Source organism: Microbacterium paraoxydans (genome assembly GCF_900105335.1).
Classification (GTDB): domain Bacteria; phylum Actinomycetota; class Actinomycetes; order Actinomycetales; family Microbacteriaceae; genus Microbacterium; species Microbacterium paraoxydans.
This window is the reverse complement of sequence record NZ_LT629770.1, coordinates 1,835,287-1,889,199: the sequence shown is the minus strand read 5'-3', so window position 1 is coordinate 1,889,199 and position 53,913 is coordinate 1,835,287. Positions and strand designations below refer to the sequence as shown.

Genomic DNA, 53,913 nt, shown 5'->3' with positions numbered 1-53,913 from the left:
AGCGGACACCTCGAGGCCCTCGGCTCCGGCATCGGCCTGCACCGGCATTACCTCTCGCTCGGCGGCGATGCGGCGCTGCGCGATGCGCGCGGGGTCGCCGCCGCGGCCGGCACGGGGGACTCCCTCGCCGTGCGCGCCGTCCAGGATTCCGCCGCCGCCGTCGGCCGCGCCCTCGCGGGAGCCGCGACCCTCCTCGACCCGGAGCGGATCGTCGTCACCGGCGGCGTGCCGCGCATCGGCGAGCTGTGGTGGGACTCCCTGCGGGCGGCCTTCCACGCGGAGGCCATCGACGCCCTGCACGACACCCCCATCCTGCCGGGAACCCTCGGCGACGACGCGCCGCTGCGGGGAGCGGCGGCATCCGCCTGGAGGCGACCATGACACCGACCCCCATCCTCGAACGCCTGCGCAGCGGCCTGATCGTCTCCTGTCAGGCGTACCCCGGGGAGGCGATGCGCGACCCGCGCACCATGGCGCAGATTGCCGACGCCGCCCTCGTCGGCGGCGCCGCCGGGATCCGCGTGCAGGGGATCGACGACATCCGCGCGGTCGCCGAGCTTCCGGTGCCGATCATCGGGCTGTGGAAGGACGGCGATGCCGACGTCTTCATCACGCCGACACTGGAACATGCCGTGGCCGTCGCCGACGCGGGCGCCGACATCGTGGCGATCGACGGCACCCGACGCCCCCGGCCCGACGGCCGTACCCTCGCGGAGACCATCGTGGGGCTGCGCGCGCATTCCGACACGCTCATCATGGCCGACTGCGGTTCCCTCGACGACGCGATCGCCGCCGAAGCCGCGGGTGCCGACATCCTGGGCACGACCCTGTCCGGGTACACCGGGGAGCGTCCGAAGAGCGACGGCCCCGACCTCGAGCTCATCGGCCTCATCGCGGCACGCAGCACGCGCCCGATCGTCGCAGAGGGCCGCATCCACACCCCGGCGCACGCCGCCGCCGCGATCGCCGCGGGGGCCTACGCGGTCTGCGTCGGCACGGCCATAACCCATCCGGCCACCATCACGTCCTGGTTCGCGCGGAGTCTCGTCGAGGCCCGTCCGTGACCCCCGTGCTCCTCAGCGCCTATCCGCTGTCCCCCGCGCACGCCCGATGGGATCCGGCGCTGGAGGCCGCGCTGCTGCCGGAGCTCTGCGCGCTCCCCGGGGTGGCCGGCCTCGAGGTGCCGTGGATGGGGGCGGTGCATCCGCACGACCCGACCTGGTTCCTCGGCCACGTGCCGGGTGTGCCGCTCGCGGTCACCCCGGTGCCGTACGTGATGCGGCGGCTCGGCGAGGACCCGTCGTACGGACTCGCCTCGCCGCAGGAGGAGGGGAGGGCCGCGGCGGTGGCGGATCTGCGGCGCGTAGCGGACGACGTCGCGCTGCTCACCGCCGAGAGCGCCGCATCGGTCGCGGTGGTGATGCTGCACACCGCGCCCCGCGGGAGCGGAGACGGGGATGCGCTTGTCCGGTCGCTGGAGGAGGTCGCGGCGTGCGACTGGAGCGGAGCCCGGCTCGTCATCGAGCACTGCGACGCCGCCGTTCCCGGTCAGACGCCGGAGAAGGGGTTCCTCCCGCTCGCTGCCGAGATCGCGGCCATCCGGTCCGCCGGCGCCCCGGTCGGCCTCTGGCTCAACTGGGGGCGGTCGGCGATCGAGCTGCGGGACGCGGATGCGGTGACCGCGCAGATCGCCGATGCAGCGGCTTCGGGCCTGCTGACCGGGCTCGCGTTCTCCGGGGCCGCGCCGGTGGAGAGTCCGTACGGCCCCGCCTGGGTGGACGCGCACCTGCCCATCGCCGAGGCCCATCCCGCGTCCGCGTCGCTGCTCGGCGCGGCGCACGTCCGCGCGGGGCTCCGCGCCGCGGGCGCTGTGCCCTGGCTCGGCCTCAAGGTCGCGCGACGGCCGGAGGATTGCACGGTCGCGGAGATCGTCCGCACCGCGGAACGGAACCTCGCCGTCGTCCGGGATGCGGGCTGAGCGGAAACTCCCAGCCCGCTCCCAGCCCCGCGGGACCAAAAGCCGGGCCCCCGTGGTTCTCCTCTGTGACGCCGCAGCCAGCGGCGTCGGACAAGGAGCCACTCATGTCGAACGACTACGGCAGGACCCCCGAGGCCGTCAGCGGTCTCACGAACCTGCAGTACGAGGTCACGCAGCAGGACGCCACCGAGCCGCCCTTCCGCAACGCCTACTGGAACAATCACGACGACGGCATCTACGTCGACGTCGTCTCCGGGCAGCCGCTGTTCTCCTCCCGGGACAAGTACGACAGCGGCACCGGCTGGCCGAGCTTCACGCGTCCGATCGATGCCGACGCCGTGACAACGAAGACCGACCGCTCGCTGTGGATGACCCGCACCGAGGCGCGGTCGTCCGGCGCCGACAGCCACCTGGGGCACGTCTTCGACGACGGACCCCGCGCCGAGGGCGGCCTGCGCTACTGCATGAACTCGGCGGCCCTCCGCTTCATCCCGGCGGAGGATCTCGAGAAGGAGGGGTACGGTCGCTACAGCCCCCTCTTCACCACCCACACCTCTGAGGAGCAGTCATGACCGACACCGGAACCATCACCCGCACCCCCGGGACCGAGACGGCCGTCCTCGCGGGCGGCTGCTTCTGGGGCATGGAAGACCTCATCCGCCGCCAGCCCGGGGTGATCGACACCCGCGTGGGCTACACCGGCGGGGAGAACGACCACGCGACCTACCGCAACCACCCCGGTCACGCGGAGGCCGTGGAGATCGTATTCGACCCGAGCGCGACGACCTATCGCGACATCCTGGCGTTCTTCTTCCAGATCCACGACCCGTCGACCCTGAACCGCCAGGGCAACGACATCGGGTCGAGCTACCGGTCGGCGATCTTCCCGCTCACCCCCGAGCAGGAGCAGGTCGCCCGGGACACGATCGCCGACGTCGACGCCTCCGGTCTGTGGCCGGGGAAGGCCGTCACGACGATCGAGCCCGCCGGTCCGTTCTGGGAGGCCGAGCCCGAGCACCAGGATTACCTGATCAAGTACCCGAACGGCTACACGTGCCACTTCCCCCGCGCGGGTTGGGTCCTCCCGAAGCGCGAGGACGCCACCGCCTGATCCCCGAGACCCCGCTTTCGCGCCGAGACCCCCTCCTGCACACGCATGCAGGAGGGGGTCTCGGCGCGGAGACGGGGTCTCGGCGGGGTCAGGACTCGGCGAAGAAACCGAGCGCGGCCTCCTTGAAGTCGCGGGAGCCGGGGGCGTTGAAGTGGTGGCGGTTCGGGAGCTCGACGAAACGGGCATCGGGAGCCGCGGCGGCCAGTGCCCGGGAGCCCTCGATGATCGCGTCCTTCGATCCCGTCGCGAACAGCAGCGGCACGACCGGCGCGTCCGCGGGATCGGGATCGATCGTGCCGGAGCCCCGAAGTCCCTCCGCCAGGGCGATGAGCGCGCGCAGATCGTTCCCGGGCACCCGCTCGGTCAGCGCGATGTAGTTCTGCGTCGTGCGGTCCTCCACCGGGGTGCCGTCCGCGATGTACGCGCGCACCTGGTCGAGGTCGAGACGTGCGAGAGGGATGCCGTCGGGGACACCGCCCAGGACCGCCCGGCCGATCCGATGCGGGAGCTCGCGGGCCACCTCCCACCCCACGCGGGCGCCGAGCGAGTAGCCCAGGTAGAACGCGTCGTCGACGAGGTACGTGTCCATGACGGTCTCGACGTCGGTCACGAGGTTGCGGATGGCGTAGGCGTCGGGCTCGTGCGGCTTGTCGCTCTGCCCGTGGCCCCGCTGGTCGAGTGCGAGCACGCGGTACCCGGCCCTGGTCAGCTCGCGCACCCAGCCGGTGAGCACCCAGTTGTCGCGCGCGCCCGAGGCGAAGCCGTGCACGGTCACCACGACCGGGGCGTCGAGCTCGCCCCACGTGTAGGTCGCCAGTCGTGTGCCGTCCGCCGCGTAGACGTGCTGCGGGTCGGGCATCTCGGTGAGGTCGGAGAGGGGAACAGCCACCCCACCATCCTCCCCCCACTCCTCCCTTCCGGGGCGCCGAGACCCCGGTTACACGCCGAAACCCCCTCCCCGCGGTGTCGCGGAGAGGGGGTTTCGAGGAGAACCCGGGGTCTCGGGTCAGACGCGGTCGCGCAGCGCGGCGCCGAGCTCGGCGTCCACGTTCGTCCAGTACTGGAAGAAGCGCTCGCGGATGGCGTCGACGGTGATCGAACGGCCCTGACCGGTCAGGACCTCCAGGAAGCGGGCGCGCTGCGGGCCGTCGAAGACCTCGCGGTACAGCGTGCCGGCCTGACCGAAGTCGTCGTCCTCGGCGTGCAGCGTCGCGGCGGAGCGGGTGAGCTCGCCGTCCGCCGACCAGTTCACCTCGATGCCCTTCGCCGGGTCGGCCGCGGGGCCACCGGGGGTCCCGAAGGAGTTCGGCTGGTAGGTGCGGTGCGCGGCGTCGTTGTACTGGTACCGCATCGAGCCCTCGTGCTGGTAGTTGCGGGTCTCGGCGGCGTGCGGCTGGTTCACCGGCAGCTGGTTGTAGTTCGCGCCGATGCGGTGCCGCTGGGCGTCCGGGTAGGCGAACATCCGGCCCATGAGCATCTTGTCGGGGGAGATGCCGGTACCGGGCACCTGGTTCCCCGGCGCGAAGCCGGCCTGCTCGATCTGCGCGAAGAAGTTCTCCGGGTTGCGGTTGAGGGTCAGCGTGCCGACCTTGATGCGCGGGTAGTCCTTCTTCGAGATCGTCTTGGTGAGGTCGAAGGGGTTGAAGCGGTAGTCCTTGGCCTCGTCGTACGGCATGATCTGCACGTACAGGTCCCACTTCGGGAAGTCGCCCTCGGCGATCGACTGGAACAGGTCGCGACGGTAGTGGTCCGCGTCGGAACCGGCCAGCTGCTCGGCCTCCTCCGGGCTCATCGCCTCGACGCCCTGGTGGGAGATGAAGTGGTACTTCACCCAGAACACCTCGCCCTCGGCGTTGATCCACGAGTACGTGTGCGAGCCGTAGCCGTTCATGTGACGCCAGCTGCGGGGCAGGCCGCGCTCGCCCATGAGGTAGGTGACCTGGTGGGCGCTCTCGGGCGAGAGGGTCCAGAAGTCCCACTGCATGTCCGCGTCGCGCAGGCCGGAGTCGCCGAGGCGCTTCTGTGAGTGGATGAAGTCCGGGAACTTGATGGCGTCGCGGAGGAAGAACGTCGGGGTGTTGTTGCCGACGATGTCGAGGTTGCCCTCGGTCGTGTAGAAGCGCAGCGAGAACCCGCGCACGTCCCGCCAGGTGTCGGGCGAGCCCTGCTCACCGGCGACGGAGGAGAAGCGGAGGAGGGTCTCCGAGGTGGCGCCCGGCTGGAACACGGCCGCCCGGGTGTACTTCGAGACGTCCTCGGTGACGACGAACTCACCGAACGCGCCGCCGCCCTTGGCGTGCGGGTTGCGCTCCGGCACACGCTCGCGGTTGAAGGAGGCGAGCTTCTCGACCAGGTAGTGGTCGTGCAGCGCGGTGGGGCCGTCGGGGCCCACGGTCAGCGAGTGGGTGTCGCTCGCGATCGGCGCTCCGGCCTGCGTCGTCGTGGCCGGACGGCCCGCGTCGGTGGGGTTGGTCATGGTCTTCTCCTTCTCCGCGCGGACATGCCGAACGGACCCTCGGGGAGGGGATCGGTGGATGCGCCTACGCGGCGTTCTGGCAGCTGGGGCAGAGGCCCCAGAAGGTGACTTCAGCTGTCTGCACGGTGAAGCCCCCCGTCGAGGACGGGGTGAGACACGGCGCCTCGCCGACGACGCAGTCCACATCGCCGACCGCACCGCAGGAGGTGCAGACGACGTGGTGGTGGTTGTCGTCGATGCGCCGTTCGTACAGCGCCGCGGAGCCTGCCGGTTCGATCCGGCGGATGAGGCCCGCCGTCGTCAGGTCCGCGAGGATGTTGTGCACCGACTGGATCGACGTGGTCGGAAGCACGTCGGACACGGCGCGGTAGACCCGCTCCGCATCCGTGTGGGCCATGGAGCCGAGAGCCTCGAGAACGGCGACGCGGCCCGCAGTCGCACGCAGCCCGGCGTCGCGCAACGCCGAGTCGAGTTCCGTCTCCATGCCCTCGACTCTACACGTGTTTTGAGTGATTCAAAAGAGCATGCCGGGATGCCGGGCGCGTCGCCGTCAGACGAAGCGGACCGTCTGCTGCAGACGGGTGCGGATATCGAACAGCTCGTTGCCGCCGATGGCCCGCGCCCCGGGGACGCCCTGCCGCAGCACCATCGCCAGCGCGCTGCGCCGCACCACCACGACCGGGACGCCGCGGTTGCTGCCGAGCGGGGTGACCGCCTGGGCGAGGTCGTCGTCGGGGAGCACCACGATCGCGCCGCCGAACTTCACCTTCGCGGCCTTCGCCACCGCGCGCATCCGGGCGAGAGCCGCCGTGACCGGGGCCCGGGTGCCGAGGCTCGGGCCGGTGATCTCCCCGCGGCGGAACCCCACGACCCCGCCGAAGTCCTCGGACATGACGCCGTAGAGGCCGGAGGGACTGAGCACCACGTGGTCGAGCTTGTCCTCGGGGGTCTGTCCGGCGGCGACGTCGTGCCAGACCGTGAAGCCCATGCCGAGGTCGGAGACCGTGCGGGCCGTGGCCTCCTCCGCGAGCGCGTCGGCGAGCAGCCGGCGGAGCTCCCGCGGGGCGGCGCGGACGAGGGCCGGGGCGTACGGATCGGGGACCTCGACCCCGTGACCCGCCCACTCGCGGATCAGGGAGAGGTAGCGTTCGCGGCGCCAGCCGCCGGGGTGTCCGTAGGAGCGGGCGCGCGGCCGGGTGTCGGTGCGCACGGTCTGGGGGCGCCAGCCGCTCCATTCGCCGCCGTCGTCGGTCAGGCCCGCGCGGCGGTCGTACGCGGCGCGGTCCTCCGCGGTGCCGATGAGCTCCCACGCGCGCTGGACCTGAATGAACACGGCCGCGTCGCCGCCGGTGTCGGGGTGGGTCTGCCGCAGTCGCAGCCGGTACGCCCGCCGGAGCTCGGCGTCGTCGACGGCCGGATCCACGCCGAGGATCTCGTACGGCGAGGCCGAGAGCGGACTGTCGAACATCGCTCTCCTTCCGCGACCGCGGCGTCCAGGATATCCGTCGGACGGTGTGCGACCGCCGGGAGGTCTCAGTCCGCGACGTCGACGATCCGCTCGATCCCGGCGACCGGGGCCACGGCGCCCCCGGACGCGGCGGCGAGGTCGGCGGTCAGGCGCGGAAGCGCGGCGGCGGGCACCCACAGCTCCAGCTGTGCGGAGGCCCCGTAGGTCGGCGTGCCGAGCGTGGCCCCGTGGGAGGCCGCCCAGTCGCGGAGCAGGTTGTCGTAGCGGCCGGCCTCGGCGTGCGGGACCTCGACGGTCGCCTGGGTGAGCGCCGCGCGACGGACGAGGGCGGCGCGGTCGAGCGTCTCGGACACCGCGGTGGAGTAGGCGCGGATGAGGCCGCCCGCCCCGAGCTTCACCCCGCCGAAGTAGCGGGTCACCACCGCGACGACATCCGTGAGGTCGCGGCGCCGGAGGACCTCGAGCATCGGGACCCCGGCCGTTCCGGAGGGCTCGCCGTCGTCCGAGGAGCGCGCCTGATCCCCGTGCAGCCCGGTCACCATCGCGGTGCAGTTGTGGTTCGCGTCCCAGGCGCGCTTCCGGACCGTCGCGATGACGGCTTCGGCCTCGGCCACCGACGACACCGGTGCGACATGGGTGAGGAAGCGCGACTTCCGGATCACGAGCTCGTGGTCGACGGCCGCCGCGATCGTCGCCGGGAACGGGTGCGGTGTCGACATCGGCCCCACGATACCTCCGTTCGAATCGCCTGATTGGTTCCAAATCCGGGCCGGATGCCGCCAATCGGGCGATTCGAACCGGGTCGACCGAACGATGGAGGCGCACATCGGCCCGGCGGACGAGAATGTCAGCATGCCGACCGGAGACACCGCCGAGACCGACCACCCGGGAGGGCGGACGGGACGCACGCGCTCCTGGGGGCGCCTGGTCACGTCGCTCCGTATCGGCCAGGCCGTCATCACGGTCGTGCTCACCGTCGTCGGCGTCGTCCGCTCCCTCGCCGACGGGGTCCCGGTGCCGTGGCTGCTCGCGACCGCCCTCGCCTTCCTCGGCTGGTACGGCGGCGGACTCCTGCTCTCCTCCCGCACGGACGACCGGGCGCTCGCCGCCGGCTGGCTGCTGGGGCTCACGGCCATCTGGCTGGGGGCGGTGGCGCTGTCGCCGGAGTTCGTCTGGCTGGCGTTCTCGCTGTGGCTGCTCGCCGGCTTCCTGCTGCGACTGCGATGGGCTGTGCTGCTCAGCATCCTCATCCTCGCCGTCGTCATCGTCGCGCCGCTGCTGCACACCGGGACGACCACCTACGCGAACGTCATCGGGCCGCTGGTGGGCGGCATCTTCGCCCTCGGGATCTCCCGCGGCTACCTGGAGCTCGTCCGCGACGGGCGGGAGCGGCGGCGACTCATCGCGTCCCTCGTCGCGACGCAGCAGGAGATGGCGGCGCTCCAGGACGAGCTCGCACGGACCCAGCGGGAGTCCGGCGCCGCCGCCGAGCGCACGAGGGTGTCGCGCGACATCCACGACACGGTCGCCCAGAGTCTGTCGTCCATCGTCCTGCTGGCGCGGTCGGCCGCCGAGCACGAGGACGGCCGGGAGCGGGTGCTCGGGCAGATCGGGGCCCTCGCCGCGGAAGGGCTCGCCGACGCCCGACGCATCGTCGACGACCTCATGCCCGCCGAGCTGGACGGCTCCGCGCTGAGCGACGCCCTCGCCCGGATGCTCGAGCGCCTGACCGCCGAGACCGGGATCGCGGCCACCCTCCATGCCGACGAGGATCTGCCCGCACTCGGCCTCGACGCGGAGGTCGCCCTGCTGCGGACGGCGCAGTCCGCGCTCGCCAACGTGCGCAGCCATGCCGCCGCGACCCGGGTGGTGGTGACCCTCGCGGACGCCGGCGACGCCGTGCGGCTGGACGTGGTCGACGACGGTCGCGGGTTCGACCCGTCGCGGCTGGACTCGGCGGGGCCCGGCGGCGGCTACGGCCTGCGGGCGATGCGCGCCCGACTGCGCGAGCTCGGCGGCGGTCTCGACGTGGAGAGCGCCCCCGGCGACGGCACCGCGCTGTCCGCCCACCTGCCCCTGGGAGGCCGGTCGTGACCCCCGTGCGGATCCTGCTCGTCGACGACCACCCCATCGTGCGCGCGGGCGTGCGCTCGCTGTTCGACCGCCGCGACGACGCCGAGGTCGTGGGCGAGGCCGCGTCGGGGGAGGAGGCGGTCGTGCTCGCCCGGCACCTGCGTCCCGACGTCGTCCTCTGCGATCTGCGGCTGGGGGTGGGCATGGACGGTGTGCAGACGACGGCGGCGCTCCGGGCGCTCGACCCGGCGCCGGCGGTGCTCATCCTCACGACGTTCGACCGCGACGCCCAGATCCTCGGCGCGATCGAGGCCGGGGCGGCGGGGTATCTGCTCAAGGACATCGCCCCGGAGGACATCGTCCGGGCCGTGCGACAGGCCGCATCGGGCGGGCAGGCGCTGACGCCGGAGCTCACGGCGCGCGTCGGCCGCGCCCTCCGCGCCCCGCGGGTGCAGCTCACGGGCCGCGAGCTCGACGTGCTGCGGCTGCTCGACACCGGCGCCTCGAACCGGGAGATCGCGAAGGCGCTGTTCGTCACGGAGGCGACGGTGAAGACCCACCTCGTGCACGTCTTCGAGAAGCTCGGGGCCGACAGTCGCGCGAAGGCGGTCGCGATCGCCAGGGAGTCCGGACTGCTCTGACGCCCGCGGTCTCAACCGTTCGATGGATCCGCAGCGACGGCCCCACGGCGAGGCTGGAGGCAGACAGAAAGGACTCCCATGCGCAGGCTCTTCACCGCCGCGTTCGCCTCCATGCTGGTGGGCGTCGCCTCCGGACTCTTCTACCGCGAGTTCACCAAGATCAACGGCTTCCCCGAGGGGGCGCCGACGCAGCTCGGACTCGTGCACACGCATCTGCTCGTACTGGGCTTCGTCGTCTTCCTCGTGGTGATGCTCGTGGAGAAGGCGTTCGCGCTCTCCGAGAGCCGCCTGTTCGGCTGGTTCTTCTGGACCTACACCGCCGGGCTCGTGCTGACCTCGGCGATGCTCGTCTGGCACGGCTGCCTCACGGTGCTCGGCCAGGAGTCGACGAAGATGATCGCCGGCATCGCGGGCGTGGGGCACATGCTGCTCGCCGCCGGCATGGTGCTGCTGTTCCTCGCGCTCCGCCCCCGTGTGTTCGCCCCGAAGGTCGCGGCCCCCCAGCCCGCGACCCTCGAGTCGGTGGCCTGACGCCTCAGTCGGCCGGGATCGTGTCGTCGCGCAGGTAGGCGATGTGGGCGGCGTGGCGCTCCAGGTGGTGCGGCGACCTCCGCACGAACAGCCAGGCGACGACGAGGATCGCGAACCAGATCGGTGTCACGAGCAGGGCGATCAGGGTGTCCGGCTGGGTGGTCAGCGCCCAGAGGATGAACAGGAAGAACGCGAGCACCACGAACACCATGAACACGCCGCCCGGCATCTTGAACGCCGAGGTCGCCGCCTTCTCCGGACGACGGCGCCGGTACACGAGGTAGCTGCAGAGGAAGATCGTCCACACGAACATGAAGCACACGGCCGACACCGTGGTGACCATCTCGAACGCCGTGCCGATGTCCTTGCCCGCGTAGAGCAGCACGACGCCGGACAGCAGCAGGATGCAGGACAGGAACAGCGCGTTCTGCGGCACGCGGCGCTTCGAGAGCCGGCCGAAGAACCGGGGGGCGTCGCCGTCCTGTGCCAGCCCGAAGACCATGCGCGAGGTGGAGTAGATGCCGGAGTTCGCGCTGGACATCGCCGAGGTCAGCACCACGAGGTTGACGACGGTGGCGGCGATGCCGAGCCCGGCGAGGGCGAACATCGCGATGAAGGGGCTCTCGCCGGCGACGTACTCGGTCCACGGCGTGACGGACATGAGGATGATGAGCGCGCCCACGTAGAACAGGAGGACCCGGATCGGGATGGCGTTGATGGCCTTCGGGAGGTTGCGCTTCGGGTCCTTGGTCTCCGCGGCGGCCGTGCCGACGAGCTCGATGCCGACGAACGCGAATACCGCGATCTGGAAGCCGGCGACGAATCCGAGGAAGCCGTGCGGGAACATGCCGCCGTGCTCCCACAGGTTCGAGAAGCTCGCGGTGCCGGCGTCGTGGGAGAACCCGGTGAAGATCATCACCAGGCCGGTCACGATGAGGGCGACGATCGCGACGATCTTGATGAGCGCGAACCAGAACTCCATCTCGCCGAACGCCGCGACGGTGGGCAGGTTGAGCGCCAGGAGGATCACGACCACGAGGAGGCCGGGGATCCACAGCGGGATGCCGGGAATGAGCGCATCGGTGTACCCGGCGATCGCGATCACGTCGGCCACGCCCGTGACCACCCAGCAGAACCAGTACGTCCAGCCGGTGAAGAAGCCCGCCCACGGGCCGAGCAGGTCGCTCGCGAAGTCGCTGAACGACTTGTACTTGAGGTTCGACAGCAGCAGCTCGCCCATCGCCCGCATGACGAAGAACAGCATGAACCCGATGATCATGTAGACGAAGATCACGGAGGGGCCGGCGACCGAGATCGTCTTGCCGCTGCCCATGAACAGGCCCGTGCCGATCGCCCCGCCGATCGCGAGGAGCTGGATGTGCCGGTTGCTGAGCGCGCGCCGCAGGTGCTCCTCGCCTCCGGCTCCGGTCTGCCCCTGGCGGATGGCCCCCGTGTCTTGCTTCGTCACGCTCATCTCCTCCGGTCGTCCTCGACTGATGCAGAGTAACCACCGGGGCCCACTCGTCCGAAATCGACGCCCCGGCGGCGGCGATCCGGTCCGGGGTGTTCCGTTCGCCCGAAACGATTCGATAAACTGGGCGCACCCCCGATCCATCCCCTCTTTCCCTGCGAGCCCCTTCCTTCATGGCCACCACCCTCACCACGGGCCGTCCGTGGCGCGTCATCCTCGCCTTCTCGATCCCGCTCCTGCTCGGCAACGTCGTGCAGCAGCTCTACCAGTTCGCCGACGCGATCGTCGTCGGACGCCACCTCGGCGTCCAGTCCCTCGCCGCCGTCGGCGCGACGGGCAGCCTGCTCTTCCTGCTCCTCGGCTTCGCCTGGGGTCTGACGAGCGGCTTCGCCATCCCCATCGCCCAGGCCTTCGGTGCGCGCGACGACGCCGCCGTGCGCCGCTCGGTCGCCACGGGTGTGCTCCTCAGCGGCATCACGAGCGTGGTCCTCACGGTGGTCGCGCCGCTCATCGCCGGGCCGATCCTCGCGCTGCTGCAGACGCCGCCCGAGCTCATGGCCGAGGCGACGGTGTTCACGCAGATCAGCTTCCTCGGCGCGGGCGCGACGATGTTCTTCAACTACCTCTCCGCCATCATCCGCGCCATCGGCGACTCGAAGACCCCGCTGGTGTTCCTCACGGTCTCCTGCGCGCTCAACGTCGGCCTCGTGGTGCTCATGGTCGGTCCGCTGGAGTGGGGCGTCGCGGGTGCCGCGCTCGCCACCGTGGTCGCACAGGCCGTCTCGGTGATCCTCTGCCTGGAATTCGTGCGCCGGCGGCTGCCCATGCTGCACCTGCGTCGCTCGGACTGGCGCATCTCCCGGACCGACATCGCCGACCACCTGCGCCTCGGTCTCCCCATGGGCTTCCAGGCCTCGATCATCGCGATCGGGACCCTCACGGTGCAGGTCGCCCTCAACACTCTCGGCGCCGACGCGGTCGCGGCCTACACGACGGCGTCCCGCGTGGACAGCCTGGCGGTCGCCCTGCTCTCCTCGCTCGGGCTCGCCGTGTCGATGTACGCGGCGCAGAACCACGGTGGTCGTCGCCCCGACCGTATCCGGCGCGGTGTGGTCGAGGCCGCCTGGATGGCGGTCGCGGCGGCGATCGTCCTCGGCGGGCTGCTCATCGCGTTCGGCGCGCCGATGGTCCGGCTGTTCGTCGGGGACGGCTCGGACGATGTCGTCGACATGGCGCACCGCATGCTCATCATCAACGGCTGCGGCTACTGGGCGCTCGGCATGCTCTTCGTGCTCCGCGGCGCGCTGCAGGGACTCGGCCACACGCTGGTCCCGACGGTCACCGGCGTGATCGAGCTCGTGATGCGCGTCGTCGCCGCCGTCGTCCTCGGGGCGATGATCGGTTTCGACGGCGTGGCCCTCAGCAACCCGCTCGCCTGGGTGGGCGCGATCGTGCTCCTCGTGCCGGCCTACGTCAAGGCGCATCGCGCGCTGGCGACGCAGCCCGTGGCGCCGGCCGAGGCCACCGAGACCTCCGCGATCGCGATCGTCGGCCCCACCGACGGCTCGATGGTGGTGGACGCGGTCGTCACCCGCCCGGTCCGCGTCGTGCCGCCCCGCCGGCTGCGGTGGCCGGTCCGGCGCTGATCCGCGATATCCACCGGAAGGATGACCCGGATCGGACTTGAGACGGATGGCCTTCCGGAGAGACACTTCTAATGTCGAAGGTGCGGAGGGGTTCCGCCGGACGGGGGGTCGTCATGACGACATTGGGAGTGGCCAGAGACCTGGCCGCCATTCTGGTACCGATCGGATACGTGGGTGCGGCGCTCGCCGCGGTCTGCGCGATCGTGGCCGCGATCGCGATCATCCGCGGAGCCGGGGGGCTCGCGGGCGGCGCGGTCGGGCTGTGGATCGTGTGCGCGCTGATGAGCTTCACCGCGAGCTTCGCGAATCAGTGGCTTCCGCTGATCGCGGCGGGCGCGTCGCTCGTGGGCATGCTCGTGATCGGCGGGATCGTGCGTGCGATGCTCACGGCCGGCGGCTTCGAGTCGCGACGCCGGGCCGCACGCGTGAAGCCGGCGCCGGCGACCACGACGACGGCCACGCTCAAGACCGGCTCGACCGCGACGCCCACGGCGCCGGTCGCCGTCGTCTCCTAGCATTCAGCGGTAGTCGCGGTCGCGGTGCTGCCGCGCCTCGTCGCCCGCGGCCACGCGGGCGCTCTCGCGTGCCCGCAGCTCGACGCGGCGGATCTTCCCGGAGATGGTCTTCGGCAGCTCCGGCACGAACTCGATGATCCGCACCCACAGGTGCGAGGACAGCCGTTCGTGCGCGTAGCCGAACACGGCGCGCGCGGCGGCGGCCTCGTCCGCGCCCGCGTCCGGCGTCAGGCACACGTAGGCCTTCGGCACCGCGAGGCGCGTGGGGTCGGGGCTGGGGATGACGGCCGCTTCGACCACGAGGTCGTGCTCCAGCAGCACGGACTCGAGCTCGAACGGTGAGATCTTGTAGTCGGAGGCCTTGAACACGTCGTCGGAGCGTCCGATGTAGGTGAGGTAGCCGTCGGCGTCGCGCACGGCGATGTCCCCGGTGTGGTGGAAGCCCCCGGCCCGCGACTCCGCGGTCTTCTCCGGATCGTCGTAGTACCCCGCCATGAGGCCGAGCGGCGGCTGTGCGAGGTCGAGCGCGATCTCGCCCTCGTCCTCCACGACCTCGCCCGTCGACGGGTCGAGCAGCACGACCGGGTAGCCGGGCAGCGGACGGCCCATCGAGCCGACCTTGACGGTCTGCCCGGGGGAGTTGCCGATGCAGGCGGTCATCTCGGTCTGGCCGAAGCCGTCGCGGATCGTGCCGCCCCACGCCTCGCGCACCCGGTCGATGACCTCGGGGTTCAGCGGCTCGCCGGCGCCGACGAGCTCGCGCGGAGGGTGCGCGAGTCGGGAGAGGTCGGCCTGGAGGAGCATGCGCCAGACCGTGGGCGGGGCGCAGAACGTCGAGACGTGGTGGGTGTCCATGACCTCCATGAGCGTGTTCGCGTCGAAGCGGTCGTAGTTGTAGACGAACACCGTCGCCTCGGCCAGGAAGGGGGAGTAGAAGCTCGACCAGGCGTGCTTGGCCCACCCGGGGGAGGAGATGTTGAGGTGCACGTCGTCCGGGCGCACGCCGAGCCACCACATCGTGGAGAGGTGGCCGACCGGGTAGGAGACGTGGGTGTGCTGCACGAGCTTCGGGCGGTTCGTCGTGCCGGACGTGAAGTACAGCAGGGCCGTGTCGCCGGCGGGCGTCGGGCCGTCCGGGACGAACTCCTCCGTGGTCGCGGCCGCATCCGCGAACCGCTTCCAGTCGGCAGGCAGCGACGCGCCGACCCCGATGCGCAGGACGTCGGGGTCGATCCCCTCGAGGCGGTCGGCCAGGGCGCCGAGGGTGACGACGGCGCCGGCGCGGCCGTGCTCGATGCGGTACGCGAGGTCGGAGGCCGACAGCAGCGTCGAGGTCGGGATCGACACCGCGCCCAGCTTCGTGATCGCGAGCATCACCTCCCACAGCTCGATCGTGTTGTTGAGCATGACGATCACGTGGTCGCCGCGGTCGATGCCGAGGCTGCGCAACCAGGCGGCGACCTGGTCGGAGCGGGCGGAGAGCTCGCCGTACGTCCAGGACCGGAGGCTGAGGTCGGCCTCGACGATCTGCACGGCCGGACGGTCGGGGTTCTCTCCGGCGATGACGTCGAACCACTCGAGCGCGAAATTGAAGGCGGTCAGGTCGGGCCAGGCGAACTCGCGGCGTGCGGCGTCGTAGTCCGTGGCGTGCGTGAAGAGGAGGTCCCTCATCCCGCGGATCGCTTCGGTGGCGGGGGTGGCACGACGGCTCATGGTGCTCCTTTGCAACGGCGTCCCTCCATCCTGCCCCCTCGTTCAGCGGGGGAGGAAACCCGTGCCGTCGCGGAGCTCGAACACGAGCTGGGTCTCGGTGCCGCGGACGACGGGGTGGACGGTGATGTGCTCGAGCACGATGTCGCGGAGAGCGGTCGCGTCCTGCACGGCCACGTGCACGAGGAAGTCGTCGACGCCGGCGACGTGGAACACCTGAAGCACCCGGGGGATCGCGACGAGCGCGTCGAAGAGCGCCGTGACCTTGGGCCCGGTGTGATGCGCGAGGCGGACCTTGATGATCGCCTGCAGGGGGTAGCCGAGAGCGGAGCCGTCGAGGCGGACGCGCGTGTCGCGGATGACTCCGCGCTCGCGCAGGCCGCGGATCCGGTGGGCGCAGGTGGATTCCGCGAGTCCGAGGCGGTGGGCCAGAGCCTTGTTGGTGACGGCCGCATCGCGGCTCAGGGCGGCGAGCAGCTCCAGGTCGATCTCGTCGAGTTGCGCTTTCGCCAATGTGCCCTCCTCGGTGCGGCCGGATGTTGCACAGAATAGCGAGGATCCCGGATTCAGTGAGTTGTTCTGTCAAAGACCAGCGAGAACCCCGCGATTCGGCCAGCGTGGAGGGATGACCGCACCGCTGCATCCCGACACCGTGGCCGTCCACAGCGGCCGTGCCGACCTCGAGGCGCTCGGGGTCCACGCCCTGCCGATCGACCTCTCCACGACGAATCCGCTGCCCGACGTCGAGCGTGGCGGTGACTCCTACGAGGCGATGGCCACCGGGGGCCGCCCGCCGCAGGACGGCAGCATGGTCTACGCCCGCCTCTGGAATCCGACGGTCGCGCGCTTCGAGGATGCGCTCGCCGAGCTGGAGCACGCCGAGGCCGCCGTCGCCTTCGGCTCCGGGATGGCGGCCATGACCGCCGTGATCCTCGCGCACACGGGTGCCACGGGAGCGCGGCACGTCGTCGCGGTGCGTCCGCTCTACGGAGGGACCGACCACCTGCTCGGGTCCGGTCTGCTCGGCGTGGAGACGACGTACTGCCGTCCCGACGAGGTCTCCGCCGCCCTGCGCGCCGACACCGGACTCGTCGTCGTGGAGACGCCGGCGAACCCGACCCTCGAGGTCGCGGACATCGCCGAGGTCGTGCGGCAGGCGGGGAGCGTGCCGGTCGTGGTCGACAACACGTTCGCGACCCCCGTGCTGCAGAACCCGATCGACCACGGCGCGGCGATGTCGCTGCACAGCGCCACCAAATACCTCGGCGGCCACGGTGATGTCATCGCCGGCGTCGTCGCCTGTGACGAGACGACCGCGGAGGCGCTGCGTCGCGTGCGTGCGGTGACCGGGGGGCTCCTGCACCCGCTCGGCGCGTACCTGCTGCACCGCGGTCTCACGACCCTGCCGGTCCGCGTGCGGCACCAGCAGGAGAGTGCTCGTCGCATCGTGCAGTGGCTGGTCGATCGGCCCGAGGTCGCCGAGGTCTTCTATCCCGGGCTCGACGGGGATCCGCGCGGCATCCTGGAACGGCAGCTCCGCGGGCCGGGGGCGATGATCGCGTTGCGGCTGCGCGGCGGCTATGCAGCGGCGGCGGCGGTGGCCGGGGGGACCCGCCTCTTCACGCACGCCGTGTCGCTCGGGGGTGTGGACTCCCTCATCCAGCACCCCGCCGCGCTCACGCACCGCCCGGTCCCCGCGGAGGCGCGTCCCGCCGCCGACGTCCTGCGTCTGTCCATCGGCCTTGAGAACCTCGACGATCTCCTCGCCGACCTCGCGCACGCCTTCGCCGCTCTCGCCGACCCACCCCTTTCCGTGCCTCCCACCCCGGAAAGTGCGTCACATATGGGGGTGGCTCGTACATAAGGGGCTGGGTCGGCGATTGTGCGAGGACGACAAGAAACTGAGTCCCGGCAGAGGTGGGACTTGGTATCTGACGGCAAAACCGGGGGGTCGGGGAGAGGGCGGGCCTACAGTCGCGGGTGGCAACGACGCCACTGACCTCGGGAGTCCTCAATGACGAGTGAAAAGACCCACGCGCACGGCCTCGGCATGCGCATCGCCGTGATCGTCCTCAGCCTTCTGCTGGCGGCGATGGTGCTGCTGTTCTTCGCCACGATGAGCAAGGTGTCCGCGGGCGCCTCGGAACTCGCGGACGGCACGACCACCGCGCAGGGGGGATCCTCGGACCTCGCCGCAGGAGCAGCCGACCTCGCCGCGGGAGCCGACGAGCTGGCCGCGGGCACGCAGGATCTCGCGGCAGGCACCGCGACGGCGCAGCAGGGATCGGTGAAGCTCAGTGACGGCGCGACGACCGCCGCCGCAGGTGCCACGACGCTCGCCGAGGGCGCGGGTACCCTCGCCGCAGGAGCCGCCACCGCTCTCGACGGTGCGGGACGGGTGAGCGGCGGAGCGCAGACGGCGCTCGCCGGATCGCAGGAGCTCGCGTCGAAGATGGCGGCGGCGGACGCCGGAGCCCGGCAGCTCGTCGACGGCGTGACCACTCTCGCCGCCGGTGTCGACGGCGCGCACCGGTACGCGAACGGCGTGCTCGAGGGCGCGACGACCCTCAGCACCACCCTGCGCGCCGGAGTGAGTGCCGACGTGCAGAAACTCGCTCACCCGGACACGCAGACGCTGCTGACGGGCGTCGCCACGAGCGCTCCCGGCAACGCGCGGACTCTCGCCGCCGGTCTGCAGGGTCTCCTCGCTGCGAACCCCGCCGATGTGCAGCTCCAGCAGCTCGCGGCGCTCGCCGCCGGCGTCGAGAAGCAGGTCGGCGCGCTGGCCGCTCCCGCCGCGGCTGCTCCGGGCCTCGCACAGGGACTTATCGGCGCCGCCGACGGCTCCGCTCGTGTCACGGCCGGCGTCGGTGCGCTCATCAACGGCGACCCCTCGAAGGGGTGGCCGGGGACCGTGGTGCTGGTCTCCCCGAAGGGCGCTCCCGCCCTCGTGGCCGGAGCGCAGACGCTGCAGGACGGCACCTCCCGTCTCGCGGCAGGCGCGGCAGATCTCTCGTCCGGGCTGCAGACCCTCTCGACCGGAGCATCGTCGCTGTACACCGGAACCGCGGAGCTGAGCGCCGGCGCGGCGCGGCTCGACGAGGGCGCCGGGTCTCTGGCCACGGGCGTCAGCGCGCTGCAGTCGGGTGCCGGCGACCTCCGGTCCGGGATGACCGAACTCCGCACCGGCGCCGACGCAGTCGCCGAGGGCTCCGGCACCCTCGCGGCCGGAAGCGCGAAGCTCGACGCGGGCGCCGCGGACCTCGCGGCCGGCAACGGGCGCATCGCCGACGGCTCCGGCACGCTCGCGACGGCCACCGCGGGCGCCGCGCCTTCCCTGCTCCCGTGGATCCTCGGGATCGGTCTCGTCGGCCTGATCGCGATCGGCTTCTGGATCGGCCACCGCGTCACCCACCGGCGCGCGGTCCTCGCCCTCGCCTGACCGTCGACCCACCCCTTTCCGCGCGACCCACCCCCGTAAGTGACGCACTTTCGGGGGTGGGTCGACCTCAAGGGGGTGGGTCAGCGAATGAGCGTCAGCGCTTCGGGAGGGGGATCGTGCCGGTGGCGATACGCTCGGTGGGCATGCGGTCGCGATCGTAGGTGATCTCGTCGTAGCCGTGCGGGGTGGGCAGGCCGTCCTCGCCGATGCTGACGAACACGATCTCGTCGATGGTGAGGATGCGCTTGCGGGTGATCATGTTGCGCGCGACGGCCCGCATGGTGAGCGAGGTGGTGCCGAATCGGGTGGCCTGCAGCCCGATCTCGATGAGGTCGCCCTGCACCGCCGACGCCTCGAACGTGATGGCGGAGATGTGCCGGGTGACGACGCGGTAGTTGCCGAGCTGCACGATCGCGTAGATCGCGGCCTCCTCGTCGATCCACTTCAGCAGGCTTCCGCCGAACAGCGTGCCGTTCGCGTTGAGGTCTTCCGGGCGCACCCATTTGCGGGTGCGGAAGTTCAGGCCGTCCTCGGACTGCCATGCGGGTGCTTTCTGTTTCGCCATGCCCCGAGGCTAGGCGGGTCGTGCGTCGGCGGTGTTACGTCGCGTTTTCCGGCGGGTGCACACGCCGCCGCCCAGAGCGGATCTGCTCCGGGCGGATTCGGTTCCGCGGCCGCAGGAGGAGCCGGATGCTGGGGACATGAGCGAATACAAGCCCCTCCCGCAATTCGGCCCCGAGGCCCGGCGCGCCCTGTTCCACGAGCGGGTGCTCGTCCTCGACGGCGCCCTCGACGACGACAACGGCACCCTCCTGATGACGCAGATCCTCGGCCTCTCCGCCGAGGATCCGGCGGCCGACATCGCCCTCTGGATCCACTCGCCGGGCGGGTCCGTGCCATCGATGCTGGCGATCCGCGACCTCATGCACCTCATCCCGAACGACGTCTCCACCCTCGCCCTCGGCCTCGCCTGCAGCGCCGGGCAGTTCCTGCTCTCCGCGGGGACGAAGGGCAAGCGGCGCGCTCTCCCGCACGCGAGGATCCTCATGCACCAGGGCTCGGCGGGGATCGGCGGATCGGCGGTCGAGATCGAGGCGCAGGCCGACGACCTCCGGCACATGCGCGACACCGTCCTCGGCCTCATCGCCGACGACACCGGTCAGCCCCTCGCCCGGATCTTCGAGGACTCCCTCCACGACCGCTGGTACACCGCGGCCGAGGCGCAGGAGTACGGGTTCGTCGACGAGATCGTGCAGTCGACGGCGGAGATCATGCCGCGTCGTCGTGCGCGCGTGGGATTGGGGGCGGACGCATGAGCGGCTACACGATCCCGAACGTCATCGCCCAGCATCCGCGGGGCGAGAGGGTCATGGACGTGTACTCGCATCTGCTCGCCGAACGCGTCATCTACCTCGGCACCGGCATCGACGCGGGGGTGGCCAACGCCCTCATCGCGCAGCTCCTGCACCTCGACGCGGACAGCCCGGAGACCGGTGTGCAGTTCTACATCAACAGCGAGGGCGGCGACCCCGGTGCCGCGCTGGCGATCTACGACACCATGCAGCACATCCGTCCGCGGATCGCGACGACCTGCGTCGGGCAGGCCATCGGTCCGGCGGCCCTGCTCGTCGCGGCGGGAGCGCCGGGGGAGCGGGCGGCCCTCGCCCACGCGCGCATCGTGCTGCATCAGCCGGCCGGTCAGTCGCGCGGAGCCATCCCGGACCTCATCCTCGCGGCCGACGAGGTCGTGCGGGTGCGCGCGGACATGGAGACGATCCTGGGTCGGCACACCGGCCGCTCCCTCGCGGAGCTCCGCGCCGACACCGACCGGGACCGGGTCTTCACCGCCGCCGCCGCCCTCGACTACGGCCTCATCGACACCGTGCTCGGTCCCCGTGATCCGGAGGCACGATGAGGTGACGGGTGCACGACGGATTCCCGGGGTCCGTCGTGCACCCGGACTCCGGTCGTGCAGGTGGAACGGGTCAGGCGGCGAGGGCGAAGGCGCCGCGGGAGGCCGTCACCACCGCCGCAGCGGGCGCGGCCTGACGAAGCTCCTCGGCGACCGCGCTCGTGAGCTCCACGAGGGTGGCGTCCAGGGCCCCGGCGATCGCGGCGATCATCTCGCTGGACGGCTCTTTCCGACCGCGCTCGACCTCGGAGAGGTACTGGGGCGAGACCCCGGCCTTCTCCGCGGTCTCGCTGAGGGTCTCCCCGCGGTCATGGCGCCGCCGCCGGAGCTGATCCCCGAGCAGGTCGCGCCACAGCGGCTCGGGGCCGCTCGACGGCGGACGGACGGGATGCGGGGCGCGGGGGAACGGGACGATGTCGGCCATGCCTCACGATATGCCGCCGTCTGTGCGGCGATCGAGACGTTCTGCTCAGAGCAGAACGCAGCTCACAGCGCCGCCGTGACGCCGGGAAGCAGCGCGCCCAGGATGTCCTGCAGCCGCTGCCGATCCTCCGCGGACAGCGGGTCGAGGATGAGCTCGCGGATCTGGGCGACGTGGACGGGCGCGGCCGCCCGGAGCATCTCCCGGCCCGCCGGGGTCAGCGTCGCGGAGAGCGTGCGCTTGTCCGTGGAGCACGACGTCCGCTCCACCCACCCGCGCTCCTCCAGGGAGTCCAGGGCGTGGCTCAGCCGCGATCGGCTGAGTCCGGCGATGCGCGCGAGCTCGGTCATGGTGACGGCGTCCTCGCCCTGCCCGGCGAGGGTCACGAGGATCGCGTAGCGGGCGTGGTTCAGGCCCACCTCATCCTTCAGTGCCCGGTCGAGGACCTGGGGCAGCAGCTGGACGAACCGGATGATCGGCAGCCACGTCGCGAGCTCGTCGTCGTCGAGCCGCCGCGGGTGCCGCGTCTCGGTCATGTCGTGCTCCTCGGAGGTCACGCCGCGGTCAGGTCGATCGTGTGCGCCGTGTGGTCGCGCTTCGCCTGGAGGTAGCGCGAGTTCGCCTCCGACAGGTGCACTTCGGTGCGCACCCGTTCGGTGACATGGATTCCGAGCCTGTCGAGCTGCGCGGCCTTGTCGGGGTTGTTGCTGAGCAGGCGGATGCGGTCCACGCCCAGCGCTCGCAGCATCTGCGCCGCGACGGTGTAGTCCCGCTCGTCCTCGCCGCGGCCGAGGGCCACGTTCGCCTCGTAGGTGTCGAGACCGGCGTCCTGCAGGGCGTAGGCGTCGAGCTTGGCGTAGAGCCCGATGCCGCGGCCTTCCTGCCGCAAGTACAGGAGGAAGCCGCCCTCCGCGGCGATCCGCTCCACGGCCTCCCGCAGCTGCGGTCCGCAGTCGCAGCGCTCCGAGCCGAACACGTCTCCCGTGAGGCACTCGCTGTGCGGGCGGACGAGAGGGGCGTCCCCGCCTTCGGCGGAGCGGGCGAGAGCCGCCTGCCAGTCGCCGAGGCCGAGCAGCAGGTGCTCGCGTCCGTCCACGAGGCCGTCGAAGGTCACCACGTCGGCCGTCGTGGTGAAGCCGTCCGCGAAGCGCAGGGGTACCCGCACGCGGGTACGCTCCGCGGCGACCGTTGAAGTTTCAATCATGTGAGGGGAAACGCCGGGGACGCGTGGCTATTCCCGGGCCGCGAGGACCATGTCCGTCCGTGACGGCGACGGAAGCGCGGCGACGCGCACTCGGTAGCCTCGCACCATGAGCCACTTCGTCTCCGCGACCGAACTCCACGACCTCCTCGACGACGGCGCCCCGATCCGGGTCGTCGACGTGCGCTGGCGCCTCGATCGTCCCGAGGCGGGCCCGGGCGACTACCGCTCGGGTCACATCCCTGGCGCGGTGTTCGCGTCGTTGGATCAGGAGCTCTCCACGCCCGGAGCGCCCACCGAGGGTCGGCATCCGCTCCCGTCGACGGAGACCCTGCAGGCGGCGGCCCGGCGTTGGGGCGTGCGGCAGGGCGACACCGTCGTGGCCTACGACGACACCAAGGGACTTGCGGCGGCCCGGGCGTGGTGGCTACTGCGGCAGGCCGGGGTCGACGTCCGGGTGCTCGACGGCGGGCTGCGCGCCTGGACCGCGGCCGGATACGACCTGGCGACCGACGACGTCGTGCCGGAGACCGGCGACGTCGTCCTCGCGGATCCCGGCCAGGATGCCCTCTCGATCGACGAGGCGGCGGCGTTCCCGGAGACCGGGGTCCTGCTCGATGTGCGCGCCCCGGAGCGCTACCGCGGCGAGACCGAGCCGCTCGACCCGATCGCCGGACACATCCCCGGTGCCCGGAACCTCCCCACCACGCGGCACCTCGACGAGACCGGGCGCATCCGAGACCGTGACACGGTGCGGGCGACGCTCGCCGAGATCGGGATCACCGCGGAGACGCCGGTCGCGGCCTACTGCGGATCGGGCATCACGGCGGCGCACACGGCTCTGGTCCTGCAAGAGGTGGGCATCCCGGCGAAGGTCTTCCCCGGCTCCTGGAGCCAGTGGTCGAACACGCCGGGCCGGCCGGTCGCGACGGGCGATCAGCCGGGCTGATCACCCTCGCGAGGACCGTACCCCCAGCGCAGGCCGAGGGCGCCGGGACCGAACGCCCGGCGCACCTGATGCACCGACGTGCCGCGAGGCCGGGGGAGCGCGGTGACGACGGTGCCCCCGGCGGTCTCGACGAGTTCGTCGCACCAGTCGGGGACGGCATCGGGGTGGAAGCGCGTCCACACGAGCAGCTCCCGAGCCTGCCGGGAGAGGGCGTGCCCGGTCTCCCGATCCGAGGGGTGGCCGGGCTGGTACTGCACCGACCACTCGACCACCGCGGTGTCCGGGGCCGCGAGGGGCACGTCGAGCTCGATCAGCGCACCGTGCGCCTCGCCGTTCGGATGGGAGTAGCGGGCCGTGACCCGTCCGCCCGCCACGGCCGTCAGGAGCGGCGGAGGTCCGGGGACCCCGGGGGTGAGGTCGAGGACGGGGATGGCCGTGATGACCCCGGTGGTGGACTGCACGATGCTGCGGGTGAGGCACGAGGACACCTCGCCGTCGGCGTCCACGTCCGTGACCGAATGGACGGTGAGCTCCCGCGACGTGTCCGGATAGGTGGCGCCGAGGGCGGCGTAGACCTCACGGACCGCCCGCTCCATGTCGACCTGCTCCAGCGGGAACCCCTGCGGGCCCAGCGGCCCCGTGCGGTGCGGGCGCAGGAGCCGGCTCAACGCCCCGCTGTCGAGGCACAGCAGATCCTCGATGTCGGCGAGAGCGGCGAGCGACTGCGGTCCTTCCGGGCGGCGGGCCCCGGACCGCCAGTAGCTCAGCGTGGCCATGGAGACGCGGTTGCCCCGGTCGCGGAGCTGCCGCTGCAACCACGACAGCGTCACCGGTCTCGCGTTGATCGCATCTCGCAGTGCCGCGGCGAACGCGTCCGGCGTTGCCCCTCTTCTCTCGCCGTCCCCAAAACCCATCACAGCCCCCACCCGGTATGTGAAGAACACATCTCTAGAGTGAGCATACGACCGCACGCGCACACCTCAGGGGACCAGGTGAGCAAGTGGGTCACGGGGCTGCGATGTCGCGGGGAGGGTGCCCGACCCTGCGGCAGTGGCCCGACGCAGTGATGCCCCCCTTGCTGCGTATGTCGTGAAGCCCGGCAATCGATCTGGGGAGATCCGCCGGGCTTCACGAGCATCCCCGGGCGCTTCCGGCTCCTGGCCCCGCGTAGACTGGTGGGGAAACCCCGGAGGATCTGGCCGTCATGTCTGTCCCTGCTCGCGCGTTCACCATGCGCCACGTGCAATTGCTGCGTGCGCTGTTCGCCGCCGTCGCGGCCCTGATGATCACCTTCTCCTCGGATCACTCCGCGGCGGTCGGTCTCGCCGTCTTCAGCGGTTTCGCGCTGGTGACCGCCCTCGTGCACATCCTCGCGGCCTGGCTCGTCCTGCCGGCGGGGTCGCGCTGGTCGGCGATCCTCCTCGCGGTCGTGAGTGCGATCGCCGGCATGGCCGGCGGCGTGCCGGCCTGGCGCACGGACGACATGTTCTTCATCGTGCTCATCACCTGGGGCGTGCTCAGCGGCGGCCTCGAGCTGCTCGCCGGCATCCGCGCCCGCCGCGTCGGGGGAGCGCTCGCCACCGACGCGATCACGGTCGGCGCGCTGGGCGTGCTCCTCGCGGTCGTCCTGCTGCTGATCCCGTCGGGCTTCGTCCAGGAGTACACGATCGAGAAGGCGGGCACGTTCGAGCTGTCCGGCATCATCCTCGGCGTGGGGATGTTCGGCGGGTATGCGGCCATCGTCGCCGTCTTCCTCGGCATCGCCGGCCTCACCCCGAAGCGCGCGGACGCCGATGACGTCGCTGCCGCCCCCGAGAACGATGCGGCTCCTGTGGAGCACGGAGGAGAGCGATGAGCGACGACAAGCCCACCCGACGGGACATCCTGCGGCCCCTCCACCTGCTCGGCATCGCGCTCGGTTGCGGCGTGTTCGCCATGGTGGTCACCCTCGTCTCCACCGGCGCCTTCACCCTCCGCGTGAACACCGCCATCGCGAACGGCACCTACGAGGGCCTCACCCCCGTGGCGCTGAGCCTCGTCGTCGGCGGCGGCGCCTTCATCGCGACCCTTCTGATCCTCGCGATGCTCATGCTCGCGGTCGATCCCGCTGACGTCACGAAGACCGTCGACCGCCCCGTGCTGTACGACGCGGAAGACGAGGGCGCGAGCGACGGCACCACCGACGAGCCGGGACGCCCCGCCTCGTCGTGACGCGGAGATCGGGCGGAATATCGGTGAGGTCGTTCCGCTTGTCTCTGGAGTGACTGCCTCCGTCGACCGCGCCTCCATCGGACTCCGGTCGGAGCGGGGACCCATCCTCGGCGCGCTCATGCTCGCCACCGGCCTCATCGCGATCGATGCCACGATCCTGGCGACCGCGGTGCCGAGCATCGTGCGCGACCTCGGCAGCTACCAGCAGTTCCCGTGGCTGTTCTCCGTGTATCTGCTGGCGCAGGCCGTGAGCGTGCCGATCTACTCGCGGTTCGCCGACACCGTGGGCCGCAAGCCGATCATCCTGCTCGGCATCGCCCTCTTCCTGCTCGGATCCGTCCTCTGCGGCTTCGCCTGGAGCATGCCGGCGCTGATCGTGTTCCGCATCATCCAGGGCATCGGTGCCGGTGCCGTCGCGCCGATGTCGATGACCATCGTCGGTGACATCTACACGGTGGCCGAGCGCGCCAAGGTGCAGGGATACGTCGCCAGCGTCTGGGCCGTCTCCTCGGTGGTGGGCCCCGCACTCGGCGGCATCTTCGCCCAGCTCGACGCCTGGCGCTGGATCTTCTGGATCAACGTGCCCCTGTGCCTGATCGCCGGATGGATGTTGCTGCGCACGTACAGGGAGCAGAAGCAGACCCAGCGCCACAGCATCGACTACGGCGGAGCGGTGCTGCTCACCATCGGACTCACGGCGCTCATCCTCGGCATGCTGGAGGGTGGGAACGCCTGGGCATGGCTGTCCGTGCCGAGCGCCCTCTGTTTCGGGATCGGGGCGGTCGCGCTGGTCGCCTTCGGGTTCGTCGAGCGCCGGGTGGCGGAGCCGATCGTCGATCTGCGCCTCGTGACCCGTCGGCTCATCCTCACGACCACGTTGGTCTCGCTCGGCATCGGGGCCCTGATGCTCGGCGTGACGAGCTTCGCCCCGGCCTACCTCGAGGGATCCCTGGGGATCGCCCCGCTGCTGTCGGGTCTGGCGGTGGCCGCTCTGACACTCGGCTGGCCGCTCGCCGCCGCGAACGCCGGACGGCTGTACCTGCGCATCGGCTTCCGTCGTACCACTCTCATCGGCATGAGCATCACGACCGTTGCGGCCGTCGCGCTCGCCGCCGTCGCCTCCTGGCCGAACCCGTTCGTCGTCGCCGGCATCGCGTTCCTCCTCGGCTTCGGGCTCGGGTGGAGTGCGGCCCCGACCCTCATCGCCGCACAGGCCTCGGTCGGCTGGGGAGAGCGCGGAGCGGTGACCGGGATGAACGCGTTCGCGCGGTCAGCGGGAAGCGCCGTGGGTGTGGCGGTGTTCGGGGCGATCTCGAACGCGGTCATCGCGCAGGGTGCGGGACCCGACGACCCCGCGACGATCGTCCACGCGTCGGTGTGGGTTTTCGTCGCGGTCGCCGTGACCGCGGTTCTCACCCTCCTGGCGGCGTCGTTCATGCCGAAGGACAGGGTCGAGGAGCGCTCCGGGGAGTCGGGCTCCTAGCTCTCAGCGGGCGAGGCGCTCCGCGATGCCGGTGTAGGTCGCGGGGGTCAGCGCGAGGAGGCGCTGCTTGGCCGCGTCGCCGATCTCCAGGCCCTCCACGAACTCGGCGAGGTCGGCGGCACCGACGCGGTGACCGCGCGTGAGCTCCTTGAGCAGCGCATACGGGTCCTGGATGCTCGACCGGCCGGCGACGACCTCGGCGCGGATCACCGTCTGGATCGCCTCGGCCAGCACCTCCCAGTTCACATCGAGGTCGGCGAGCAGCACGTCCCGCGAGAGCGAGATCGCGTTCAGGCCGCGGCGCAGGTTGTCGAGAGCGAGCAGCGAGTGCCCGAACGCGACGCCGATGTTGCGCTGTGTGGTGGAGTCCGTGAGGTCGCGCTGCAGGCGGCTGGTGACGAGTGTCTGGCCGAGCGACGCCAGCAGGGCGCCCGAGATCTCGAGGTTGGCCTCGGCGTTCTCGAAGCGGATCGGGTTGATCTTGTGCGGCATCGTCGAGGAGCCGGTGGCCCCGGCGACCGGGATCTGCGCGAAGTAGCCGAGCGAGATGTAGGTCCAGATGTCGGTGGCCAGGTTGTGCAGGATGCCGCCGGCGTGACGCACGCGGTCGTAGAGCTCGACCTGCCAGTCGTGCGACTCGATCTGCGTCGTCAGCGGGTTGAACCCGAGACCCAGACCCTCGATGTACTCGCGGGCGATGGTCGGCCAGTCCGCATCGGGGTCGGCTGCGAGGTGGGCGGACCAGGTGCCGGTCGCCCCGGAGAACTTCGCGAGGTACTCGGAGCCGGCGATCTGGCTGCGCACGCGCTCCAGGCGCCAGGCGAAGACCGCGAGCTCCTTGCCCATGGTCGAGGGTGTCGCGGGCTGGCCGTGCGTGCGGGACAGCATGGCGGCGTCGGCGTGCTCGACCGCGAGTTCGCGCAGCTTCGCGATCACGGTGTCGAGGGCCGGGAGCCAGACCTCCTCGACCGCGCGCTTGACCGTGAGGGCGTAGGACGCGGAGTTGATGTCCTCGCTCGTGCAGGCGAAGTGCGTCAGCTCGGCGATGTGGTCGAGGCCGAGCGTCGAGAGCCGGTCGCGCACGAGGTACTCGATGGCCTTCACGTCGTGCTGCGTGACGGCCTCCTTCTCGGCGAGCCAGTCGATCTCGGCCTGCCCGAAGTCGCGGTACAGCGCGCGCAGGCGCTCCTTGTCGTCGTCCGACAGCGGAGTCGTCTCGAACAGCGAACGGTCGGTGAGGGCGATCAGCCACTCCACCTCCACCTCGACCCTGGCGCGGTTGAGTCCGGCCTCGGAGAGGAAGTCCGCGAGCCCGGTGACGGCGGCGCGGTAGCGGCCGTCGAGGGGGCTGAGGGGCTGGGGCGGGAGCGAAGGCTGGAAAGTCAGGGGAATCCTCCTGATCAGGCCCCGAAGGCTCGGGGCGTGCGGGGCAGGCGCAGGGCGGGTTCGAGCTGGCGGAACAAGCCGCGAGTCGCCGTCTCGATCATACCGAGCACCGAATCGAACATCTCCGGGCCCGCGTAGTACGGGTCGGGGACGTCATGCGTCGAGGCGTCGGGGTCGAAAGCGAGGAGGAGGGTCACCTTGCCGTCCTCATCCTCGTCCCCGGCCCATTCGCGGAGGATGCGCTCATGCGTGCGGTCCAGGGCCACGACGAGGTCGTTCTCAGCGAAGGAGGCGGCGGTGAACTGGCGGGCGCGGTGCAGCGAGCCGTCGTATCCGCGGCGGGCGAGGGCGTCGATGGTGCGGTGGTCGGCGCGCTCTCCGAGGTGCCAGTCCCCGGTGCCCGCGCTGCGCGAGACGATCTGGGCGCCGAGACCCTGCCGCTCCGCGAGGTCCCGGAACACGACCTCCGCCATGGGGGAGCGGCAGATGTTGCCGGTGCAGACGAAGATCACGCGGAAGGGATCTCGGGCTGTCACGGATCCATTCTGCCGGTCGATGCCGTTCCTGCACAGCGGGCATCGGATCGTGGTGCGGCTCGACCCTCCTGCACGGCCCTGGGGGAGAACCGGCTCTCCACTGGTCGCGGCCGTCCGAGGGGGCCCTGGCCGCAACGGACACGGCCTGGGCGGGAGGCTGGGTCCATGTCGTCCTTCGCCCTCACCGCCCTCTCTCCCGGTGTCGATCCTGCGCTGCGGGCTCGGGTGCTGTCCGAGTTGGACGCCGCCCTCGCGGGGCTCGACGATCTGGCTTCCACGCTGACGGCTCTGCGTGACGCGTGCGCCTGGGAGTCCGATGGCGTCGAGGCGCTGCGGTGGGCCCTCTGGCGGCTGTCGGACGACACGGCGACGGTGCGCCGGATGCTGCAGGCGTGCCGCGGGGAGGTCGCGGGTGCATGAGCGGGCTCAACATCGACCACGGCGGCGCGATCGCGGTGGACACGGCGCAGCTCCGCGAGCTCGCGGCGCGGGTGCGGGGTGTCGTGCCGGTGTGTGCGGAGGTGCAGGACGCGGTGGGGCGTGTCGAGGCGCTGCTCGGCTCCGCAGCATGGACAGCGCTGGCGTCGGCGGCGTGGTCCCTGCGGTCCGCAGTGACGGCGCTGGAGGCGCTCGCGGCGCGTGTCCAGGAGACGGCCGCCGATCTCGACCTCATGGCCGAGGTGTACGAGGTCGTCGAGCTGCGGGCGCAGGCGGAGGCGCTGGCGCGGACGGATACGGCTGCGGCTGCTGCGGTGGAGGGGCGCCTGCGGCTGCTCCTCGCCGCCGACGAGCGTCTGGCCGCGCTGGCCGACGCGCAGGAACGGACAGCGGACGACCGACGCTTCCGCGGCTTGGGCGATCAGTTCGACGCCGGAGGGCTGCTCCCGCCGATGTTCCTGGGCGGCGCCGTCGTCGGCGTGACGTCGGGGCTGGGGCGCGTGCGGCCCGGGATGGTGCTCGGTGCGACGGCGGATCCGGTGCGGGTATCGGTCACCTCGCGCTCCCGTCCGGCCGGGGCGCCGAGCGGGTTGGCGAGCGCCTTCCGCCGTATGCCGTCTGCCGGCGGCGCGCAGCTGGCGATCGAGAAGTACACGGTTCCGGGCGAATCTCCGCGCTACGTCGTCTACGTCTCGGGCAGCCGTTCGATGTCGCTGCGCGAGGGCGGGGGTCCCGAGGCCTGGGACATGAAGTCGAACATCGAGCTCTACACCGGGGGCCGGTCCGCGTCGTATCAGGCGACCCTCGACGCGCTGGTCGCGACGGGTGCGAGACCTGGGGATCGGGTGGACGTCGTCGCGCACTCGCAGGGCGGCATGATCGCAGCGCACCTGTCGATGGAGAGCGCGTTCACGGTGACGACCCAGATCACCGCCGGGAGCCCGGTCGAGCCGATGCTCCCCGCCGACCAGACGCTCGTGCAGCTCCGGCACACCGACGACGCGGTGTCCGCGCTCGCCGCAGGAGGGGCGAGGGAGGGCACGGGGTCCGCCGACAGCTTCACCGCCAGTCGGGTGGGAGATCCGGATGCCGGTCGCCAGGACCTCGCGCTCGAGACGCATTCGCTGGAGAACTACATCGAGACCGCGGCGATGGTGGACGCCTCCGCCGACCCGCGAGCGGTGGCTCTCGACGCCTACTGGGCCGACCTCGACCGCGCCGTCACGGTCGAACGCACCGAGTACCGCGCGGAGCGTGTGCTCCCCGATCCGTGAGCCGCACGCGCCGTCCGCAGGCGGGTCAGTCGCGGCGGGAGCGCTTGTTCTGCGGGCGCAGGATGAAGCCGAAGATGCCGTTGATGATCGAGATGATCAGGGCGGCGAGAACGCCCCACCAGAACGACTCGACCGTCAGACCCCACCCGAAGCTGCTGGTGATCCAGGCGGTCAGCCAGAGCAGGAAGCCGTTGATGAGGAAGCCGATGAGGCCGAACGTGAGGATGTACAGCGGGAAGGCGACGATCTTCACGACCGTGCCGATGATGGTGTTCACCAGCGCGAAGAGGGCTCCGACCGCGAGCAGCGTCAGGACGAGCTGGAGCGTCTCGCCCGGCGGGAAGGCGCGCACCGTGACCTGGAGCACGGGGATGAGCGTGACGACCCAGATGGCGAACGCGTTGACGACGACCCGGATGATGAAGCGCATGATGCGTTCAGTCTCCCACGAGGGGCCCGCGGTGTCAGCCGCGGTCGTCCACCGGACGGATGTGGGCGGCGAGAACCTGGGCGATCTCCCCGAGATCCATCCGGCTCTGCGCGACATCGATGACGAACTCGAAGGCTTCGTCGTTCGTGAAGGTGATGTCGTAGCCGTTCAGCCGGATGAAGATGAAGGTGAGATAGAGCGCTGTGCGCTTGTTCCCGTCGAACAGTGCGTGATTCTGGGCGACGGAGCTCATCAGGGCCGCCGCCTTCTCCGCGAACGTCGGATACGCATCGACGCCGAACATGCCGGCGGCGGGTCGCGCCAGAGCGGAGAAGAGCAGGCCCTCGTCGCGCACATGCAGGCCGAGCTTCGCGATCAGCGCGAGGGCCTGCTCGGGCTCGATGTACTCGGTGGCCATCGATCAGGCGTCTTCGAGGCGCGTGATGGCGTCGCCGTAGCGTTCGGTCACCTCGTCCGCGAGCGCCAGAACTCGATCGGTCTTGGACTCGCTGTCCGCGAACCGGGTGGCCGCCTCGATGATCACGGCGTGCTTGGAGACGTGCCGGGCTCGTGCGATGTCTTCGAGCCGTGCATCGAGTTCCTCAGGGAGTCGCACCGTCATAGCCATACCAGAATGGTATCACCGGGCCCTCGGCCTCGAAAGGGTGGCGGGCCGCACGTCCTAGACTCGACGCGTGACCGAGCCGACCCTGCCCCGCATCCGTCCCGCCATCGCCTCCCTCGCGCCGTACCGCCAGGGCAAGCAGGCCGGTCCCGAGGCCTTCAAGCTCTCCAGCAACGAGAATCCGTTCGACCCGCTGCCCTCGGTCCTCGACGCGCTGCAGCACACGACGCCGATGAACCGGTATCCCGATGCCACCGCCGGCCGCCTGCGTGCGCGGCTCGGGGCCCGCTACGGGGTCGAGCCCGAGCAGGTCCATGTCGCCTCCGGCAGTGTCGCGATCCTGCATCAGCTCGTCCTCGCCACTGCCTCGGTCGGCGACGAGGTCGTCTACGCCTGGCGGTCATTCGAGGCGTACCCGAGCCTGCCGCTGGTCGCGGGCGCGACCGGGGTGCAGGTGCCGCTGACGGCCGACTCCCGCCACGACCTCGACGCGATGGCCGACGCCGTGACCGACCGCACGCGCGCGATCATCGTCTGCACCCCGAACAACCCGACCGGACCCGTCGTCACCTCTGCCGAGTTCGCGGCGTTCGTGGACCGTGTGCCGTCCGACGTGCTCATCATCCTCGACGAGGCCTACGCCGAGTTCGTCATCGCCCCCGATGCCGTCGACGGCCTGGCCGAGCGCGTGTTCGAGACGCACCCGAACGTGGTCGTCCTCCGCACGTTCTCCAAGGCCTATGGTCTGGCGGGCCTCCGGGTCGGCTACGCGATCGGCCACGAGAAGGTGCTCGACGCGGCACGGACGACCGGCATCCCGCTGTCGGTCACGTCCGCGGCCGAGAACGCCGCCATCGCGAGCCTCGACGCCGAAGCCGAACTCCTGGAGCGCGTCGCCGTGATCGTCGAACGTCGCGCCCGTCTCGTCGAGGGGCTCCGAGCGCAGGGCTGGGAGGTGCCGGACGCCCAGGGCAACTTCGTCTGGCTGCCGACCGGCGCGCGCACCGACGAGGTCGCGGCGGCGTTCGTCGACGCCGACCTGATCGTGCGTCCGTTCTCCGGCGACGGCATCCGGATCTCCGTCGGCGAGGAGGCGGCCGTCGCCCGCGTGCTCGAGGTCGCGGCGACCCTCCGCTGAGCGCGGCACCGCCCTGCGAACCGCGGAATCTCGGGGTTCCGGGGAGATACGAGGGCGTCCTAGGTATGCGTGACCCGGCATGCCGACGCGGGTAGCGTGGGGACCGTGAGCACCTCTGAGACCCCCCTCGTGCGCGTTCTGGACGAGACCGGAAAGGTCGCCCCGACGCCCGCCGCGGAGCAGTACCTGCCGCTCATCGAGGCGATCCCCGACGCCGAGCTCGCGCAGTTCTACCGCGACATGGTGGGCATCCGCGCGATCGACACCCAGGCCACCAACCTGCAGCGCCAGGGCCAGCTCGCCTTGTGGCCGCCGAGCCGCGGACAGGAGGCGGCGCAGGTCGGCTCCGGTCGGGCCGCCCGCGCACAGGACACGATCTTCCCCTCGTACCGCGAGCACGCGGTCACCCGGATCCGCGGCGTGGACCCGGTGGACATCATCAAGCTCATGCGCGGCGTCTCCCACGGCGGCTGGGACCCGACCGACCCGAAGAACGGCAATACCCGGCTCTACACGCTCGTCCTCGGCTCGCAGGTGCTGCACGCCGCCGGCTATGCGATGGGCCTCACGTTCGACGGGCGCACCGGCACCGGCGACCCTGAGCGCGACGAGGCGGTCGTCGTCTACTACGGCGACGGCGCCTCCAGCCAGGGCGACGTGCACGAGGCCATGGTGTTCGCGGCCAGCTACCAGGCCCCGACGCTGTTCTTCCTGCAGAACAACCACTGGGCGATCTCGGTCCCCGTCACCACGCAGTCGCGCGTGCCGCTCGTGCAGCGCAGCGCCGGGTACGGCATCCCGAGCGTCCGCGTGGACGGCAACGACGTGCTCGCCAGCTACGCGGTGTCCCGGGTGGCCCTCGACGAGGCGCGCGCCGGCGGCGGACCCCGCGCCATCGAGGCCGTGACCTACCGGCTCGGTGCGCACACGACCAGCGACGATCCCACGAAGTACCGCGGCGACGACGAGGAGCTCGCGTGGGCCGGGCGGGACCCGATCGTCCGGATGCGCGCGTTCCTGGAGAACCGCGGCGCCGAGGAGAGCTTCTTCACCGAGGTCGACGCCGAGGCCGCCGATGCCGCGGAAGACCTCCGCGCCCGCACCGTGCAGCTCGGCCCGCCCCGCGCCGACCTCATGTTCGACCACGTGTACAGCGAGCCGCATCCGCTGATCGAGGAGCAGAAAGCCTGGCGCGCCCGCTACGAGGCGTCGTTCGAAGGAGAAGGCCAGTGACCCGGGAGACCATGCCGCTGGGCAAGGCGCTGAACGCCGGTATGCGCAAGGCGATGGAGGACGACCCGAAGGTCATCCTCATGGGCGAGGACATCGGCAAGCTCGGCGGCGTGTTCCGCATCACCGAGCACCTGCAGCGCGACTTCGGGGAGCAGCGCGTGCTGGACACCCCGCTCGCGGAGTCGGCCCTGGTCGGCACCGCGATCGGCCTCGCGATAGCCGGATTCCGTCCCGTCGTCGAGATCCAGTTCGACGGCTTCGTCTTCCCCGCGTTCGACCAGATCACCACCCAGCTCGCCAAGCTCACCAACCGGCACGAGGGGTCGCTGCGGCTGCCCGTCGTGATCCGCATTCCGTACGGCGGGCACATCGGGGCGGTCGAGCACCACCAGGAGAGCCCGGAGGCCTACTTCACGCACACCCCCGGTCTGCGCGTGGTGTCGCCGTCCACCGCGAACGACGCCTACTGGATGATCCAGGAGGCCATCGCCTCGGACGACCCGGTGATCTTCCTGGAGCCGAAGAGCCGGTACTGGCCGAAGGGCGAGGTCGAGCTCGACGCCTCCGCCGTCCCGCTGCACTCCTCGCGGGTGGTGCGGACCGGAACCGACGTCACGCTCGTCGGACACGGCGCCATGGTGACGACGCTGCTCCAGGCCGCCGCGCTCGCCGAGGCCGAGGGCACGAGCTGCGAGGTCGTTGACGTGCGCTCGCTGTCGCCGGTGGACTACGAGCCGATCCTCGGGTCGGTGCGCAAGACCGGACGCATGGTCTACGCGCAGGAGGCTCCGGGATTCACGAGCCTCGGCAGCGAGATCGCCGCGACCGTCATGGAGCGCGCGTTCTACGCCCTCGAGGCTCCGGTGCTGCGCGTCTCCGGCTACGACACCCCGTTCCCGCCCGCGAAGCTCGAGGGCGCGTACCTGCCGGATGCCGACCGCATCCTCGAAGCCGTCGACCGCTCCCTGGCCTACTGACACCGACGTTCCATGTTCACAACTCAGGACAACCGCCCCCTTCACCCGTCCAGCGCGGGCGCAGGGGCGCGCACCGGTTCGAGTCTCCTGAGTTGTGAACGCGGCCCACGAAAGGACTCCGCATGAGCACGCAGAACTTCCCCCTCCCGGACGTCGGCGAAGGGCTGACCGAGGCCGAGATCGTCGCGTGGAAGGTGGCCCCGGGCGACCGGGTCGCCATCAACGACGTCATCTGCGAGATCGAGACCGCGAAGTCCCTCGTCGAGCTGCCCTCCCCGCACGCGGGCGTGGTCGGCGAGCTGCTCGTCGACGAGGGGGCGACGGTCGAGGTCGGCACCCCGATCATCACCTTCGTGACCGACCCTGCGGCCGGCTCGGGGACCGGTTCGGTCGCCCCCGGCACCGTCGCGACGGCGGAGGCGCCCGCGCCCGAGGAGGGCGGCGGGTCGGTGCTCGTCGGCTACGGCTCCGGAAGCGGCGCGACCTCGCGACGCAAGCGCCCGGCCGAGCGCCCCGTGCGGTCGTCGGTCGGCGTGATCGCGAAGCCGCCGATCCGCAAGCTCGCCCGCGACCTCGGCGTCGACCTCACGAGCGTGACGCCCACGGGTGCCGACGGCGAGGTCACCCGGGACGACGTCATGAAGCACGCCTCCCAGGCCAGCGTCTTCCGCAACATCGAGACCCCGGAGTGGGGGAGCGTGCGGGAGGAGACCGTCCCCGCGCCGCAGGCCCCGTCCGGCCTGGCGCGTGGCCTCGCGCCCGTGCGCCCGTCGGCGGCCGGGGACGACCGCACCGAGTCCATCCCCGTGAAGGGCGTGCGCAAGGCGACGTCGTCGGCGATGGTGCAGAGCGCGTACTCCGCCCCGCACGTGACGGTGTGGAAGGAGATCGACGCCACCCGCACGATGGAGCTCGTCAAGCGCCTCAAGGCCTCGCCCGACTACGCCGACATCAAGGTCTCGCCACTGCTCATCATGGCCCGCGCGGTGATCTGGGCGGTCCGCCGGACGCCGATGGTCAACGCGGCCTGGATCGACACCGAAGCCGGGGCCGAGATCGCCGTGCGCCACTACGTGAACCTCGGCATCGCCGCCGCCACGCCCCGCGGTCTGCTCGTGCCGAACATCAAGGACGCGCAGGACCTCAGCATGAAGGACCTCGCCCGCGCCCTGAACCGGCTCACGCTCACGGCACGCGAGGGCAAGACCCCGCCGGCCGACCAGCAGAACGGCACCATCACCATCACGAACATCGGCGTGTTCGGGATGGACGCGGGCACGCCGATCATCAACCCGGGGGAGGCGGGCATCGTCGCCATGGGCACGATCAGCCAGAAGCCCTGGGTCGTCGACGGCGAGGTGCGCCCGCGCTGGGTGACCACGGTCGCCGGCTCGTTCGACCACCGCGTGATCGACGGCGACGGCATGAGCCGCTTTATCGCCGACGTCGCCTCCATCCTCGAGGAGCCCGCGCTCCTGGTGGACTGAGGGAGTCCACACTTCGGCGCGGCCCGAACGGTCGGGTGGCGAGAATGGACGGATGAGAACCACGCGGAGCGTCGACCTGCCGGTGTTGTACTTCGGGACCCCCGTCGCGCTGATCACCACGGTCAACCCCGACGGGTCGTCGAACATCAGCCCGATCTCGTCCGCATGGGCGCTGGGGCCGCGGTACATGCTCGGGCTCGGTGCCGAAGGACAGGCGGCCGCGAACATCGAACGGGTCAGGGACCTCGTCATCAACCTCCCCTCCGCCGACCTCGTGCACGCCGTGGAGGCGATCGCGCCGACCACCGGCCGCTCGCCGGTTCCCGCCGAGAAGGTTCCCGCGTACCGGCATGAGCCGGACAAATGGAGTCTCGGGGGCTTCACCCCTGTCCCGTCGGACGCGGTGATCCCGTTCCGGATTTCAGAATGTCCGGTGCAGATCGAAGCGCGCGTGGCGCAGATCATCCCGATCGACGGCGGCGACGCACTGGCGGTCGAAGCGGAGGTCCTGCAGGTCCACGTGCACGAGGACATCCTGAAGGCGCACGGACCGGACCGCATCGACACGGACAAGTGGGACCCTCTCTCCTACGCCTTCCGCCACTACTTCGCCCAGGGGCCTCGGGTCGGCTCCAACTTCCGCGCGCCGCTCCTCGACGACCCCGTCGTGGCGTGATCGTCGATCCCTCGTCCGTGTCCCAGCTGGGACACGCGCTCAGCAGCCCGACCCGGGTGCAGATGTGTCTGGCGCTCCTCGACGGCCGGGCATGGACGTCCGGCGAGCTCGCGCATGCCGCCGGGGTGTCGAGGTCGACGGCGTCGGAGCACCTGACGGCGCTCCTCGACGTCCGGCTCGTCGCACTCCGCCGACAGGGGCGGCACTCCTACGTCACCCTCGCGTCTCCCGACGCCGCGCACATCATCGAGGCCGCGACGGCATACGCCGGGAAAGCGGCTCCCGTCTCGAGCCTTCGTGCGGCGACGGCGCGAGACGGCATGGCCCTGGCCCGCACCTGCTACGACCACCTCGCCGGTCGCCTGGGGGTCGCCCTCTTCGACGTGCTCGTCGAGCGGGGGCACCTCACGCCGGACCTCGCGGTGACCGCGACGGGGCGCGACCTGTTCGAGAGCATCGCGGGGCCGGATGCTTTGGTGCCGTCGTCTCGTCGTCCTCTTGTGCGGAGCTGCCTCGACTGGACCGAACGGCGCTCGCATCTCTCGGGCCACCTCGGAGCCGTCCTCCTCCGCGCCGCGCGTGACAGGGGCTGGATCCACGCTCAGCAGACCTCGCGCGCCGTGACGATCTCTCCCGCCGGCACGGCCGCCTTCCACAGCCTCTTCGGTATTCCGCCGACACTGTCCTGACCGCGAGCCCGTCCGTGCGACGCGTGACACAGGCGTTCGCGCGGGAACAGGCTGCTAGGGGTGGGAGAGCCTGAACTCCCGCGTTCGCCTGAGTGCGCGCGGGGGCCTGTTCTCGCGACAGGGGACCGCGACACAGGCGTTCGCGCGGGAACAGGCTGCTAGGGGTGGGAGAGCCTGAACTCCCGCGTTCGCCTGAGTGCGCGCGGGGGCCTGTTCTCGCGACAGGGGACCGCGACACAGGCGTTCGCGCGGGAACAGGCTGCTAGGGGTGGGAGAGCCTGAACTCCCGCGTTCGCCTGAGTGCGCGCGGGGGCCTGTTCTCGCGACAGGGGACCGCGACACAGGCGTTCGCGCGGGAACAGGCTGCCAGGGGTGGGAGAGCCTGAACTCGCGTGCTTGCCTGTTCTGGCGGGGGGAGGGAGAGGGTCAGGCGGTGAGGCGCTGTTCCGCGAGGCGGGGAACGGCCCGTTCCCGGGCGGCCTTCCGGGCGGTCGCGACGGCCCCGGCTGACACGACCTCCGCGCCGAGCGTCGAGGCGAGGATCTCGGGTGCGGGCAGGTGCAGCTCGTCCGGGAGGATCCGGCGGGCGGCGGCCAGCACGGGTTCGATGCTCTCCGCCACGGCGCCGCAGATGATCACGCGCGCGGGGTCGTACATGCTGCCGAGCACCCCGACGACGCGGGCGAGGGTGGCGCCCACGCGCTCGGCGACGCGGAGGGCGTCGGCGTCTCCGGAGGCGGCGAGCGTCAGCACCAACCGGGGATCGACCGGCCCATCCGCCACAAGCCGGCCGATGGGTCCGTCGGCGGCAGCCTCGCCGTCCGCGACGGCGGCCCGGGCGTGCTCCTCCAGCGCGTGCCGCAGCCCCACCGCCGAGCCGACGCCGACGATGTGGTCGAACACCACGCCCTCGCCGACGCCGCCGTGGGCGCCGTGCAGTACATGCCCGTCGACGACGACGCCGCCGCCGAAGCGCTCGCTGGCGAGCAGGGCCACGTAGTCGCGGCAGTCGACGGCGACCCCGAGCGTCCCCTCGGCGATCGCGGCCAGCTGGGCGTCGTTCTTGACCTCGACCACCGGTGCCCAGTCGCGCAGAGCGTCCGCGAGGCCGGGGTTCGTGCGTTCCCAGAAGCCGTCGGGGTGCGGGGGTGAGATGCCGTCGCGGTTCACGGGGGCGGCGACACCGGCGCACACGGCGAGCACGCGCTCCGGGGGCACCCCGGCCTCGTCGCGCGCGGCGGCGAGGTGCTGCAGGATCGTCGCCCGGCGGTCGTCGGCGCTCTGCGCGGGGTCGACCTCCACGCGATGATGCACGAGCGTGCGGTCGAGCAGATCCGCGACGGTGACCGCGAGGTGCGTGTCGCCGGCGTCGATGCCCAGCACCACGCCGAGGTCCGCCGCGAGGGCGAAGCGGCGCGCGGGGCGTCCGGAGCGGTAGTCGCCGATGGCGCGCGCGTTCGGCAGCTCGCGCAGCACCTCGGCGGTGACGAGCGTGTCGATGGCGTCGATGGCCGTGGAGCGGGTGAGCGAGGTGCCGGCCATCGCCTCGGTGGCGGTGAACTCGCCGGCCGTCCAGGCGAAGTCGAGCACCGCGCTCACACTCGCGCGGCCGGTGCCGAGTCCTGTCGAGACCTCTGCCACTCCCCTTGACCTTTCTGTCGCCCAGATGAGACAGTACCTCTAGACGGACTAAATTCGCTCACTAGATTTACTCCGCGGATCTACGAAAGGACGATGGTGTCTGCCACACGATCACGGGCGGTGCGCTGGGCCGCCGGAGCGCTCGGCCTCGTGCTGACCGGCACGGCGCTCACGAGCTGCGCCGCCGGCGGTGGAGCGGAGACCATCCGCTTCACGTTCAGCAAGCGCGAGGCCATCCCGTTCATGACGGAGCTCGTCGCCGAGTACAACGCGTCGCAGGACGACGTGCGGGTGGAGATCGACACGTCCGGCGTCGACGTCGTCTCCGCGAGCTTCGTCCGGGGCAATCCGCCGGACATCATGCTCGCCAACTACAACTACGAGGTCGCCCGGTTCGTGCAGCGCTGCGCGCTCACCGACCTCTCCGACACCGAGGCCGCCGCCGGGATCCGCGACGACCTGCAGCCGCTCATGGACCAGTACGGCTCCTGCGCGGGCCGCACCAGCGCCCTGCCGTACTCGGTCATGGCCGCCTCGGTCATCTACAACAAGCAGATCTTCGCGGAGCAGAGCCTGGAGGTGCCGCAGACGTGGGATGAGCTCCTCGTCGTCAGCGACAGCCTCCGTGAGGCCGGGATCGACCCGTTCTACGCCACCTTCAAGGACGACTGGACGGTCGGGCAGGGGTGGTACGACTACGCCGTCGGCGGCTCGCTCGACGTGCTGGCGTTCTTCGATGCGCTCGCCGCCGAGGGCACCGATGTCGGCCCGGACTCGGAGGTCTCCTTCGAGAAGGACTTCGCGGAGCCGATGGACAAGATGATGGTGCTCGCGGACGAGTACACGAACGAGGACGCCGCGAGCCGGGCGTACGGAGACGGGAACCTCGCCTTCGCGAAGGGCGAGGCCGCGATGTACCTGCAGGGGCCGTGGGCGTTCAGCGAGATCGCGAAGACCGACCCCGACCTCGACCTCGGCACCTTCCCGCTGCCCATGACGGACGACCCCGCCGACCTCGCGGTCCGCGTGAACATGGACCTCGCGGTCATGATCCCGGAGGAGTCGAAGCACCAAGAGGCCGCACGCGACTTCCTGGAGTACCTCTACCTTCCCGAGAACATCGAGGAGTACAACGCGTCGCAGCTCGGGTTCACCCCGACGACCGACGCGGCGCCGCCGGACGACCCGCGCATCGAGGGCATGATCCCGTACTACGACGAGGGCCGGATCTACCAGGGCCCCTCGGTGCTCGTCCCGAAGACCCTCCCGATCTTCAACTACGCGCAGGCCATGGTCCTCGGCGCCGCCCCGTCGTCCATCCTCCGCACCATGGACGCCGACTGGGCTCGCATCGCCTTGCGCGCCCCCATCCCGAGTTCCGAGGATTCCGCATCGGGCGAGACAGAGGAGTCCGCGCCATGAGCACGACCACGACCACCGGCGCCGACGCCGGGACGAGCACCACCGCGATCCTCACCGGCGGGCCGCGGAAGATCCGCCGCCACACGCGCCGCGTCGAGCCGATCTACTACCTGTTCCTCCTGCCGACCCTCGTGATCTTCACGCTCGCGATCACCGTCCCCGGCGTGATCGGCATCTTCTTCAGCTTCACCGACTCCATCGGCATCGGCGAGTGGAGCTTCAACGGGCTGACGAACTACATCGCGCTGTTCAGCGACCCGGCCATCCTGCAGAGCTATCTCTTCACCTTCGGGTTCTCGATCGCGACCGTGATCGTCGTCAACGTCATCGCTTTCCTGCTGGCGGTCGGCCTCACGTCCCGCATCCGGTTCAAGACGGGCCTGCGGACGATCTTCGTGATCCCGATGGTGATCTCGGGCATCATCATCGCCTACGTCTTCAACTTCCTGTTCTCGAACTCGATCCCCGCGGCGGGCGCGGCCACCGGCATCCCCTGGCTGGAGACGAGCCTGCTCGCCAATCCCGACCTCGCCTGGGTCGCGATCGTCATCGTCACCGCCTGGCAGGCGGTCCCCGGCACGCTCCTCATCTACATCGCCGGGCTCCTGTCGGTACCGGGTGAGGTGTACGAGGCGGCGAGCATCGACGGCGCCAGCCGCACGCAGCAGCTCACCCGCATCACCATCCCGCTCGTCGCCGGATACGTCGTCATCAACGTGATCCTCGGCTTCAAGGGCTTCCTCAACGCCTACGACATCATCGTCGGCCTCACCAACGGCGGCCCGGGCACCGCCACCCGCAGCGTCGCGATGACGATCATCGCGGGCTTCAACGGCGGCGACTACGCCTACCAGATGGCCAACGCCACGATCTTCTTCATCGTGGCCGTGCTCATCTCCGTCCTCCAGCTCTCGCTGACCCGCGGAAGGAACACGTTCTGATGTCGACGGAGACCCTCACCACCATCCCCGCGGACGGACGCCGGAAGCGGCAGAAGATGGAGCGCGTCAACTGGTCGGGCACCATCATCCTGATCCTGTGCACGGCGACCATCCTCATCCCGCTGTACGTGACGATCTCGATGGCGTTCAAGACCACCGGCCAGGCGGTCGACGGCAACGCGTTTTCGCTGCCGGCGCCGTTCAGCATCGACGGCTTCGTGCAGGCGTGGACGTTGACGAAGTTCCCGGTCGGCGCCGCGATCTCGCTGCTCGTCACGGCAGGGACGGTCATCGCGACGATCGTCCTCGCGGCCTTCGCGTCGTACGCGATCGTGCGCAACTGGGACCGCCGGCTGTTCCGGTACTCCTTCTTCTATCTGCTCGCGGCGATGTTCATCCCGTTCCCCGTCGTGGCGCTTCCGCAGATCCAGCTCACCGGGCGCGTCGGTCTCGACAACCCGTTCGGCGTGATCGTCCTCGCCACCATGTTCCAGCTCAGCTTCAGCGTGCTGCTGTTCACGGCGTTCCTGCGCTCGATCCCGATCGAGCTGGAGGAGAGCGCGCGGATCGACGGTGCCACGACCTGGCAGACGTTCTGGCGGCTCATCTTCCCGTTGCTCGCGCCGATGAGCGCCACGGTCGGCATCTTCGCCTTCCTCTACGCCTGGAACGACTTCATGATGCCGTCGCTGATCATCTCCGACCCGGCGCTGCAGACGCTGCCGGTGCGGCAGAACCTCTTCCAGAACCAGTTCAGCAACAACTACAACGTCGCCTTCGCCTCGTACCTGATGGCCATGGCGCCCGCGATCGTCGCCTACCTCTTCACTCAGCGCTGGGTGATGGAGGGCGTCACGCAGGGTGCCGTCAAGGGCTGACCCGACCCCCGCAAGAAACAAGGAGAGCCTCTTCCTCATGACCGATTCGCTGCTCACCGCGACCCGCGAAGACGACAAGACCGCGACCTGGTGGCGCCAGGCCGCCGTGTACCAGATCTATCCGCGGAGCTTCGCGGACGCCGACGGCGATGGCCTGGGCGACATCCCCGGCATCGTGTCTCGCGCCGACTACCTCGCCGAGCTCGGCATCGACGCGGTGTGGCTGAGCCCGTTCTACCCGTCGGAGCTCGCCGACGGCGGGTACGACGTGGCGGACTACCGGAACGTGGATCCCCGTCTCGGCACGCTCGACGACTTCGACGCCATGGTCGAGGCACTGCACGCGCGGGGCATCCGCGTCGTCGTCGACATCGTCCCCAACCACACCTCCGACCAGCACGCCTGGTTCCAGGAGGCGCTCGCCGCCGGCCGCGGTTCCGCCGCACGGGAGCGTTACATCTTCCGTGAGGGCACCGGCCGCGACGGCGCGGAGCCGCCCACCGACTGGGTGTCGGTCTTCGGCGGCAGCGCCTGGGAGCGCGTCGAGGACGGCCAGTGGTACCTGCACAACTTCGCCGTCGAGCAGCCCGACCTGAACTGGGACCACCCGGAGGTGCGCGAGGACTTCCTCACGACGCTCCGCTTCTGGTCGGACCGCGGCGTGGACGGCTTCCGCATCGACGTGGCCCACATGCTGACGAAGGACCTCACCGAGCCGCTGCCGTCGCGCGCCGAGCTCGACGCGATGGACCGCACCTCCGGTACGCATCCGATGATCGACCGCGACGACGTGCACGAGATCTACGCCCAGTGGCGGGCGGTCTTCAACGAGTACGACCCGCCGCGCACCGCGGTCGCCGAGGCGTGGGTGGAGACCCCGGAGCGCCGCGCGAAGTACGCCTCCGCGGAGGGACTCGGGCAGGCGTTCAACTTCGACCTGCTCGTCGCCGACTTCGATGCGGCGGACTTCCAGCGCATCATCGCCGACAACCTCGCGCAGGCGCAGGCCGCCGGCTCGTCGACCACCTGGGTGCTCTCGAACCACGACGTGACGCGGCACGCCACCCGCTACGGCCTGCCGCCGCTGCGCGGCCGCGCGGTCAAGCAGGGCACCGAGTGGGTGCGCGCCGGCGGCCCGGAGGAGGGCCTCGACCGCGAGGGCGGCCTGCGCCGGGCACACGCCGCGACGCTGCTGCTGCTCGGCCTGCCCGGCAGCGCCTACCTCTATCAGGGCGAGGAGCTGGGCCTGCACGAGGTCGCGGACATCGCGCCCGACCAGCGTCAGGACCCCGGGTTCTTCCGCGGCGCGGACTTCGACGGCCTCGGCCGCGACGGCTGCCGCGTGCCTCTGCCGTGGACGGCGTCCGGCAGCTCGTACGGCTTCGGAGCCGCCGGCGCGCACCTGCCGCAGCCCGGCTGGTTCGCGGAGCATGCCGTCGAGGTGGAGGACGCCGACCCCGGCTCGACCCTCAACCTGTACCGCGAGGCGCTGCGGCTGCGGCGACTGCTGCAGACCGGGGAGACGCTCGAGTGGATCGACACGGGTCGGGAGGACGTGCTGCGGTTCCGCCGCCCGAACGGGTGGGAGGTCGTGACGAACTTCGGTACCGCGCCGTTCGATCTGGGCGCTGCGGCCGACGACGCCGTGCTGTCGACCGTCGCGTTGGACGGATCCGAGCTGCCGGGCGAGGCCACGGTGTGGGTCGCCCCGGTGGCGCTCGCGAGCTGAGGCGGGATCGATGGGGCGAGGGCCGGTTTGATAATGGTTCTCATTAGCGTTTAGAGTGGGACCCATGAAGAAGCCCGCCCTCGCCCTCACGCTCGCCTCGGTCGCCGCCCTCTCCCTGGCCGGATGCTCGTCGACCTCGGGCGCGGCGGAGGACGACGGCGCGGTGACGGTCGTCGCCAGCACCAACGTCTACGGCGACATCGCCGCGCAGGTCGGCGGAGACCGGGTCGACGTCACCTCGATCATCGACTCGGCCACCCAGGACCCGCACTCCTACGAGGCGAGCGCTCGCGACCGCCTGACGCTGCAGAAGGCCGACCTCGTGGTGGAGAACGGCGGCGGCTACGACGCGTTCATCGACAGCCTCCTGCAGGATGCGCAGGACCCGCACGTCGTCACCGCGGTGGAGTTCTCGCACGACTACCCGGGCAACGAGGGTCACGACGAGGGCGAGGACCACGATCACGCCGATGACGAGTCCGCGACGGACGAGGCGCACGATCACGAGGCCGAGGGGGAGGACCACGCCGGCCACGACCACATCGAGGGCTTCAACGAGCACGTCTGGTTCGACCCGCACACGATGATCCACGTCGTCGAGGCGATCGCCGACGAGCTCACCGATATCGACCCCGACGGTGCCGACACGTTCCGCACGAACGCGGACGATCTCGTCGCGGAGCTGGAGGGCTTCGAAAGCGACCTCGAGGCGATCAAGGCGGACGCCGCCGGTGCGACGGTGTTCATGACCGAGCCGTTGCCCGGATACCTGGCCACGGCCGCCGGGCTCACCGACGTCACCCCCGAGGGCTTCGCGGAGTCGGTGGAGGAGGGCAGTGATGTCGCGCCCGCCGTGCTGCTCGAGGCGCTGCAGGTCGTCGGGTCCGGCGATGTGACCGCCGTGCTCACCAACGCCCAGACCGGCGGCGCGGAGACGGAGCGCGTGGAGAAGGCCGCGGAGGACGCCGGGGTGCCCGTGGTCGCGTTCACGGAGCTGCTCGAGGACGGATCGTCGTACTCTGAGTGGATGAGTGACGCGATCCAGAGCCTCGCCGCCGCCGTCCAGTCGTGAGCGGAGCCCGTTCACAGGCTCAGCGACCCGCGAGGGAGACCGGTCCGGTCCTCGAGATCGCCGACGGTGCCCTGCAGCGGGGAGACCGCGAGCTCTGGTCGGGACTCGACCTCACGGTGCGGCCCGGCGAGTTCATCGCGGTCCTCGGTCCGTCGGGATCCGGGAAGACGACGCTCCTCCGCAGCATCCTGGGACTCCAGCCCCTGTCCCGCGGCAGCATCCGCGTGGCCGGCGAGCCCGTGCACCGCGGCAACGCCCGCATCGGGTACATCCCGCAGCAGCGCGCGCTCGCGCCCGACACGAGCATGCGGGCCCGTGACCTCGTCGCCCTCGGCGTGCAGGGCAGCCGCTTCGGCTTCCCGGTCCCGCACCGCGGCGACCGGGCGAAGGTCGACGCGCTGCTGGCCGCGGTCGGGGCGACATCGTATGCGGATCGCCGGGTGGGCCTGCTCTCCGGCGGGGAGCAGCAGCGCCTCCGGGTCGGACAGGCGCTCGCCGACGAGCCCGCGCTGCTCCTCTGCGACGAGCCGCTGTCGAACCTCGACCTCGCCAACCAGGTCGCCGTCACCGACATCATCGACAGGCAGCGTCGGGAGCGCGGGGCCGCCGTGCTCTTCGTCACGCACGACGTCAACCCGATCCTGAACCGCGTCGACCGCATCCTCTACATCGCCGGGGGCCGGTTCCTCCTCGGGACTCCGGAGGAGGTGCTGCAGACCCGCGTGCTGACGGACCTCTACGGCACCCCCGTGTTCGTGCTCCGCGCCGGCGACCGGCTCGTCGTGGTCGGCGTCCCCGATGCGGAGCCGCACCATGACCATGACCACGAGCACGGGGGCGCCGCATGACCGCCGCGTCCGCCCTCGTCCCGATGGTCGGCTGGGACGACATCTTCTCGTTCCAGGACTACGGCGAGCTCGTCGCCCTGCTCTCGAACTCGATCATCGCGGGTGCCGTGCTCGGCCTCGTCGGCGGCCTCATCGGGGTCTTCGTCATGCAGCGCGATCTGGCCTTCGCGGTGCACGGGGTGAGCGAGCTCTCCTTCGCGGGAGCGGCGGCGGCGCTGCTGTTCGGCGGCAGCGTCGTGCTCGGATCCCTCGGCGGAGCCCTCGTGGCGGCGATCCTCATCGGGGTCCTCGGCGCCAAGGCCAGGGACCGCAACTCGATCGTGGGCGTGCTCATGCCGTTCGGGCTCGGTCTCGGCATCCTGTTCCTGTCGCTGTACGACGGCCGCAGCGCCAACCGGTTCAGCCTCCTGACGGGGCAGATCGTGTCGGTCTCGAGCCCCGACCTCGGCTGGCTCATCGGCATCAGCCTCGTGGTGCTGCTCGGCCTGCTCGTGATGTGGAACCCGCTGCGCTTCGACTCGCTCGACCCGGAGTCGGCGGCCGCCCGCGGGGTGCCCACCCGCACCGTGAGCCTGCTGTTCATGGTGCTGCTGGGGCTCATCGTCGCGGTGAGCGTGCACATCATCGGCGCGCTGCTGGTGATGGCGCTGCTGGTGACGCCGGCGGCCGCGGCCATGCGGATCACGGCCGGCCCTGTCGCGGTGCCGGTGCTGGCGGCTGTGTTCGGGTTCGTGTCGGCCGTCGGCGGGATCCTCCTCGCGCTCGCCGGAACCCTCCCGGTGAGCCCCTACATCACGACCCTGTCCTTCACGATCTACGTCGTGTGCTGGATCGTGCAGCGCGTCCGTTCCCGCGTCACCCGGGTCTGACCCTGCTTCAAATCGCGCACTTTGCTCCATCTCGGCCGGGGATGCCGCCAATCGGGCGATTCGAAGCGAGGAAGGCCGCTCCCAGCCCTCGCCAACCGTCCCGGCCTAGAATCGAAGGCATGGCTCAACGGAACACCTGGCAGCGCGAACGCGTGCGCGAAGCGCTCGCCGACGCGCGCGGTTTCGTGAGCGCACAGAGCCTCCACGCGACGCTCCGCGACGACAACACCGGGATCGGCCTGGCCACGGTCTACCGCGCTCTCGCCGGGCTCGCGGCCGCCGGCGACGCCGACTCGCTGCAGAGCCCTGAGGGGGAGGCGCTCTATCGCGCGTGCACCACCCAGGGCCACCACCACCACCTCATCTGCCGATCCTGCGGCCTCACGGTCGAGATCGAGGCGAAGGACGTGGAGCAGTGGGCGCATCGCACGGCCGCCCTGCACGGGTTCACCGAAGCCGCCCACGTGGTCGACATCTTCGGGCTCTGCACCCCCTGCGCGAACAAGCGCGACGCGGAGAGGGCTGCGACAGCGTGACCGCCCCGGCACGAACGGCCACCCGTCCGGGCCACACGCACCGTCGAGCGCCCTCACCGCGCTCGACGTGGATCGCCGTCGGCATCGGCGCCGTGATCGTCGCGGCGCTGTTCCTCATCGACGCCTTCCTCCCGACCCTCTTCCCCGCCTCGCTGCCGACCCGGGCACAGGACGGTCTGACGCTCGCCCTCAGCGTGCTCATCGAGGCGCTGCCGTTCGTCGTGCTCGGCGTGCTGCTGTCGATCGTCGTTCAGGTCTGGCTCCCGGCGGACGTCATCCACCGCTGGCTCCCGCGACGGGCGTGGGCTCGCCGGGCCGTGCTCTCCCTGCTCGGCATGCTCATCCCGGTCTGCGAGTGCGGAAACGTCCCGTTCGCCCGCGGGCTCATGATGCGCGGACTCGCCCCCGCGGAGGCGCTGACCTTCCTCATCGCGGCGCCGATCGTCAACCCGATCGTGATCCTCACGACGCACGCCGCGTTCGGCTGGGACGGCGGCATCCTCGTCGCGCGTCTCGTCGGCGGCTACCTCATCGCGAACCTCATCGGGTGGATCTACAGCCGCCACCCCTCGCCGGAGTCGCTGCTCACACAGCGCTTCGTCGACACGTGCGAGCGCGTCACGCACGAACCGGGGACCCCCGTGCGCCGCAGTCTCACGCAGTTCCTCGTGGAGCTGCGGGCCGTGATGCCGGCGCTCGTGATCGGCTCCGCGCTCGCCGGGGCCGTGCAGGTGCTCATCCCGCGCGACGTCCTGCTCACGATCGGCGCCAACCCCGTGCTGTCCATCGTCGCGATGATGCTGCTCGCGATCGTCGTGGCGATCTGCTCCAACGTCGACGCCTTCTTCGCGCTGTCGTTCGCGTCCACCTTCTCCTCGGGGGCGCTGGTCGCGTTCCTCCTCGTGGGGCCTCTCGTCGACATCAAGATGCTCGCGCTGATGCGCACGACCTTCACCACCAGGACGCTCGTCGGCATCACCGCCGTCGTGCTCGCGTCGGCCTTCGCGATCGGGATCGGGGTGAACGTCCTTGCCTGAGCTCTCCGCCCGCTCCCGCGCCCTCGCCACCCGGTGGCTGGGGATCGGTCTCGCCTCGGTCGTCGCCGTCGTCACCCTCGGCCTCGCGGTGACCGACCGCCTCAGCCTCTACATCAGCCCGGAGTCGGTGTGGTTCGCATCCGCCGCCGCCGTCGTGACGCTCGCCGGGGCCATCTGGTCGTGCACACTGCCGCTGGGTGCCGAGGAGGACCACGGGCACGACCATGGCCCCGCGGCCTCGCGCTCCGCCGAGCCGGAGGCGTCCTCGTCCGACGAGACCGCGCACTCCTCCGGGCCGTCTCGCCGGCGTCTCGCGGGAGCCGGTGCGCTGGCCGGCGGTGTGGTCGCGACCGGCGTCGTCGTCTCCGCGCTCGTCCTGCCTCCCGCCTCGCTCTCGGTGGAACTCGCGATGTCCCGAGCCGGGGAGGAGAGCGCGCTGTTCGCCGGCGCCGACACCGTCGCCCTCGGGGTCGCGGACACGTCGTCGTTCGGTGTGGGTGACTGGGCGAGCGTCTTCGCCGCCGCAACCAACACCACGGCGTACGACGGAGCCGCCGTCACGCTGCAGGGCTTCGTCACGCCCGGCGAGGGGGACGACGTCAACCTCACACGCCTCGTGATCACCCATTGCGTCATCGACGCCCAGACGGCGGCGCTGCCGGTGAGTGTGGATGCCGACGCGTACAAGACGGGTCAGTGGGTCGAGGTCACCGGGACGGTGCGGGCGGACGAAGACGGCTCCCTGCACATCGAGCCGACCGACGTCGTGGCGATCGACGAGCCGAAGGACCCGTATGAGTACTGACGACGAGCGGCCGGAGTCGCCCGACGTCCCACGCACCCGCGCCGAGCTGCGTGCTGCCAGGGAGGCCGCGGAGCGCGCTGCGGAGGAGCAGACCGCGGCGGAGCGCGCGGCAGCCGAACAGGCCGACGCGGAGCTGGTCGCAGAGGAGCGAGCGGCCGTGGAGCGCATGGCGGCGGAGGTCGCCGCCGAGCAGGCAGCCGTCGACCGGGAAGCCGCAGCGGAGCGCGAAGCGGCCGAGCGCGAAGCGGCCGAGCGTGCGGCAGCGGAGCGCGAAGCCGCCGCACGTGCTCCGGAGGAGCCGGCCGCCGGCATCCCCGCGATCCCGCAGGCGCCCGAACCGGTGTTCACCTCCGCGGGCCCGACGTCCGCTTCCCGAGCAGACGGCGTCGTCGAAGACGCGGCGGAGCCGGGCTGGACGCCCACGACCGACCTCCCCGCCGACGACGGAGCGCCGCGGAGCGCCCCGTGGTCCCGCCGCCGGTTCCTCGTCACGATCGGCGCCGTCGTCGGAGTGCTCGTGCTCGTCGGCACCGGCCTCGGAATCGTCAGCCTCCTCCAGGGCCCCCGGGTCACCGACGTGCAGGTCGACGCCGCACAGGCCATCGAGTCGTCAGGGAGCCGCGTCATCCTCACGGCGAATCAGCCGCTCTCCGCGATCGATCCCGAACAGGTCACGGTCGAACCGTCGGTGCCGTTCACGGTCGATGCCGCCGGTCGCGGCGTGGGCGTGCGGTTCACGGTGCCGCTGGACGACGACACGACCTATACGGTGACCGTCGCCGGGGTGACGGGCGCCGGAGGAGGCCCGACCGCAGACCTGACGACGTCCTTCGAGACGCCGGCGTCGTCGATCTTCCTCCTGCGCCGCGACCCGGATGGCGACGACATCATCTTCCGCACCGACCTGAGCGGCGAGAACGCGCAGCCGGTGTTCTCCCACCCCCGCATCGACGACTTCCGGGCCACGTCCACGCAGCTCGTGGCCGCTGTCGAGGACGACGACCAGTCGAGGCTCCTCGTGATGGACAGGGACGGCTCCGACCAGCGCGAGCTCGCGTTGCCCGGCGAGGGCTACGTCGGCGCGATCCAGGTGTCCGAGCGCGGCAACCTCGTCGGCTACAGCTACTCCGATCGCGAGCTCAGCGACACCGAGGGGCGTGCGAGCGTGCTCGTCACCCAGTCGCTGAGCGGCGACGACGAACCCCGCATCGTCGAGGTCGGCGACAAGGAGGTGAGCGTCTTCGTGTGGCAGTTCGTGCCCGACAGTGCGGCCGTCCTCTTCATCGACTTCGACGGCGCACTGTCCCTCGTCGACCAGTCGACCGATTCCGGTGTGCAGTCCCTCGGCCTCGCGACGACCATCCAGGGCATCTCCCGCGGCACCTACACCGCCATCGTGGAGCGGCTGGACGGGTCGGTCGTCGAGCTCGACCTCGCGGACGGATCCGAGGAGCCGCTCGCCGCGTCCGAGCCGGATTACGGCACCGCCACCTCCATCACCCCGTTCCCCGGCGGGACGCTGCGCCACGTCGTCGCCCGGGATGAGGGTGGCCTCCCGGTGGGGCAGGCCGTGATCCGCGTCGACGACTCCGGAGCCGCCACGCCGCTCGTCGAAGTGAGTGCGGCCGACTCGATCCTCCAGGCCTGCGCGTCACCGAGCGGGCAGTACGCCGCCGTGGTGATCGCGCCGGACATGGCGGACAACCCGTACGACGGCATGCTGTTGCCGCTGCCGGAGAAGCTCGAGACGCACCTCATCGACATGAAGACCGGAGACGAGATCGTCGCGCTGACCGGTTTCGATGCGTCCTGGTGCCAGACGGCGCCGCGGTTCTGACGTGACGGAGCCCGTGACGCTGCGGCGCGCGACCCGCGACGACGTGATGCGCTCCGCCGTCGAGGTGGCGCCGACCCTCCTCGGCGCGGAGCTGCGGATCGTGGTCATCGAGGACGGCATCCCGGTCGAGGTGCGCGTGCGCATCACCGAGGTCGAGGCGTATCACGGGCAGGGCACGGGGGCGGTGGCCGACCCGGGGTCTCACGCCCGCATGGGGCGCACCGCCCGGAACGCGACCATGTGGGGCGAGCCCGGGCATCTGTACGTGTACCTGAGCCACGGCATCCATTCCTGCGTCAACGTGGCCTGCGGCCCTGAGGGGCAGGGCGACGGGGTGCTGCTGCGTGCCGGGGAGATCGTGTCCGGCGTGGAGGCAGCGGCCCGGCGACGACGTGCGGTCCCGCCGCTCGGCCGCACCGCTCTCCGGGACCTCGCGCGCGGACCAGGGCGTCTCGGACAGGCCGCGGGGCTGCGGCACTCCCTGCACGATGGCCTGGACGCCATCACGGGCGAGGAGCAGAACGGCGCCAGGGCGGAGTTGTGGCTCGGCTCTCCCATGGCGGACGTCGCCCAGGGTCCGCGGGTGGGGGTGGCGGGCATCGCCGGGACGGACGCCTTCCCCTGGCGCTTCTGGATCCCCGGCGACCCCACGGTCTCGGCCTTCCGGTGGGGGCGGGGCGCCGCCGACGCTTCGAATCGCGCGAATGGCGGCTTTTCGGCCTGAGATGGGACCATTCAGGCGATTCGAACGGCGAGGCGAGGCCGTGCTAGACTGACTCTTCGTCTGCGCACGCTCCTGTGCGCAGTTCGTGTGCTCCCCCTTCTTCCGCCGAGAGATCGGCATGCGGGGCGGCGTGCAGACAAGGGATCTTGGGTGAGGCCGTCCGGTCTCACGGTAATGAAGGAGTCATCATCATGGCAGCAGTGTGCCAGGTGACCGGAGCTGTTCCCGGCTTCGGTCACAACGTCTCGCACTCGCACCGCCGGACGAAGCGCCGCTTCGACCCGAACGTGCAGAAGAAGACCTATTTCGTGCCCTCGCTCGGTCGTAAGATCACGCTCAACGTGTCCGCCAAGGGCATCAAGGTGATCGACGCGCGCGGCATCGAGAACGTCGTCAAGGACCTCCAGGCGAAGGGTGTGAAGCTCTAATGGCCAAGAAGGCTCAGGACGTCCGTCCGATCATCAAGCTGCGTTCGACGGCGGGTACGGGTTACACGTACGTGACCAAGAAGAACCGCCGCAACACCCCCGACCGCCTCGTGCTCAAGAAGTACGACCCGGTCATCCGTCAGCACGTCGAATTCCGAGAGGAGCGTTGATCAATGGCTAAGAAGAGCAAGATCGCGCGCAACGAGCAGCGCAAGGTCATCGTCGAGCGCTACGCCGAGCGTCGTGCCGAGCTGAAGAAGACCCTGGTCGACCCGAACGCCACCGACGAGGCCCGCGAGGCCGCCCGCGTCGGCCTGCAGAAGCTGCCGCGCAACGCGTCGCCGGCTCGCGTGCGTTCGCGCGACGTCATCGACGGCCGCCCCCGTGGTGTCCTCACGAAGTTCGGCATCTCGCGTGTCCGCTTCCGTGACATGGCGCACCGTGGCGAGCTGCCCGGCGTGACCAAGTCAAGCTGGTAAGCACCCAGCGAGAAGGGGCGGGGATCTTCGGATCCTCGCCCCTTTTGCATGCCCGGGAACGCAGGCGATCACGCCGGATCAGGCGCATATGTCAGGGAGTGCCTGAAGCCACGCGGGGGCCTGAACCAGCGAGCGTGCGGCCGAAAACCTGTGGCACGAGTGGCCAATGTGACGCGACACGCCGGGAAATAGGTCGAAACCCGCGAAATGACGCGGAAATCCGGGTGGCCGTTGGTACATTCGAGGCGGTCACACGACCAACGGGGAGCACCCGCTCCTCGTACCCACACACACGATGCGACGGTCCTTCGTCGCTGGAGGATGACATGGCTGACAAGTCCATCACCAAGACCGAGCTCGTCGCGAGCATCGCTTCCGCCACCGGCCAGAGCCAGGCCACCGTCTCCGGTGTCCTCGACTCGCTGTTCGCCACGGTCTCCGACGCCGTCGCCAAGGGCAGCAAGGTCTCCATCCCGGGCTGGATCTCGTTCGAGCAGGTCGACACGGCCGCCCGCACGGGCCGCAACCCGCAGACCGGC

Annotated in this window: 61 protein-coding genes (2 of these 61 cut by a window edge); 42 read left to right on the top strand and 19 right to left on the bottom strand. The window is 70.9% G+C overall.

The genetic code is table 11. From position 1 onward, the window contains the following. The 5 genes from BLU02_RS09465 to msrA form a co-directional block, all read left to right on the top strand. Positions 1-381, top strand: the 3' end of a protein-coding gene (locus tag BLU02_RS09465) for an ROK family protein (protein ID WP_083370953.1). 552 nt of this gene lie to the left of the window's left edge; 381 of the gene's 933 nt are visible here — the last part of the coding sequence; the start codon falls outside the window, past its left edge; it ends in the stop codon at positions 379-381. Next, positions 378-1,064, top strand: a complete 687-nt coding sequence (locus tag BLU02_RS09460; RefSeq protein WP_060923256.1) for an N-acetylmannosamine-6-phosphate 2-epimerase — start codon at positions 378-380, stop codon at positions 1,062-1,064. Before BLU02_RS09465 ends, BLU02_RS09460 begins: the two co-directional genes overlap by 4 nt. Further along, on the top strand, positions 1,061-1,978 hold the full coding sequence (locus tag BLU02_RS09455; protein ID WP_060923255.1) for a DUF4862 family protein: 918 nt from the start codon (positions 1,061-1,063) through the stop codon (positions 1,976-1,978). The genes BLU02_RS09460 and BLU02_RS09455 overlap by 4 nt, the downstream gene beginning before the upstream one ends. A 104-nt stretch (positions 1,979-2,082) precedes the next feature. After that, positions 2,083-2,550 (top strand): peptide-methionine (R)-S-oxide reductase MsrB, encoded by a 468-nt coding sequence (gene msrB, locus BLU02_RS09450; protein ID WP_060923254.1) that lies wholly within the window; start codon positions 2,083-2,085, stop codon positions 2,548-2,550. After that, positions 2,547-3,089, top strand: coding sequence for a peptide-methionine (S)-S-oxide reductase MsrA (gene msrA / locus BLU02_RS09445; protein ID WP_025102782.1), 543 nt, complete (start codon positions 2,547-2,549; stop codon positions 3,087-3,089). The genes msrB and msrA overlap by 4 nt, the downstream gene beginning before the upstream one ends. Positions 3,090-3,177: 88 nt before the next feature. Here msrA and BLU02_RS09440 read toward each other — a convergent pair whose 3' ends face one another. From BLU02_RS09440 to BLU02_RS09420, 5 genes are all read right to left on the bottom strand, one after another. Continuing rightward, entirely contained in the window at positions 3,178-3,978 is an 801-nt protein-coding gene (locus BLU02_RS09440; protein WP_105950655.1) for an alpha/beta fold hydrolase, read from the bottom strand. 117 nt (positions 3,979-4,095) lie between these two features. Continuing rightward, complete coding sequence (locus tag BLU02_RS09435; protein ID WP_025102780.1) at positions 4,096-5,565, bottom strand: catalase; 1,470 nt, start codon at positions 5,563-5,565, stop codon at positions 4,096-4,098. A 64-nt stretch (positions 5,566-5,629) separates the two neighbouring features. Continuing rightward, entirely contained in the window at positions 5,630-6,049 is a 420-nt protein-coding gene (locus BLU02_RS09430) for a Fur family transcriptional regulator (RefSeq protein ID WP_025102779.1), read from the bottom strand. A gap of 66 nt (positions 6,050-6,115) precedes the next feature. Beyond that, on the bottom strand, positions 6,116-7,033 hold the full coding sequence (locus BLU02_RS09425) for a J domain-containing protein (protein WP_060923253.1): 918 nt from the start codon (positions 7,031-7,033) through the stop codon (positions 6,116-6,118). Positions 7,034-7,098: 65 nt separating this feature from the next. Then, positions 7,099-7,752 carry an IMPACT family protein gene (locus BLU02_RS09420; RefSeq protein WP_060923252.1) on the bottom strand — a complete coding sequence of 218 codons (654 nt, stop codon included), beginning with the start codon at positions 7,750-7,752 and terminating at the stop codon, positions 7,099-7,101. Positions 7,753-7,885: 133 nt separating this feature from the next. On the opposite strand from BLU02_RS09420, the gene BLU02_RS09415 reads away from it, so the two are divergent. The 3 genes from BLU02_RS09415 (at position 7,886) to BLU02_RS09405 (ending at position 10,278) form a co-directional block, all read left to right on the top strand. Beyond that, entirely contained in the window at positions 7,886-9,127 is a 1,242-nt protein-coding gene (locus tag BLU02_RS09415) for a sensor histidine kinase (RefSeq protein WP_083371080.1), read from the top strand. Continuing rightward, positions 9,124-9,747 (top strand): response regulator, encoded by a 624-nt coding sequence (locus tag BLU02_RS09410; protein ID WP_083370952.1) that lies wholly within the window; start codon positions 9,124-9,126, stop codon positions 9,745-9,747. The genes BLU02_RS09415 and BLU02_RS09410 overlap by 4 nt, the downstream gene beginning before the upstream one ends. A 78-nt stretch (positions 9,748-9,825) precedes the next feature. Next, positions 9,826-10,278, top strand: coding sequence for a DUF2871 domain-containing protein (locus BLU02_RS09405; protein WP_060923539.1), 453 nt, complete (start codon positions 9,826-9,828; stop codon positions 10,276-10,278). Between the two features lie 4 nt (positions 10,279-10,282). Here the strand turns inward: BLU02_RS09405 and cycA are convergent, their stop codons facing one another. Next, positions 10,283-11,752, bottom strand: coding sequence for a D-serine/D-alanine/glycine transporter (gene cycA, locus BLU02_RS09400; RefSeq protein ID WP_060923540.1), 1,470 nt, complete (start codon positions 11,750-11,752; stop codon positions 10,283-10,285). 170 nt (positions 11,753-11,922) lie between these two features. Between cycA and BLU02_RS09395 the strand changes: the two genes are divergently transcribed. Both BLU02_RS09395 and BLU02_RS09390 read left to right on the top strand, forming a co-directional pair. Continuing rightward, positions 11,923-13,395, top strand: a complete 1,473-nt coding sequence (locus BLU02_RS09395) for an MATE family efflux transporter (protein WP_060923541.1) — start codon at positions 11,923-11,925, stop codon at positions 13,393-13,395. A gap of 113 nt (positions 13,396-13,508) precedes the next feature. Continuing rightward, the gene (locus BLU02_RS09390; protein ID WP_144881698.1) at positions 13,509-13,910 is read left to right on the top strand and encodes a hypothetical protein; all 402 of its coding nucleotides are present in this window, start codon (positions 13,509-13,511) and stop codon (positions 13,908-13,910) included. 3 nt (positions 13,911-13,913) lie between these two features. On the opposite strand, the gene BLU02_RS09385 is transcribed toward BLU02_RS09390, so the two are convergent. Both BLU02_RS09385 and BLU02_RS09380 read right to left on the bottom strand, forming a co-directional pair. Beyond that, entirely contained in the window at positions 13,914-15,623 is a 1,710-nt protein-coding gene (locus BLU02_RS09385; RefSeq protein ID WP_083370951.1) for an AMP-binding protein, read from the bottom strand. Positions 15,624-15,665: 42 nt separating this feature from the next. Continuing rightward, on the bottom strand, positions 15,666-16,133 hold the full coding sequence (locus BLU02_RS09380; protein ID WP_025102769.1) for an Lrp/AsnC family transcriptional regulator: 468 nt from the start codon (positions 16,131-16,133) through the stop codon (positions 15,666-15,668). Between the two features lie 112 nt (positions 16,134-16,245). Here BLU02_RS09380 and BLU02_RS09375 point away from each other — a divergent pair, with 112 nt between their 5' ends. Beyond that, positions 16,246-17,484: a trans-sulfuration enzyme family protein gene (locus BLU02_RS09375; protein ID WP_060923526.1), complete on the top strand. Its 1,239-nt coding sequence runs from the start codon at positions 16,246-16,248 to the stop codon at positions 17,482-17,484. A gap of 150 nt (positions 17,485-17,634) precedes the next feature. Beyond that, positions 17,635-19,062: a hypothetical protein gene (locus BLU02_RS09370; protein ID WP_083370950.1), complete on the top strand. Its 1,428-nt coding sequence runs from the start codon at positions 17,635-17,637 to the stop codon at positions 19,060-19,062. Positions 19,063-19,156: 94 nt separating this feature from the next. On the opposite strand, the gene BLU02_RS09365 is transcribed toward BLU02_RS09370, so the two are convergent. Beyond that, a complete protein-coding gene (locus BLU02_RS09365) occupies positions 19,157-19,627 on the bottom strand; it encodes an acyl-CoA thioesterase (RefSeq protein WP_081811533.1) in 471 nt (156 codons plus the stop codon). 136 nt (positions 19,628-19,763) lie between these two features. Between BLU02_RS09365 and BLU02_RS09360 the strand changes: the two genes are divergently transcribed. Together BLU02_RS09360 and BLU02_RS09355 are read left to right on the top strand one after the other, a co-directional pair. Then, positions 19,764-20,378, top strand: coding sequence for a ClpP family protease (locus BLU02_RS09360; RefSeq protein WP_060922567.1), 615 nt, complete (start codon positions 19,764-19,766; stop codon positions 20,376-20,378). After that, positions 20,375-20,977: a ClpP family protease gene (locus tag BLU02_RS09355; protein WP_060922568.1), complete on the top strand. Its 603-nt coding sequence runs from the start codon at positions 20,375-20,377 to the stop codon at positions 20,975-20,977. Before BLU02_RS09360 ends, BLU02_RS09355 begins: the two co-directional genes overlap by 4 nt. Positions 20,978-21,047: 70 nt before the next feature. Here BLU02_RS09355 and BLU02_RS09350 read toward each other — a convergent pair whose 3' ends face one another. From BLU02_RS09350 to BLU02_RS09340, 3 genes are all read right to left on the bottom strand, one after another. Further along, positions 21,048-21,398 (bottom strand): helix-turn-helix domain-containing protein, encoded by a 351-nt coding sequence (locus tag BLU02_RS09350; protein ID WP_060922569.1) that lies wholly within the window; start codon positions 21,396-21,398, stop codon positions 21,048-21,050. A 62-nt stretch (positions 21,399-21,460) separates the two neighbouring features. After that, entirely contained in the window at positions 21,461-21,931 is a 471-nt protein-coding gene (locus BLU02_RS09345; RefSeq protein WP_060922585.1) for a MarR family winged helix-turn-helix transcriptional regulator, read from the bottom strand. A gap of 17 nt (positions 21,932-21,948) precedes the next feature. Beyond that, complete coding sequence (locus BLU02_RS09340; RefSeq protein ID WP_060922570.1) at positions 21,949-22,599, bottom strand: GTP cyclohydrolase II; 651 nt, start codon at positions 22,597-22,599, stop codon at positions 21,949-21,951. Positions 22,600-22,705: 106 nt separating this feature from the next. Between BLU02_RS09340 and BLU02_RS09335 the strand changes: the two genes are divergently transcribed. Continuing rightward, entirely contained in the window at positions 22,706-23,545 is an 840-nt protein-coding gene (locus BLU02_RS09335) for a sulfurtransferase (RefSeq protein WP_060922571.1), read from the top strand. Here BLU02_RS09335 and BLU02_RS09330 read toward each other — a convergent pair. Next, on the bottom strand, positions 23,533-24,375 hold the full coding sequence (locus BLU02_RS09330; protein ID WP_231919535.1) for a hypothetical protein: 843 nt from the start codon (positions 24,373-24,375) through the stop codon (positions 23,533-23,535). The genes BLU02_RS09335 and BLU02_RS09330 overlap by 13 nt on opposite strands. 374 nt (positions 24,376-24,749) lie before the next feature. On the opposite strand from BLU02_RS09330, the gene BLU02_RS09325 reads away from it, so the two are divergent. The 3 genes from BLU02_RS09325 to BLU02_RS09315 are packed head-to-tail and all read left to right on the top strand — an operon-like array spanning position 24,750 to position 27,239. Continuing rightward, entirely contained in the window at positions 24,750-25,400 is a 651-nt protein-coding gene (locus BLU02_RS09325; RefSeq protein WP_060922573.1) for a hypothetical protein, read from the top strand. After that, positions 25,397-25,756, top strand: coding sequence for a hypothetical protein (locus BLU02_RS09320; protein ID WP_060922574.1), 360 nt, complete (start codon positions 25,397-25,399; stop codon positions 25,754-25,756). The genes BLU02_RS09325 and BLU02_RS09320 overlap by 4 nt, the downstream gene beginning before the upstream one ends. 49 nt (positions 25,757-25,805) lie before the next feature. Continuing rightward, positions 25,806-27,239 carry an MFS transporter gene (locus tag BLU02_RS09315; RefSeq protein WP_060922575.1) on the top strand — a complete coding sequence of 478 codons (1,434 nt, stop codon included), beginning with the start codon at positions 25,806-25,808 and terminating at the stop codon, positions 27,237-27,239. Between the two features lie 3 nt (positions 27,240-27,242). Here the strand turns inward: BLU02_RS09315 and purB are convergent, their stop codons facing one another. Both purB and BLU02_RS09305 read right to left on the bottom strand, forming a co-directional pair. Beyond that, a complete protein-coding gene (gene purB, locus BLU02_RS09310) occupies positions 27,243-28,625 on the bottom strand; it encodes an adenylosuccinate lyase (RefSeq protein ID WP_060922576.1) in 1,383 nt (460 codons plus the stop codon). A 14-nt stretch (positions 28,626-28,639) separates the two neighbouring features. Further along, positions 28,640-29,161: a low molecular weight protein-tyrosine-phosphatase gene (locus tag BLU02_RS09305; RefSeq protein WP_174521439.1), complete on the bottom strand. Its 522-nt coding sequence runs from the start codon at positions 29,159-29,161 to the stop codon at positions 28,640-28,642. A 165-nt stretch (positions 29,162-29,326) separates the two neighbouring features. Here BLU02_RS09305 and BLU02_RS09300 point away from each other — a divergent pair, with 165 nt between their 5' ends. Further along, positions 29,327-29,581, top strand: coding sequence for a hypothetical protein (locus BLU02_RS09300; RefSeq protein WP_060922578.1), 255 nt, complete (start codon positions 29,327-29,329; stop codon positions 29,579-29,581). After that, positions 29,578-30,873: a hypothetical protein gene (locus BLU02_RS09295; protein ID WP_060922579.1), complete on the top strand. Its 1,296-nt coding sequence runs from the start codon at positions 29,578-29,580 to the stop codon at positions 30,871-30,873. The genes BLU02_RS09300 and BLU02_RS09295 overlap by 4 nt, the downstream gene beginning before the upstream one ends. Before the next feature lie 25 nt (positions 30,874-30,898). Here BLU02_RS09295 and BLU02_RS09290 read toward each other — a convergent pair whose 3' ends face one another. The 3 genes from BLU02_RS09290 to BLU02_RS09280 are packed head-to-tail and all read right to left on the bottom strand — an operon-like array spanning position 30,899 to position 31,931. Beyond that, complete coding sequence (locus tag BLU02_RS09290) at positions 30,899-31,303, bottom strand: phage holin family protein (RefSeq protein ID WP_060922580.1); 405 nt, start codon at positions 31,301-31,303, stop codon at positions 30,899-30,901. A 34-nt stretch (positions 31,304-31,337) separates the two neighbouring features. Next, on the bottom strand, positions 31,338-31,721 hold the full coding sequence (locus BLU02_RS09285; protein WP_082750084.1) for a type II toxin-antitoxin system death-on-curing family toxin: 384 nt from the start codon (positions 31,719-31,721) through the stop codon (positions 31,338-31,340). A gap of 3 nt (positions 31,722-31,724) precedes the next feature. Further along, positions 31,725-31,931 carry a ribbon-helix-helix protein, CopG family gene (locus BLU02_RS09280; protein ID WP_060922581.1) on the bottom strand — a complete coding sequence of 69 codons (207 nt, stop codon included), beginning with the start codon at positions 31,929-31,931 and terminating at the stop codon, positions 31,725-31,727. Between the two features lie 67 nt (positions 31,932-31,998). Here BLU02_RS09280 and BLU02_RS09275 point away from each other — a divergent pair, with 67 nt between their 5' ends. The 6 genes from BLU02_RS09275 (at position 31,999) to BLU02_RS09250 (ending at position 38,128) form a co-directional block, all read left to right on the top strand. Further along, positions 31,999-33,066, top strand: a complete 1,068-nt coding sequence (locus BLU02_RS09275) for a histidinol-phosphate transaminase (protein ID WP_060922582.1) — start codon at positions 31,999-32,001, stop codon at positions 33,064-33,066. A 105-nt stretch (positions 33,067-33,171) separates the two neighbouring features. Beyond that, the gene (locus tag BLU02_RS09270) at positions 33,172-34,299 is read left to right on the top strand and encodes a thiamine pyrophosphate-dependent dehydrogenase E1 component subunit alpha (protein ID WP_060922588.1); all 1,128 of its coding nucleotides are present in this window, start codon (positions 33,172-33,174) and stop codon (positions 34,297-34,299) included. 11 nt (positions 34,300-34,310) lie between these two features. Beyond that, on the top strand, positions 34,311-35,276 hold the full coding sequence (locus tag BLU02_RS09265) for an alpha-ketoacid dehydrogenase subunit beta (protein ID WP_060922587.1): 966 nt from the start codon (positions 34,311-34,313) through the stop codon (positions 35,274-35,276). 122 nt (positions 35,277-35,398) lie between these two features. Continuing rightward, the gene (locus tag BLU02_RS09260) at positions 35,399-36,763 is read left to right on the top strand and encodes a dihydrolipoamide acetyltransferase family protein (RefSeq protein WP_025102745.1); all 1,365 of its coding nucleotides are present in this window, start codon (positions 35,399-35,401) and stop codon (positions 36,761-36,763) included. 52 nt (positions 36,764-36,815) lie between these two features. Continuing rightward, positions 36,816-37,439: a flavin reductase family protein gene (locus tag BLU02_RS09255; protein WP_060922583.1), complete on the top strand. Its 624-nt coding sequence runs from the start codon at positions 36,816-36,818 to the stop codon at positions 37,437-37,439. Between the two features lie 17 nt (positions 37,440-37,456). Then, entirely contained in the window at positions 37,457-38,128 is a 672-nt protein-coding gene (locus BLU02_RS09250; protein WP_197676687.1) for an ArsR/SmtB family transcription factor, read from the top strand. Positions 38,129-38,554: 426 nt separating this feature from the next. On the opposite strand, the gene BLU02_RS09245 is transcribed toward BLU02_RS09250, so the two are convergent. Then, positions 38,555-39,769 carry an ROK family protein gene (locus tag BLU02_RS09245; protein ID WP_083370949.1) on the bottom strand — a complete coding sequence of 405 codons (1,215 nt, stop codon included), beginning with the start codon at positions 39,767-39,769 and terminating at the stop codon, positions 38,555-38,557. A gap of 93 nt (positions 39,770-39,862) precedes the next feature. Between BLU02_RS09245 and BLU02_RS09240 the strand changes: the two genes are divergently transcribed. The 16 genes from BLU02_RS09240 to BLU02_RS09160 all read left to right on the top strand — a co-directional run. Continuing rightward, complete coding sequence (locus BLU02_RS09240; protein WP_174521462.1) at positions 39,863-41,191, top strand: ABC transporter substrate-binding protein; 1,329 nt, start codon at positions 39,863-39,865, stop codon at positions 41,189-41,191. Further along, complete coding sequence (locus BLU02_RS09235; protein WP_172400071.1) at positions 41,188-42,132, top strand: carbohydrate ABC transporter permease; 945 nt, start codon at positions 41,188-41,190, stop codon at positions 42,130-42,132. Before BLU02_RS09240 ends, BLU02_RS09235 begins: the two co-directional genes overlap by 4 nt. Next, a complete protein-coding gene (locus BLU02_RS09230) occupies positions 42,132-43,010 on the top strand; it encodes a carbohydrate ABC transporter permease (RefSeq protein WP_060923493.1) in 879 nt (292 codons plus the stop codon). The genes BLU02_RS09235 and BLU02_RS09230 overlap by 1 nt, the downstream gene beginning before the upstream one ends. A 37-nt stretch (positions 43,011-43,047) precedes the next feature. Further along, positions 43,048-44,739, top strand: coding sequence for a glycoside hydrolase family 13 protein (locus tag BLU02_RS09225; RefSeq protein WP_083370948.1), 1,692 nt, complete (start codon positions 43,048-43,050; stop codon positions 44,737-44,739). A 64-nt stretch (positions 44,740-44,803) separates the two neighbouring features. After that, positions 44,804-45,811: a metal ABC transporter substrate-binding protein gene (locus BLU02_RS09220; RefSeq protein ID WP_060923444.1), complete on the top strand. Its 1,008-nt coding sequence runs from the start codon at positions 44,804-44,806 to the stop codon at positions 45,809-45,811. Further along, positions 45,808-46,659 (top strand): metal ABC transporter ATP-binding protein, encoded by an 852-nt coding sequence (locus tag BLU02_RS09215; RefSeq protein WP_060923445.1) that lies wholly within the window; start codon positions 45,808-45,810, stop codon positions 46,657-46,659. Before BLU02_RS09220 ends, BLU02_RS09215 begins: the two co-directional genes overlap by 4 nt. Beyond that, positions 46,656-47,528, top strand: coding sequence for a metal ABC transporter permease (locus BLU02_RS09210; protein ID WP_370670668.1), 873 nt, complete (start codon positions 46,656-46,658; stop codon positions 47,526-47,528). The genes BLU02_RS09215 and BLU02_RS09210 overlap by 4 nt, the downstream gene beginning before the upstream one ends. 119 nt (positions 47,529-47,647) lie before the next feature. Next, positions 47,648-48,064, top strand: coding sequence for a Fur family transcriptional regulator (locus BLU02_RS09205; RefSeq protein ID WP_025102734.1), 417 nt, complete (start codon positions 47,648-47,650; stop codon positions 48,062-48,064). Further along, on the top strand, positions 48,061-49,101 hold the full coding sequence (locus BLU02_RS09200) for a permease (protein WP_060923446.1): 1,041 nt from the start codon (positions 48,061-48,063) through the stop codon (positions 49,099-49,101). The genes BLU02_RS09205 and BLU02_RS09200 overlap by 4 nt, the downstream gene beginning before the upstream one ends. Further along, positions 49,094-49,906: a TIGR03943 family putative permease subunit gene (locus BLU02_RS09195; protein WP_060923447.1), complete on the top strand. Its 813-nt coding sequence runs from the start codon at positions 49,094-49,096 to the stop codon at positions 49,904-49,906. The genes BLU02_RS09200 and BLU02_RS09195 overlap by 8 nt, the downstream gene beginning before the upstream one ends. Next, on the top strand, positions 49,896-51,743 hold the full coding sequence (locus BLU02_RS09185; RefSeq protein ID WP_231919534.1) for a TolB-like translocation protein: 1,848 nt from the start codon (positions 49,896-49,898) through the stop codon (positions 51,741-51,743). The genes BLU02_RS09195 and BLU02_RS09185 overlap by 11 nt, the downstream gene beginning before the upstream one ends. A 1-nt stretch (position 51,744) precedes the next feature. Beyond that, a complete protein-coding gene (locus BLU02_RS09180; protein ID WP_060922939.1) occupies positions 51,745-52,467 on the top strand; it encodes a DNA-3-methyladenine glycosylase in 723 nt (240 codons plus the stop codon). Positions 52,468-52,658: 191 nt separating this feature from the next. After that, the gene (gene rpmB, locus BLU02_RS09175; protein WP_025102729.1) at positions 52,659-52,895 is read left to right on the top strand and encodes a 50S ribosomal protein L28; all 237 of its coding nucleotides are present in this window, start codon (positions 52,659-52,661) and stop codon (positions 52,893-52,895) included. Then, entirely contained in the window at positions 52,895-53,065 is a 171-nt protein-coding gene (rpmG, locus tag BLU02_RS09170) for a 50S ribosomal protein L33 (protein ID WP_017203558.1), read from the top strand. Before rpmB ends, rpmG begins: the two co-directional genes overlap by 1 nt. A gap of 3 nt (positions 53,066-53,068) precedes the next feature. Further along, a complete protein-coding gene (gene rpsN, locus BLU02_RS09165; RefSeq protein ID WP_017829734.1) occupies positions 53,069-53,374 on the top strand; it encodes a 30S ribosomal protein S14 in 306 nt (101 codons plus the stop codon). Between the two features lie 326 nt (positions 53,375-53,700). Then, a protein-coding gene (locus tag BLU02_RS09160; RefSeq protein WP_017203554.1) for an HU family DNA-binding protein crosses the window boundary here: on the top strand, positions 53,701-53,913 show its 5' portion. 75 nt of this gene lie beyond the right edge of the window; only the first 213 of its 288 coding nucleotides appear in the window; its start codon is at positions 53,701-53,703; the stop codon falls past the right edge of the window.

What these genes read in the sequence shown, in the direction of transcription:
- BLU02_RS09290 (WP_060922580.1), bottom strand. Translation starts at nt 31,303, where the DNA reads ATGCGCTTCATCATCCGGGTCGTCGTCAACGCGTTCGCCATCTGGGTC.
- BLU02_RS09365 (WP_081811533.1), bottom strand. Translation starts at nt 19,627, where the DNA reads ATGGCGAAACAGAAAGCACCCGCATGGCAGTCCGAGGACGGCCTGAAC.
- BLU02_RS09435 (WP_025102780.1), bottom strand. Translation starts at nt 5,565, where the DNA reads ATGACCAACCCCACCGACGCGGGCCGTCCGGCCACGACGACGCAGGCC.
- BLU02_RS09375 (WP_060923526.1), top strand. Translation starts at nt 16,246, where the DNA reads ATGACCGCACCGCTGCATCCCGACACCGTGGCCGTCCACAGCGGCCGT.
- BLU02_RS09460 (WP_060923256.1), top strand. Translation starts at nt 378, where the DNA reads ATGACACCGACCCCCATCCTCGAACGCCTGCGCAGCGGCCTGATCGTC.
- BLU02_RS09240 (WP_174521462.1), top strand. Translation starts at nt 39,863, where the DNA reads ATGGTGTCTGCCACACGATCACGGGCGGTGCGCTGGGCCGCCGGAGCG.
- BLU02_RS09210 (WP_370670668.1), top strand. Translation starts at nt 46,656, where the DNA reads ATGACCGCCGCGTCCGCCCTCGTCCCGATGGTCGGCTGGGACGACATC.
- BLU02_RS09260 (WP_025102745.1), top strand. Translation starts at nt 35,399, where the DNA reads ATGAGCACGCAGAACTTCCCCCTCCCGGACGTCGGCGAAGGGCTGACC.
- BLU02_RS09405 (WP_060923539.1), top strand. Translation starts at nt 9,826, where the DNA reads ATGCGCAGGCTCTTCACCGCCGCGTTCGCCTCCATGCTGGTGGGCGTC.
- BLU02_RS09390 (WP_144881698.1), top strand. Translation starts at nt 13,509, where the DNA reads ATGACGACATTGGGAGTGGCCAGAGACCTGGCCGCCATTCTGGTACCG.
- rpmG (WP_017203558.1), top strand. Translation starts at nt 52,895, where the DNA reads ATGGCCAAGAAGGCTCAGGACGTCCGTCCGATCATCAAGCTGCGTTCG.
- BLU02_RS09395 (WP_060923541.1), top strand. Translation starts at nt 11,923, where the DNA reads ATGGCCACCACCCTCACCACGGGCCGTCCGTGGCGCGTCATCCTCGCC.
- BLU02_RS09355 (WP_060922568.1), top strand. Translation starts at nt 20,375, where the DNA reads ATGAGCGGCTACACGATCCCGAACGTCATCGCCCAGCATCCGCGGGGC.
- rpsN (WP_017829734.1), top strand. Translation starts at nt 53,069, where the DNA reads ATGGCTAAGAAGAGCAAGATCGCGCGCAACGAGCAGCGCAAGGTCATC.
- msrB (WP_060923254.1), top strand. Translation starts at nt 2,083, where the DNA reads ATGTCGAACGACTACGGCAGGACCCCCGAGGCCGTCAGCGGTCTCACG.
- BLU02_RS09415 (WP_083371080.1), top strand. Translation starts at nt 7,886, where the DNA reads ATGCCGACCGGAGACACCGCCGAGACCGACCACCCGGGAGGGCGGACG.
- BLU02_RS09230 (WP_060923493.1), top strand. Translation starts at nt 42,132, where the DNA reads ATGTCGACGGAGACCCTCACCACCATCCCCGCGGACGGACGCCGGAAG.
- BLU02_RS09225 (WP_083370948.1), top strand. Translation starts at nt 43,048, where the DNA reads ATGACCGATTCGCTGCTCACCGCGACCCGCGAAGACGACAAGACCGCG.
- BLU02_RS09420 (WP_060923252.1), bottom strand. Translation starts at nt 7,752, where the DNA reads ATGTCGACACCGCACCCGTTCCCGGCGACGATCGCGGCGGCCGTCGAC.
- BLU02_RS09280 (WP_060922581.1), bottom strand. Translation starts at nt 31,931, where the DNA reads ATGGCTATGACGGTGCGACTCCCTGAGGAACTCGATGCACGGCTCGAA.
- BLU02_RS09295 (WP_060922579.1), top strand. Translation starts at nt 29,578, where the DNA reads ATGAGCGGGCTCAACATCGACCACGGCGGCGCGATCGCGGTGGACACG.
- BLU02_RS09205 (WP_025102734.1), top strand. Translation starts at nt 47,648, where the DNA reads ATGGCTCAACGGAACACCTGGCAGCGCGAACGCGTGCGCGAAGCGCTC.
- BLU02_RS09430 (WP_025102779.1), bottom strand. Translation starts at nt 6,049, where the DNA reads ATGGAGACGGAACTCGACTCGGCGTTGCGCGACGCCGGGCTGCGTGCG.
- BLU02_RS09385 (WP_083370951.1), bottom strand. Translation starts at nt 15,623, where the DNA reads ATGAGCCGTCGTGCCACCCCCGCCACCGAAGCGATCCGCGGGATGAGG.
- BLU02_RS09325 (WP_060922573.1), top strand. Translation starts at nt 24,750, where the DNA reads ATGTCTGTCCCTGCTCGCGCGTTCACCATGCGCCACGTGCAATTGCTG.
- BLU02_RS09255 (WP_060922583.1), top strand. Translation starts at nt 36,816, where the DNA reads ATGAGAACCACGCGGAGCGTCGACCTGCCGGTGTTGTACTTCGGGACC.
- msrA (WP_025102782.1), top strand. Translation starts at nt 2,547, where the DNA reads ATGACCGACACCGGAACCATCACCCGCACCCCCGGGACCGAGACGGCC.
- BLU02_RS09265 (WP_060922587.1), top strand. Translation starts at nt 34,311, where the DNA reads ATGCCGCTGGGCAAGGCGCTGAACGCCGGTATGCGCAAGGCGATGGAG.
- BLU02_RS09350 (WP_060922569.1), bottom strand. Translation starts at nt 21,398, where the DNA reads ATGGCCGACATCGTCCCGTTCCCCCGCGCCCCGCATCCCGTCCGTCCG.
- BLU02_RS09425 (WP_060923253.1), bottom strand. Translation starts at nt 7,033, where the DNA reads ATGTTCGACAGTCCGCTCTCGGCCTCGCCGTACGAGATCCTCGGCGTG.
- BLU02_RS09220 (WP_060923444.1), top strand. Translation starts at nt 44,804, where the DNA reads ATGAAGAAGCCCGCCCTCGCCCTCACGCTCGCCTCGGTCGCCGCCCTC.
- BLU02_RS09320 (WP_060922574.1), top strand. Translation starts at nt 25,397, where the DNA reads ATGAGCGACGACAAGCCCACCCGACGGGACATCCTGCGGCCCCTCCAC.
- BLU02_RS09300 (WP_060922578.1), top strand. Translation starts at nt 29,327, where the DNA reads ATGTCGTCCTTCGCCCTCACCGCCCTCTCTCCCGGTGTCGATCCTGCG.
- BLU02_RS09340 (WP_060922570.1), bottom strand. Translation starts at nt 22,599, where the DNA reads ATGATTGAAACTTCAACGGTCGCCGCGGAGCGTACCCGCGTGCGGGTA.
- cycA (WP_060923540.1), bottom strand. Translation starts at nt 11,752, where the DNA reads ATGAGCGTGACGAAGCAAGACACGGGGGCCATCCGCCAGGGGCAGACC.
- BLU02_RS09360 (WP_060922567.1), top strand. Translation starts at nt 19,764, where the DNA reads ATGAGCGAATACAAGCCCCTCCCGCAATTCGGCCCCGAGGCCCGGCGC.
- BLU02_RS09185 (WP_231919534.1), top strand. Translation starts at nt 49,896, where the DNA reads ATGAGTACTGACGACGAGCGGCCGGAGTCGCCCGACGTCCCACGCACC.
- BLU02_RS09285 (WP_082750084.1), bottom strand. Translation starts at nt 31,721, where the DNA reads ATGGCCACCGAGTACATCGAGCCCGAGCAGGCCCTCGCGCTGATCGCG.
- BLU02_RS09335 (WP_060922571.1), top strand. Translation starts at nt 22,706, where the DNA reads ATGAGCCACTTCGTCTCCGCGACCGAACTCCACGACCTCCTCGACGAC.
- BLU02_RS09235 (WP_172400071.1), top strand. Translation starts at nt 41,188, where the DNA reads ATGAGCACGACCACGACCACCGGCGCCGACGCCGGGACGAGCACCACC.
- BLU02_RS09345 (WP_060922585.1), bottom strand. Translation starts at nt 21,931, where the DNA reads ATGACCGAGACGCGGCACCCGCGGCGGCTCGACGACGACGAGCTCGCG.
- BLU02_RS09370 (WP_083370950.1), top strand. Translation starts at nt 17,635, where the DNA reads ATGACGAGTGAAAAGACCCACGCGCACGGCCTCGGCATGCGCATCGCC.
- rpmB (WP_025102729.1), top strand. Translation starts at nt 52,659, where the DNA reads ATGGCAGCAGTGTGCCAGGTGACCGGAGCTGTTCCCGGCTTCGGTCAC.